The sequence below is a fragment of the Phenylobacterium sp. CCH9-H3 genome (genome assembly GCF_001557235.1).
Lineage (GTDB): Bacteria > Pseudomonadota > Alphaproteobacteria > Caulobacterales > Caulobacteraceae > Phenylobacterium.
In genome coordinates this window covers 56,141-101,481 of sequence record NZ_LSJI01000083.1, presented here as the reverse complement: position 1 = coordinate 101,481, position 45,341 = coordinate 56,141, and the positions used below count along the sequence as shown (strand labels likewise).

Annotated in this window: 44 protein-coding genes (1 of these 44 cut by a window edge); 15 read left to right on the top strand and 29 right to left on the bottom strand. The window is 69.5% G+C overall.

The genetic code is table 11. The features are described from left to right. Window positions 1-812: nucleoside triphosphate pyrophosphohydrolase (mazG, locus tag AX721_RS07925; protein WP_369807895.1), on the top strand; the 812-nt coding region annotated here is incomplete at its 5' end. Here the strand turns inward: mazG and AX721_RS07920 are convergent. The 11 genes from AX721_RS07920 to dusB all read right to left on the bottom strand — a co-directional run bounded on the left by AX721_RS07920 (window position 809) and on the right by dusB (window position 13,330). Then, on the bottom strand, window positions 809-1,474 hold the full coding sequence (locus AX721_RS07920; RefSeq protein ID WP_068875471.1) for a PEPxxWA-CTERM sorting domain-containing protein: 666 nt from the start codon (window positions 1,472-1,474) through the stop codon (window positions 809-811). The genes mazG and AX721_RS07920 overlap by 4 nt on opposite strands. Window positions 1,475-1,592: 118 nt before the next feature. Then, entirely contained in the window at window positions 1,593-2,336 is a 744-nt protein-coding gene (locus AX721_RS07915) for a LytTR family DNA-binding domain-containing protein (RefSeq protein WP_068875470.1), read from the bottom strand. Continuing rightward, window positions 2,336-3,421 (bottom strand): sensor histidine kinase, encoded by a 1,086-nt coding sequence (locus AX721_RS07910; RefSeq protein ID WP_068875469.1) that lies wholly within the window; start codon window positions 3,419-3,421, stop codon window positions 2,336-2,338. The genes AX721_RS07915 and AX721_RS07910 overlap by 1 nt, the downstream gene beginning before the upstream one ends. Window positions 3,422-3,519: 98 nt before the next feature. Next, window positions 3,520-4,839, bottom strand: a complete 1,320-nt coding sequence (gene hflX, locus AX721_RS07905; protein WP_231733205.1) for a GTPase HflX — start codon at window positions 4,837-4,839, stop codon at window positions 3,520-3,522. After that, window positions 4,836-5,081, bottom strand: a complete 246-nt coding sequence (gene hfq, locus AX721_RS07900; protein ID WP_068875468.1) for an RNA chaperone Hfq — start codon at window positions 5,079-5,081, stop codon at window positions 4,836-4,838. Before hfq ends, hflX begins: the two co-directional genes overlap by 4 nt. 97 nt (window positions 5,082-5,178) lie before the next feature. Beyond that, entirely contained in the window at window positions 5,179-6,042 is an 864-nt protein-coding gene (locus tag AX721_RS07895; protein ID WP_068875467.1) for a D-amino-acid transaminase, read from the bottom strand. 3 nt (window positions 6,043-6,045) lie between these two features. After that, window positions 6,046-7,437 (bottom strand): sigma-54 dependent transcriptional regulator, encoded by a 1,392-nt coding sequence (locus AX721_RS07890; protein ID WP_068875466.1) that lies wholly within the window; start codon window positions 7,435-7,437, stop codon window positions 6,046-6,048. A 10-nt stretch (window positions 7,438-7,447) separates the two neighbouring features. Then, window positions 7,448-9,661 carry a PAS domain-containing sensor histidine kinase gene (locus AX721_RS07885; RefSeq protein WP_082765369.1) on the bottom strand — a complete coding sequence of 738 codons (2,214 nt, stop codon included), beginning with the start codon at window positions 9,659-9,661 and terminating at the stop codon, window positions 7,448-7,450. A 127-nt stretch (window positions 9,662-9,788) separates the two neighbouring features. Continuing rightward, window positions 9,789-11,210 carry a nitrogen regulation protein NR(I) gene (ntrC, locus tag AX721_RS07880; protein ID WP_068875465.1) on the bottom strand — a complete coding sequence of 474 codons (1,422 nt, stop codon included), beginning with the start codon at window positions 11,208-11,210 and terminating at the stop codon, window positions 9,789-9,791. Further along, window positions 11,211-12,326: an ATP-binding protein gene (locus AX721_RS07875; RefSeq protein WP_068875464.1), complete on the bottom strand. Its 1,116-nt coding sequence runs from the start codon at window positions 12,324-12,326 to the stop codon at window positions 11,211-11,213. Further along, window positions 12,323-13,330 carry a tRNA dihydrouridine synthase DusB gene (dusB, locus tag AX721_RS07870; protein WP_068875463.1) on the bottom strand — a complete coding sequence of 336 codons (1,008 nt, stop codon included), beginning with the start codon at window positions 13,328-13,330 and terminating at the stop codon, window positions 12,323-12,325. The genes AX721_RS07875 and dusB overlap by 4 nt, the downstream gene beginning before the upstream one ends. 99 nt (window positions 13,331-13,429) lie before the next feature. Here dusB and AX721_RS07865 point away from each other — a divergent pair, with 99 nt between their 5' ends. Continuing rightward, window positions 13,430-14,575, top strand: coding sequence for a bifunctional 2-C-methyl-D-erythritol 4-phosphate cytidylyltransferase/2-C-methyl-D-erythritol 2,4-cyclodiphosphate synthase (locus AX721_RS07865; protein WP_068875462.1), 1,146 nt, complete (start codon window positions 13,430-13,432; stop codon window positions 14,573-14,575). 1 nt (window position 14,576) lies between these two features. On the opposite strand, the gene AX721_RS07860 is transcribed toward AX721_RS07865, so the two are convergent. Then, window positions 14,577-16,862, bottom strand: a complete 2,286-nt coding sequence (locus AX721_RS07860) for a spermidine synthase (protein ID WP_068875461.1) — start codon at window positions 16,860-16,862, stop codon at window positions 14,577-14,579. Window positions 16,863-16,935: 73 nt separating this feature from the next. Here AX721_RS07860 and AX721_RS07855 point away from each other — a divergent pair, with 73 nt between their 5' ends. Together AX721_RS07855 and AX721_RS07850 are read left to right on the top strand one after the other, a co-directional pair. After that, a complete protein-coding gene (locus AX721_RS07855; protein WP_068875460.1) occupies window positions 16,936-17,427 on the top strand; it encodes a CinA family protein in 492 nt (163 codons plus the stop codon). Beyond that, window positions 17,424-18,728: an APC family permease gene (locus AX721_RS07850; protein WP_369807896.1), complete on the top strand. Its 1,305-nt coding sequence runs from the start codon at window positions 17,424-17,426 to the stop codon at window positions 18,726-18,728. The genes AX721_RS07855 and AX721_RS07850 overlap by 4 nt, the downstream gene beginning before the upstream one ends. Here AX721_RS07850 and AX721_RS07845 read toward each other — a convergent pair. Further along, window positions 18,685-19,128, bottom strand: a complete 444-nt coding sequence (locus AX721_RS07845) for a type II toxin-antitoxin system RatA family toxin (RefSeq protein WP_068875458.1) — start codon at window positions 19,126-19,128, stop codon at window positions 18,685-18,687. The genes AX721_RS07850 and AX721_RS07845 overlap by 44 nt on opposite strands. 1 nt (window position 19,129) lies before the next feature. Continuing rightward, window positions 19,130-20,092 carry a lipoyl synthase gene (lipA, locus tag AX721_RS07840; RefSeq protein ID WP_068875457.1) on the bottom strand — a complete coding sequence of 321 codons (963 nt, stop codon included), beginning with the start codon at window positions 20,090-20,092 and terminating at the stop codon, window positions 19,130-19,132. 151 nt (window positions 20,093-20,243) lie between these two features. Between lipA and AX721_RS07835 the strand changes: the two genes are divergently transcribed. Together AX721_RS07835 and AX721_RS07830 are read left to right on the top strand one after the other, a co-directional pair. Beyond that, window positions 20,244-21,797: an AMP-binding protein gene (locus tag AX721_RS07835; protein ID WP_068875456.1), complete on the top strand. Its 1,554-nt coding sequence runs from the start codon at window positions 20,244-20,246 to the stop codon at window positions 21,795-21,797. A 17-nt stretch (window positions 21,798-21,814) separates the two neighbouring features. Beyond that, the gene (locus tag AX721_RS07830) at window positions 21,815-22,213 is read left to right on the top strand and encodes a DoxX family protein (protein WP_068875455.1); all 399 of its coding nucleotides are present in this window, start codon (window positions 21,815-21,817) and stop codon (window positions 22,211-22,213) included. Between the two features lie 4 nt (window positions 22,214-22,217). Here the strand turns inward: AX721_RS07830 and lpdA are convergent, their stop codons facing one another. From lpdA to AX721_RS07790, 8 genes are all read right to left on the bottom strand, one after another. Next, window positions 22,218-23,609, bottom strand: coding sequence for a dihydrolipoyl dehydrogenase (lpdA, locus tag AX721_RS07825; RefSeq protein ID WP_068875454.1), 1,392 nt, complete (start codon window positions 23,607-23,609; stop codon window positions 22,218-22,220). Next, window positions 23,609-24,088: a glutathione peroxidase gene (locus tag AX721_RS07820; RefSeq protein ID WP_068875453.1), complete on the bottom strand. Its 480-nt coding sequence runs from the start codon at window positions 24,086-24,088 to the stop codon at window positions 23,609-23,611. The genes lpdA and AX721_RS07820 overlap by 1 nt, the downstream gene beginning before the upstream one ends. Before the next feature lie 9 nt (window positions 24,089-24,097). Further along, window positions 24,098-25,402, bottom strand: coding sequence for a pyruvate dehydrogenase complex dihydrolipoamide acetyltransferase (locus tag AX721_RS07815; RefSeq protein WP_068875452.1), 1,305 nt, complete (start codon window positions 25,400-25,402; stop codon window positions 24,098-24,100). Beyond that, a complete protein-coding gene (locus AX721_RS07810; protein WP_068875451.1) occupies window positions 25,399-25,803 on the bottom strand; it encodes a GFA family protein in 405 nt (134 codons plus the stop codon). Before AX721_RS07810 ends, AX721_RS07815 begins: the two co-directional genes overlap by 4 nt. Next, window positions 25,800-27,203 (bottom strand): pyruvate dehydrogenase complex E1 component subunit beta, encoded by a 1,404-nt coding sequence (locus tag AX721_RS07805; protein ID WP_068875450.1) that lies wholly within the window; start codon window positions 27,201-27,203, stop codon window positions 25,800-25,802. The genes AX721_RS07810 and AX721_RS07805 overlap by 4 nt, the downstream gene beginning before the upstream one ends. Then, the gene (pdhA, locus tag AX721_RS07800) at window positions 27,200-28,249 is read right to left on the bottom strand and encodes a pyruvate dehydrogenase (acetyl-transferring) E1 component subunit alpha (protein WP_068875449.1); all 1,050 of its coding nucleotides are present in this window, start codon (window positions 28,247-28,249) and stop codon (window positions 27,200-27,202) included. The genes AX721_RS07805 and pdhA overlap by 4 nt, the downstream gene beginning before the upstream one ends. Before the next feature lie 49 nt (window positions 28,250-28,298). Then, window positions 28,299-28,595 carry a septum formation initiator family protein gene (locus AX721_RS07795; protein ID WP_068875448.1) on the bottom strand — a complete coding sequence of 99 codons (297 nt, stop codon included), beginning with the start codon at window positions 28,593-28,595 and terminating at the stop codon, window positions 28,299-28,301. Window positions 28,596-28,702: 107 nt separating this feature from the next. Next, on the bottom strand, window positions 28,703-29,887 hold the full coding sequence (locus AX721_RS07790) for a hypothetical protein (RefSeq protein WP_156467059.1): 1,185 nt from the start codon (window positions 29,885-29,887) through the stop codon (window positions 28,703-28,705). A 116-nt stretch (window positions 29,888-30,003) separates the two neighbouring features. Between AX721_RS07790 and AX721_RS07785 the strand changes: the two genes are divergently transcribed. Continuing rightward, window positions 30,004-31,119: a helix-turn-helix transcriptional regulator gene (locus AX721_RS07785; protein ID WP_068875446.1), complete on the top strand. Its 1,116-nt coding sequence runs from the start codon at window positions 30,004-30,006 to the stop codon at window positions 31,117-31,119. Here the strand turns inward: AX721_RS07785 and eno are convergent. Continuing rightward, on the bottom strand, window positions 31,116-32,396 hold the full coding sequence (gene eno, locus AX721_RS07780; RefSeq protein ID WP_068875445.1) for a phosphopyruvate hydratase: 1,281 nt from the start codon (window positions 32,394-32,396) through the stop codon (window positions 31,116-31,118). The genes AX721_RS07785 and eno overlap by 4 nt on opposite strands. 119 nt (window positions 32,397-32,515) lie before the next feature. Between eno and AX721_RS07775 the strand changes: the two genes are divergently transcribed. Further along, window positions 32,516-33,289 (top strand): enoyl-CoA hydratase, encoded by a 774-nt coding sequence (locus tag AX721_RS07775; RefSeq protein ID WP_068875444.1) that lies wholly within the window; start codon window positions 32,516-32,518, stop codon window positions 33,287-33,289. 3 nt (window positions 33,290-33,292) lie between these two features. Here the strand turns inward: AX721_RS07775 and AX721_RS07770 are convergent, their stop codons facing one another. The 4 genes from AX721_RS07770 to secG all read right to left on the bottom strand — a co-directional run bounded on the left by AX721_RS07770 (window position 33,293) and on the right by secG (window position 37,428). Next, window positions 33,293-34,726 (bottom strand): alkaline phosphatase PhoX, encoded by a 1,434-nt coding sequence (locus tag AX721_RS07770; RefSeq protein ID WP_068875443.1) that lies wholly within the window; start codon window positions 34,724-34,726, stop codon window positions 33,293-33,295. A 135-nt stretch (window positions 34,727-34,861) separates the two neighbouring features. After that, the gene (gene rpmF / locus AX721_RS07765; protein ID WP_068875442.1) at window positions 34,862-35,044 is read right to left on the bottom strand and encodes a 50S ribosomal protein L32; all 183 of its coding nucleotides are present in this window, start codon (window positions 35,042-35,044) and stop codon (window positions 34,862-34,864) included. A gap of 241 nt (window positions 35,045-35,285) precedes the next feature. Further along, window positions 35,286-36,926: a CTP synthase gene (locus AX721_RS07760; RefSeq protein ID WP_068875441.1), complete on the bottom strand. Its 1,641-nt coding sequence runs from the start codon at window positions 36,924-36,926 to the stop codon at window positions 35,286-35,288. 61 nt (window positions 36,927-36,987) lie between these two features. Next, on the bottom strand, window positions 36,988-37,428 hold the full coding sequence (gene secG / locus AX721_RS07755; RefSeq protein ID WP_068875440.1) for a preprotein translocase subunit SecG: 441 nt from the start codon (window positions 37,426-37,428) through the stop codon (window positions 36,988-36,990). A gap of 128 nt (window positions 37,429-37,556) precedes the next feature. Here secG and AX721_RS07750 point away from each other — a divergent pair, with 128 nt between their 5' ends. Then, window positions 37,557-38,096 carry a GNAT family N-acetyltransferase gene (locus tag AX721_RS07750; RefSeq protein ID WP_068875439.1) on the top strand — a complete coding sequence of 180 codons (540 nt, stop codon included), beginning with the start codon at window positions 37,557-37,559 and terminating at the stop codon, window positions 38,094-38,096. 24 nt (window positions 38,097-38,120) lie between these two features. Continuing rightward, on the top strand, window positions 38,121-38,534 hold the full coding sequence (locus AX721_RS07745) for a VOC family protein (protein WP_068875438.1): 414 nt from the start codon (window positions 38,121-38,123) through the stop codon (window positions 38,532-38,534). Here AX721_RS07745 and tpiA read toward each other — a convergent pair. Then, window positions 38,531-39,274 (bottom strand): triose-phosphate isomerase, encoded by a 744-nt coding sequence (gene tpiA / locus AX721_RS07740; RefSeq protein WP_068875437.1) that lies wholly within the window; start codon window positions 39,272-39,274, stop codon window positions 38,531-38,533. The two genes, AX721_RS07745 and tpiA, sit on opposite strands and share 4 nt — an antisense overlap. Before the next feature lie 124 nt (window positions 39,275-39,398). On the opposite strand from tpiA, the gene AX721_RS07735 reads away from it, so the two are divergent. Together AX721_RS07735 and trpE are read left to right on the top strand one after the other, a co-directional pair. After that, window positions 39,399-41,309, top strand: coding sequence for a peptidylprolyl isomerase (locus AX721_RS07735; RefSeq protein WP_068875436.1), 1,911 nt, complete (start codon window positions 39,399-39,401; stop codon window positions 41,307-41,309). Then, window positions 41,306-42,838 carry an anthranilate synthase component I gene (gene trpE / locus AX721_RS07730; RefSeq protein WP_068875435.1) on the top strand — a complete coding sequence of 511 codons (1,533 nt, stop codon included), beginning with the start codon at window positions 41,306-41,308 and terminating at the stop codon, window positions 42,836-42,838. Before AX721_RS07735 ends, trpE begins: the two co-directional genes overlap by 4 nt. Window positions 42,839-42,930: 92 nt before the next feature. Here trpE and AX721_RS07725 read toward each other — a convergent pair whose 3' ends face one another. Then, complete coding sequence (locus tag AX721_RS07725) at window positions 42,931-43,134, bottom strand: hypothetical protein (RefSeq protein WP_068875434.1); 204 nt, start codon at window positions 43,132-43,134, stop codon at window positions 42,931-42,933. Window positions 43,135-43,185: 51 nt separating this feature from the next. Between AX721_RS07725 and AX721_RS07720 the strand changes: the two genes are divergently transcribed. The 3 genes in view from AX721_RS07720 to trpC are tightly spaced (at most 10 nt apart) and all read left to right on the top strand, a layout consistent with a single transcriptional unit that may run on beyond the window. Continuing rightward, entirely contained in the window at window positions 43,186-43,776 is a 591-nt protein-coding gene (locus AX721_RS07720; protein WP_068875433.1) for an aminodeoxychorismate/anthranilate synthase component II, read from the top strand. Window positions 43,777-43,786: 10 nt separating this feature from the next. Next, on the top strand, window positions 43,787-44,800 hold the full coding sequence (trpD, locus tag AX721_RS07715; RefSeq protein ID WP_068875432.1) for an anthranilate phosphoribosyltransferase: 1,014 nt from the start codon (window positions 43,787-43,789) through the stop codon (window positions 44,798-44,800). After that, window positions 44,797-45,341, top strand: partial view of an indole-3-glycerol phosphate synthase TrpC gene (gene trpC, locus AX721_RS07710; protein ID WP_068875431.1) — the 5' portion only. 235 nt of this gene lie beyond the right edge of the window; only the first 545 of its 780 coding nucleotides appear in the window; the start codon lies at window positions 44,797-44,799; its stop codon lies off the right edge, out of view. The genes trpD and trpC overlap by 4 nt, the downstream gene beginning before the upstream one ends.

Sequence of the window (45,341 nt, the reverse complement as noted above, 5' to 3'; positions counted from 1 at the left end):
GCCCTGCCCCGCCCGCCGACCTGGCGCCGATCGACCGGCTGCTGGCGATCATGGCCCGACTGCGAGATCCGAAGGACGGCTGCCCCTGGGACCTGGAGCAGACCTTCGCCACCATCGCGCCCTACACCGTGGAGGAGGCTTACGAGGTCGTCGACGCCATCGAGCGGAACGACCTCGGCGACCTGAAGGACGAACTGGGCGACCTCCTGCTGCAGGTCGTGTTCCATTCGCGCATGGCCGAGGAACAGGGGGCCTTCGCCTTCGACGATGTGGCCCGCGCGATCAACGACAAGATGATCCGTCGCCACCCACATGTGTTCGGGGACGAGACCTACGCCTCGCTCGCCCACCAGAAGCAGGGCTGGGAACAGCTCAAGGCCGCCGAGCGCGAGGGAAAAGCCGACGGACAGCCTGCCGGGCTGCTGGCCGACGTGCCCGTGGGCCTTCCGGGGCTCACCCGGGCCGTGAAGCTCTCAAAGCGCGCCGCCACGGTGGGCTTCGTCTGGCCGACGGTGCAGGACGTGGTCCGCAAGCTGCACGAGGAGGTGGGCGAGATGCTCGACGAGGTCGAGGCCGGCGATCTCGACAAGGTGCGCGAGGAGCTCGGCGACGTGCTGTTCGTCGTGGCCAATCTCGCCCGCACCCTCGACATCGATCCCGAAGACGCCATCCGCTACACCAACGCCAAGTTCGTGCGGCGCTTTCAGTACGTCGAGGCGCGACTGGCCGAGCGGGGCAAGACGCCCGACCAGTCCGACCTCGCCGAGATGGACGGCCTCTGGGACGAGGCCAAGGCCGCGGAGCGACGCTAGGCCGCCGCGCAGAGCTTCCGTCGGCGCAGAACGGTCCCCGCCGCGCCGAAGCCCAGGATCATCATCGCCCAGGTGGCAGGCTCCGGAACCCCGGCGGGGGCCTCGGCGAACGCGATCTCCTGCAGGCCGCAGCCGCCGCGAAGGGTGCCCGACGGCGTCGGGTTGCAACCCAGGATTTCGAGGGTGAGATATCGGGTCGTGATCGACGGCAGGCGGAACGCCTGGGCGCCGACTCCGCGCTGGTTCGGATCGGCCACGGCCACCTCCGCAAAGGTCGTCAGACCATCGAGCGAGGTGAAGCGAAAGGTCGAGTTGGACGTGCTGAAGTCATCCCAGAACGCGAAGGCGCTCAGGGTCACGTCGGCGCCGAAGTCGAAGACGAGCTTCGCGGACGTGATATTTTCATCGCTGAGCCATCGGGTGTTGATCGAGTCGTTGTGACGCGGGTCGCCAGCGACGTAGTCCTCGAAGTCCGTCACGCCCGGCTCGTAGTACTGCAGCAGTCCGGACTGATCGATGACGTTGTCGACGGTCCAGAAGCTGCCGGCCGTGCCGCCGCTTGCCACGCTGACGCTGACGGGAGCCACCATCCTTGCGGCGTCTGCGGCGCCGGCGGAAAGCGTTGCGGCGGCGAGCGTCACTGCACCGATGATCGTTTTCATTCATGCCTCCTTGGTCGAGGCCGTCCCCATCGCGGCTGCGCCATCGACGGGCAAAGCGATGGAGACGAGGGCCGACTGGCGCTGCGACGAAGCTGCACGGCTTCGCGTCAGAGGCGAGCTATTCGTCGTCCAGGTCCACGTGGGGCAGTCCGAGGGCCGCGGCCACCTTCCGCGTGTAGCTCGCTCCCACGTCGACAACTGCGCCATCCTCGGTGTGGAGCCGCATCATACTGCGCCGCCCCCGCTCGACACGGGCGACGGCCGACAGGCGCACGAAGGCGCTGCGATGGACGCGAACGATCTCCCGCGGATCCAGCTTGGCCTCGAGCTCGCGCATCGTCGTGCGCAGGATGTGCGTGCGCAGATGCGTGTGGATGAGGGCATAGTCCTTGTCCGCTTCGATCCGGCGTATGTCTGCCGTCTGCACGCGGACCAGCCCCTCGCGCTGCCGGATCCAGAACCCCGATTCGAAACTGGCGGCGGGTGTCGCGCACTTGGGCGGGCCGGAAAGGCGCCGCCGGGCCCGGCTGATGGCCTCCTCCAGCCGGTCGGGCCGGACCGGCTTCAGCAGGTAGTCCGCCGCGTCCAGTTCGAAGGCCTGGGCGGCCCAGTGCGAGAAGGCGGTGACGAACACCACCTCAGGCCGCGGGCTGCCGGCGAGCACGCGCGCCACCTCGACGCCGGAACGCCCCGGCATCTGGATATCCAGGAGCACGACGTCCGGCGTCGCCGCCTTGATGGCCGCCAGCGCCGCGTCGCCGTCGGCCGCCTCGCCGACGACCTCGACGCCCCCCAGCCGGCGCAGACAGGATCGCAGCCAGTCGAGAGCAAGCGGCTCGTCGTCGACGAGGAAGACCCGCATCAGCGCCGCTCCGAGACGAAGGCCAGCGGCAAGTCCAGCTCGACCCGGAAACCTCGCGTAAGCCGCTCCGAGCGGAGTGTCGCGCCGGCGCCGTAGTGCGCCCTCAGCCGCGCAGCGACGTTCCTCAGCCCGACGCCTTCCCCCGCGGCTCCAGGCGCGCCGCCGGCGCCGTCGTCCTCGACCATCAGCCTGAGGCGGCCGCCCGGCGCAGTGGCCGACACCGACAGCGTGACCGGCCGCTTGCTCGGCGCGACGCCATGCTTGATCGCGTTCTCGACGATGGGTTGGAGCAGGAAGTGCGGCACGCTCGCGTCGGCCAGGCTGTCGGGCAGATCGATGGCGACCCGCAAGCGGTCGCCGAAGCGCGCGGCCTCGATCTCCAGATAGGCCCCCAGGACGTCCAGTTCGTCCTCCAGGCTGGTCATGGCGTTCGGCTCGCTGGCCAGCGTCGCCCGGAAGAACTCGGCGAGCCGGGAGACCACGACCTCGGCGTCCCGGTTCCGGCCGGACCCGACCAGCGACATGACGGCATTCAGGCTGTTGAACAGAAAGTGCGGGTTGATCTGTAGCCGCAGCATCGCAAGCTGCGCCGTCTGGGCCTCGGCCAGGGCGGCGGCCAGGCGGCGCTCCCGCTCATGGATGGCCCGCATCGACAGTCCGAAGCCAAGCCCGACGGCGTACATCAGATACACCGGCGAGAGCATGAGCAGGTTGTTCAGGAACAACAGCCCCTGCCCGCTGACACGCGCCTCGTCAGGCAGCACCACCTTCGCCTTCAGGTAGTGTTCGATCATCATGAGGTCGATCATGGCATGCGCCAGGATGAGCGCCGCCAGCACCGCGGCCGCGACGCCCATGCGCGAACGGCCGGAGAAGGATCGAAGCGGCCCCGTCACCATCCGGCAGAAGCCGCAGGAGAACACGAACCCCAGGGCGACGGTGACAATCAGGTAGAGGGTGTCCTGGTCGCGCTGGCGCCCCGTCGCGATGCCGGGCGCGATGTAGCAGGCGAAGGCCAGCGACCACAGCAGGAGCGCGAAGACGACCGCCAGGGCGGTGAAGCTCCATCTGGAATTCGAAGTCACCACGCCTCCCCGGGGCCGGAGCCATCTCTGTTCGCGCCCCAGGCGAATGTGACCATGCGGATGCGACGAACGCGCGGGAAAGTGCGACGAGCCCGCCGTCAGCTTGCGCGGATCTCGGCCTGCGGGAACAGCTGCTCGAACTGACCCATGGCCTGCGGCGTCAGGCTTACGGAGAGGCGCACCGAGCCGTCCTTGTCCTCGTTCCGCTCGATGACCCGGCCATGGCGATAGAGCCAGGCGATGGCGGCGCCCTCCCCGGCCGGCATGTACACGTCCACGGGCGGCGCCTCGTCGACGAGGCCGGCGACGGCGGCCAGAAGGGCTTCGCAGCCTTCGCCGGTCACCGCGGACACCAGCACGGCGGGCGGGGTGGCGCGCCGGGCGTCGCTGATCGCCTCGTCCCGCGCCTCGGCCGGCAGCAGGTCGGCCTTGTTCCAGACCTCCAGGATCCGCCGCTCGTCCATGTCCACACCCAGGCGGCTCAGCACCGCGCGCACGTCGGCGGCCTGGGCCTTGGTCTCGTCGCTGGCGATGTCGCGGACATGCAGCACCACGTCGGCCTCGCGGACCTCCTCCAGCGTGGCGCGGAACGCCTCCACCAGCTCGTGCGGCAGGTCCGAGATGAAGCCGACGGTGTCGCTGAGGATCGCGGGGCGGCCGTCGGGCAGCTTCAGCGAACGCAGGGTCGGATCCAGGGTCGCGAACAGCATGTCCTGGGCCACCACCTCGGCGTTGGTGAGCCGGTTGAACAGCGTCGACTTGCCGGCGTTGGTGTAGCCCACCAGCGCCACGCTCGGGAACGGCACGCGCCGGCGCGCCGAACGCTGCAAGGTGCGGGTGCGCCGCACCTCCTCCAGTTCGCGCTTCAGCTTGCCGATCTTCTCGGCGATCAGCCGCCGGTCGGTCTCGATCTGGGTTTCGCCCGGGCCGCCCATCACGCCGAAGCCGCCGCGCTGGCGCTCCAGGTGCGTCCAGGTGCGGACGAGGCGCGACCGCTCGTAGGTCAGTCGCGCCAGCTCGACCTGCAGACGGCCTTCCCGCGTGCGGGCGCGGCGGGCGAAGATCTCCAGGATCAGTCCCGTGCGGTCGATGACCTTGGCGCCCCAGGCCTTCTCCAGGTTCCGCTGCTGGACGGGCGTCAGGGCGTCGTCGATGACGACGACGTCCAGCTCTTCGACCTCCACCAGAACCCGGATCTCCTCCACCTTGCCCTTGCCGAACAGGGTGGCGGGCGTGAGCTTGCGAAGGCCCACGATCATGGTCTCGCGCACCTCGAGGTCGAGGGCGAGCGCGAGGCCGGCGGCCTCCTCCAGCCGCGCCTGCGGGTGGCGCGCGCCATCGCGCCCCTCCCGGTCGGGATGGATCACCAACGCGCCCTGGACGGGCGCCTCACGGTCTACGGATTTGGTGGAGCTCAATCGCCCTCGTCGTCAGCCGGTTCGTAGAGCTGAACGGGCTGAGCCGGCATGATGGTGGAAATGGCGTGCTTGTAGACCAGCTGGGACTGGCCGTCCCGGCGCAGCAGGACGCAGAAATTGTCGAACCAGCTGACCACGCCCTGCAGTTTGACGCCGTTCACCAGGAAGATGGTGAGCGGGGTCTTGGACTTCCGCACGCTGTTGAGGAAGGTGTCCTGCAGGTTCTGTTTCTTGTCGCTCACGGCTTTCCGCCTTTTCGTTTTGATCGGGCGGAAGATCCGCCCACACACAAGGTCACGCTAAGCCGCAAACCGCGGCCGTTGCAATCGCAGGCTGACGTCAGATCGCCGAAGCCTTCGCGCGCTCGATATAGAGGCGTCGGAGCTTCAACGCCACAGGTCCTGGCGCGCCGTCGCCCACGGGCTTGCCGTCGACCGCCACCACGGGCAGCACCAGGCTGCCGGCGCCGGTGATGAACGCCTCCTTTGCGGCCCGCGCCTCGTCGGGCGTGAAGGGCCGCTCCTCGACCTTCAGCCCCGCCTCGCGCGCCACGTCCATGAGCGAGAGGCGGGTCACGCCGCGCAGGATGTTGGCGTTGGTGTCGCGGGTGCGCAGGATCCCGTCGCCGTCCACGATCCAGGCATTGGACGAGGCCCCTTCGGTCACCAGCCCCAGGTCGTCCACGAACCAGGCTTCGACGGCGCCGACCTCCCGGGCCTTCTGCTTGGCCAGGGCGTTCGGCAACAGGCCCACCGTCTTGATGTCGCACCGGCCCCAGCGGTTCTCGGGCGTGGTGACGACCGAAACGCCCTTCGCGGCGCGCGCCTCGGTGGCGTCCCGATCGACGCGGCTGACCGTCACCACGACGGCCGGCGTGACGCCACCCGCCGGAAAGGCGTGGTCGCGCGGCGCGACGCCCCGGCTGACCTGGAGATAGACCAGCCCTTCGCGGACCCGGTTTCGCCGCACGGTCTCGCGAAGCACCGTCGTCAGCGCCGCGCGGGTCATGGGCATGGGGATCCGCAGCTCCGACAGGCTGCGTTCCAGCCGGGCGAAGTGCCCCTCGGGGTCGGCCAGCTTGCCGCCGAACAGGGCCCAGACCTCATAGACCGCGTCGGCGAACTGATAACCGCGGTCCTCGATATGGACGACGGCCTCCGCCTGATGGACGTAGCGGCCGTTCACATAGGCGATGCGCCCCAACTCCTAGGCCTCCTCGGCTTCCAGCGACCGGGCGCCCGACAGGCCCAGGGACTTCAGCTTGCGGTGCAGCGCCGAACGCTCCATGCCGATGAAGGCCGCCGTGCGCGAGATATTGCCCGAGAAGCGCAGCATCTGGGCGTTCAGGTACTCGCGTTCGAACACCTCGCGCGCCTCGCGCAGCGGCAGGGCGATGATCCGCTCTGCGCCCAGCGAGGTGGTCTGGTCGTTCACCGAGGCCTCGGCCGGCAGCATGTCCGCGGTGATCGGGTCGGCGGGCGCACCCGAGGCCAGGATCAGCATCCGCTCCACGTTGTTCCGCAGCTGGCGCAGGTTGCCCGGCCAGGCGCGGACCTGGAGCATGGCCAGGGCGTCATCCGACAGCTTGCGGCGGGGCAGGCCGGAGGCCTCGCAGATCCGGTTGATGAAGTCCTCCACGAGCTCAGGGATGTCCTCGCGCCGCTCGCTGAGGCCTGGGACGTTCACCGGAACCACGTTGAGGCGGTGGAAGAGGTCCTCGCGGAAGCGCCCCGCCGCGATCTCCTCCCGAAGGTCCTTGGAGGTCGAAGAGATCACGCGCACGTCCACCTGCACGTCGGCGTCTCCGCCCACCCGCCGGAACCGCTGCTCGACCAGCACGCGCAGGATCCGCCCCTGGGTCTCCCGCGGCATGTCCGCCGCCTCGTCCAGATAGAGCGTGCCGCCGTGAGCCCGCTCGAAGACGCCGATCTTGGCGGTGCGCCCGTTGGCCCCCTCCTCGCCAAACAGCTCGACGTCCATGCGCTCCGGCGTCATGCCCGCGGCGCTGATCGGCACGAATTCGTTGCGCGAACGATGGCTGGCGTCGTGGATCAGCCGGGCCACGGTCTCCTTGCCGGAGCCGGGGGGGCCAGAGATCAGGACGCGGCTGTTGGCGCCGGCCAGCTTGGCGATCATCTGGCGCAGCTGCTGGGCGGCCATCGACTTGCCCAGAAGCCCCTCGGGCTGGATCGTCTGGGCCCGCAGCCGGCGGTTTTCCCGCCGCAGGTTAGTGGTCTCCAGAGCGCGTTCGACCACCAGGAGCAGACGGTCCGACTTGAACGGCTTTTCCAGGAACTCGTAGGCGCCGCGCTTGATCGAACTGACGGCGGTCTCGATGTTCCCGTGGCCCGAGATCATGATCACCGGGAGGTCCGGGTCCAGCGCCTTGACCATGTCCAGCAGCTCCAGGCCGTCCATGCCGCCGCCCTGCATCCAGATGTCCAGGATCAGCAGCGCCGGCTTGCGCGCCCGCACCTCGGCGAGCGCGCTCTCGGAGTCGGTCGCCGTGCGAACGTCATAGCCTTCGTCGGTCAGGATCCCCGCGACCAGCTCGCGGATGTCCGCCTCGTCGTCGACCACCAGAACGTCAGCCGCCATCAGTCCATCCTCATTTGGCCGCAACGGCCGCGGTGGGTTTCGCAGCGCGCGGGGCCGGGGCCGCCGGCAGGCGAAGAATCGCCAGGGCCCCCTGCCCGCTCCGCGCGTCGGCCAGCTCCAGCTCGCCGCCGTGGTCTTCCAGAATCCGCTTCACGATGGCGAGGCCGAGGCCCGTGCCCTTCTCGCGGGTGGTCACATAGGGTTCGGTCAGCCTGTCGCGATCCTTGGCGGGCAGCCCCACGCCGTTATCCTCGACCTCGATGGCAACCGAGGCGTCCTCGACGACCAGCCGGGCGGTGATCCGGCCCTTCAGGCGCGGCGACTTGGCCCGGCGGGCCTCGACGGCCTCGGCCGCGTTCTTGAGGACGTTGGTGAGCGCCTGGCCGATCATCCGACCATCCGCATAGAGCATGGCGTCGGCCTTCGGCTCTTCGAGCTCGACCGCGAAGTCCGGGCTGGCCACGCGCTGGGCGAAGACGGCGGCGCGCAGCAACTCGCCGGCCTCCAGCTTGGCGAACTTCGGCGCCGGCATCCGGGCGAAGGCCGAGAACTCGTCCACCATGCGGCCGATGTCGCCCACCTGGCGCACGATGGTGTCGGTGCAGCGGTCGAAGATCTCCAGCTCGGACGGGGCGATGTCCTTGCGGTACTTGCGGCGCAGGCGCTCCGCCGAAAGCTGGATCGGGGTGAGCGGGTTCTTGATCTCGTGGGCGATGCGCCGCGCGACATCGCGCCAGGCCGCGTTCCGCTGCGCCGCCACCAGCCGGGTGACGTCGTCGAAGGTCAGGACCAGGCCGCCTTCGCTCTGGCTGGCGCGGACCCTCAGGCGGCGATTGTCGCGCCCGCGGGCCACATCGATCTCCTCCTCGGCCTCGCCGCTCCGTCCGGCGGCCGCCAGCTCGGCGAACTCCGGAACGACGTCGGACAGCTTGCCGCCGCGCCCCTGGCCGCGCGGGAGGGCCAGCAGGACCTCGGCCTGCCGGTTGGCCACGGAGATGCGGCCATCGGCGTCCAGGCCGATCACGCCCGCGCTCACTTCGGCCAGCACCGTTTCGATGAACTGCCGACGCTCCTCGGCCTCCTCGCCGGCCCGACGCAGGGCTTCCTGCTGCGCCTGAAGATCGTGCGTCATGCTATTGAATGCACGAGACAATACTGCGATCTCGTCAGGATCTCCATCGGCGTCGACGCGCGCGCTGAGGTCGCCGCCCGCCACGCGCCCCGCCGCCTGGACCAGGCGCGCGACCGGCGCCGAGATGGCGTTGGCCGCCGTCAGCCCCAGCCAGACCGCGCCCACCAGGACCAGAAGGGCTGTTTCGGCGTAGCTGAGCGCGAAGATGGTCTGCACCCGGGCCCGGCTCTCCCCGATCTCGCGGTAAGACACCAGCGCGCTCTCGGCGTCACGCAGGTTGGCCACCACGCCCTGTTCGAGCGGACGGACGGCGTAGAGATAGACCTCTTCGTAGTCCGGAAGGCGATAGAGCGCCCGGATCACGTTGTCGGCGCGGACGAAGATCTCGCCCCGGTCCGCCGCGGCGAACGAGGTGCCGGGCAGGCTCTCGAACGCCGGCGCATCCGCCGCCTCGGCGCGGGCGATCACCTTGCCGTCGCGCGACACCAGATAGAGCGCCGGAAACCCGTGGTAGGACGCCAGCGCCGACAGCGCCCGGTCGAAGGCGCCCGGCTGGCCCTGCAGCCCCGCGGCCTCGCGATTGAGGTCCTGGGCCATGGAGGTGACGCGGTCGGCCGTGTCGCGGGTCTGCTCCTCGATATACGACCGGAACACCGTCGCGGAATTCTCCACGACGGTCTGGACCCGCTCGCTGAACCACTTGTCGACGCCCTGGCTGACCAGGACGCCGGAGAAGATGAAGACCACCAGCGCCGGCACCAGGGCCGCCAGCGCGAAGAGGCGCACAAAGCGCACGTGGAGGCGCGCGCCCGCGTCATGCGACCGCGCCCTTAGGAGTTCCAGGATCCGCAGCGAAACGGCCGCGATCAGGCCCAGGATCAGGACCAGGTTGAAGCCGAGGACCGTCAGGATGAGTTGGCTGGCCGGCCCGAGCGGCCCCTTGGCGGGCGGCGACGCGGCGAGCAGGATCGCCAGGCCCGTCAGGCCCGCGGCGACGCTGTAGCCGACACCGAGCACGACGCGGGACTGAAGGGCGGCCCGAATCCGGCCCAGAGCCGGATGCCGGAACGCTGGATGCGCAAGCAACGCCATTGCGTCGGGAGCCTAGGCAGCTGTGCTCCAAAATCAACAGCTATGTTGCCGCGTTGCACGGTAGCGGCTGCGCGCGAGGACCGGCCGTCACGCGTTAAGTGTCTTGGACGCCGGTCGCGCCTGCGGCCTACCGCCGCCCGCGGGCCATTTCCACGCCCAGATCGTGGATCTTCTTGCGCAGGGTATTGCGGTTGAGGCCCAGGATCTCGGCGGCCCGCACCTGATTCCCGCGGGTCGCGGCGAGCGTCAGCTGGATCAGCGGGCGCTCCACCTCCTCCAGGACCCGGTCGTAGAGCCCTGCGGGCGGGATGCCGTCTGGCTGGTCGGCGAAGTAGCCCGCCAGCTTCTGCTCCACGAGCTGGGACAGGGTCGCCGGCCCCTCCTGTCCCTGCACCGTCGGCTGCTGGTCGGCCAGCTCCTTCTCGATGATCCGCGCGGTGATCAGGTCTTCGCCGTAGAGGGCGCAGACCCGGCGGACGAGGTTCTCGAGTTCGCGCACGTTGCCGGGCCAGGCGTGCCGCTTCAGCCGCTCCAGGGCGTTGGCGTCGATGGTCTTGGCGGGCAGGCCCTCGCGATTGGCCCGCAGCAGGAACGCCCGCGCCAGGTCCGGGATGTCCTCGGCGCGGTCGCGCAGCGGCGGGATGCGCAGCGGGGCGACGTTGAGGCGGAAGAACAGGTCCTCGCGGAACAGCCCCTGCTGGATGAGCGCGCGCAGGTCGCGGTTGGTGGCGGCGATGATCCGCACGTTCGGGCGCCGGCCGGTCTTCGGATTCAGCGCCGGCTCGGAGCCGTCGATCACCCGCAGCAGGCGGGTCTGGGCGTCCAGCGGCATGTCGCCGATCTCATCCAGGAACAGCGTGCCGCCGTCGGCGTCGATCAGCTTGCCGGCGTCGCCCTCCTCCTTGCCGAAGAGCTCGCTTTCGACCCGCTCGCGCGGCGTGGCGGCCAGGTTGATGACTACGAATTTGCCGTCGCGGCGGCGGCCCATGTCGTGCAGCGCCCGGGCGACCAGCTCCTTGCCGGTGCCGCTCTCGCCGGTGATCAGCACCGTCAGGTCCGCGCCCACCAGTCGGGCGATGGTGCGGTAGACTTCCTGCATCGGCGCGGAGCGGCCGATCAGTGGCAGGCGGTCGTCGCGCACCGCCCGCGCCTGGGCCTTGGAAGCCTCGGCGTCGGCCGGCCGCGACAGGGCCCGGCGCGCGGCCGAGGTCATGTCGTCCAGGTCGAACGGCTTGGGCACATATTCGAACGCCCCGACCTCGGCGGCGTTGACCGCCGTGATCAGGTTGTTCTGGGCGCTCATCACGATGACGGGCAGCTTCGGCCGCTGCTTCTTGATCCGGGGCAGGACGTCGAAGACGTTCTCGTCGGGCATGACGACGTCGGTGACCACCAGGTCGCCTTCGCCGTCGGTGACCCATTTCAGCAGGGTCGTGGCGTTGCCGGTGGCCCGGACCTGGTAGCCCAGCCGGGTGAAGGCCTGGGAAAGCACCAGCCGGATCGAGCTGTCGTCGTCGGCGATCAGGATCTTCTTGGAGGCGGCGTTCATCTAGATGGCGTCCTCATGCGCCGCGATCGGCAGCAGCACGCGGAATACGGTGCGGCCGGGCTCGGACTCGAAATCGATCAGGCCGCCGTGGCCGGCGACCAGTTTGGCGACCAGCGCCAGGCCCAGGCCCGCGCCGTTGTTCTTGGACGTGACGAAGGGCTGGAACAGGCTCTCGCGGATGTGCTCGGGCACGCCAGGGCCGTTGTCGACGACGCGGACCTCAAGCGGCGCGCCGCGCAGCGCCTGCCCCTTGGCCGACCGCACCCGCACGCCGTGGCGATAGGCGGTGTGGATCGAAACCTCGCCACGGCCGTCGCCGCGTGCATGGGCCGCTTCGGCGGCGTTCTTCACCAGGTTCAGGAAGATCTGGATCAGCTGGTCCTCGTCGCCCGGCACCGGCGGCAGCGAGGGGTCGTAGCTCTCCTTCAGGCCCAGGCCCTCGGCGAAACCGTTCGTGGCCAGCGCCCGCACGCGGTCGAGGATCTGGTGGATGTTGATCGGCGTCAGGCTGGGCAGGGCGTCGTCGGAGAAGGCCTCCATCCGATCCACCAGTCGCCGCACCCGGTCGGTCTCGTCGACGATGAGCTGCGCCAGCGGCGCATCCTCGGCCTTGGCGCCGGACTTCAGCAGCTGGGCGGCGCCCCGGATGCCGGCCAGCGGGTTCTTGATCTCGTGCGCCAGCATTCGGCCCAGGCCCACCAGCGAACGGAGCCCGGCAGCCTCGTGGGCGCTGCGTTCGTTGCCCAGCCCATTTTTCACGGTGAGGGTCAGCAGGACCGAACCGTCGCCCAGCGGCGCCGCCGCCCCGTCGGCCTCGAACGGCGGCAGGCCGAACAGGCTGATGTGCACGCCCCGCTCGCGGACGCGGGCGTCCTCCTCGATGGCCCGGTTCAGCAGCGAGACCAGCGCCGAGCCTGGCGGCAGCGCGGCCCGGAACCGTCCTCGGGCCAGCAGCCCCAGTCCCTGGCCGAACAGCGACTCCGCGGCCTCGTTCACGGCCACCAGGGCGCCCTCGGCGTCCACCACCAGGGACGGGTCCGGACTGAGCTCGAAGGCCGCGGCCTTCAAGGCGTCCATGTCCACGCCCTTGTCCTGAAACTTGGTCTTCCCACTCATGCAGCGAGCCTGTGGTCTGGAGGTCCCCAGAGGGCTTGCAGCCCCCTCTCGACCGATCGGGCGTCCTCCAGGCGGCACAGGGCCGCGCGCGCTTCTCTCCGGGCCTGCGCGTCGGCGGGCCAGGGGGCGTTTTCGATGTAGGCGGCCAGGTGCTTGCGGAAGATCCGCAGGCCCAGGCGTTCGCCGTAGAACTCGAGGCTCTCGCGCAGGTGCGAGATCGCGATGGCGAGGCGCTCTTCGGCCGGAGGCTCCTCGAAGGGCCGGCCGTCCAGCTCCGCTTGCAGTTGGGCGGCGATCCATGGCTTGCCGTAGACGCCCCGGCCGACCATCACTGCGTCCGCGCCGCTGGCGTCCAGGGCGGCCCGGGCGCTGCGTCCGTCGACGATGTCCCCGTTGGCGATGACCGGGATCGACACCGCGTCCTTCACCGGCCGGATGGCGGCCCAGTCGGCGGCGCCCTTGTAGAACTGGCAGCGGGTGCGGCCGTGGACCGTCACGGCCTTGACCCCGATCGCCTCGGCCCGCGCGGCCAGGTCCGGCGCATTGCGGCAGTCGTTGTCCCAGCCCAGCCGCATCTTGACGGTCACCGGGACGTCCACGGCCTCCACCGCGGCGGCCATGAGCTCGGCGGCCAGGTCGGGCTCGCGCATCAGGGCCGAGCCGCCGTGCCCGCCTGTCACCTCGCGCGCCGGGCAACCGAAGTTGAGGTCGATGATCTCGGCGCCCGCCGCGGCCGCCAGGCGCGCGCCCTCGGCCATGTCGACCGGGTCGCGGCCGACCAACTGCACCACCATCAGAGGCAGCCCCTCGCCCACCGCGGCGCGGCGCACGACGTCGGAGCGTCCCCTGGAGAATTCGGCGCAGGCGACCATCTCGGTGGCGACGTACGCCGCGCCCAGCCGACTGGCGGCGCGGCGGAACGGCAGGTCCGACACGCCGGTCATCGGCGCGATCCAGACGCGGCCGCCGACCTTCACCCCGCCGATGTCGAGCACGCTGCTCATTTTATAGACACGCCCATCGCTACCTTTTTAGGCAGATGTCACCGCTAACGTAAAGCCGGAAAGCTGGACACGCCCCGCCAGTTTCGTATGAGCGCCTGTATGAGTTTCTCCGCGGTGATCGTGGCGGCCGGCGAAGGGCTGCGGGCTGGGCCGGGCGAGCCGAAGGCGTGGCGCGCGCTGGGCGGCCGGCCGATCCTGCGCTGGTCGGTCGAAGGCCTGCTGGCCGCCGGCGCCTCGGAGGTCGTCGTGGTGGTGGCGCGCGACCGGTTGTCGCAGGCCGACGAGGCCCTCGTTGGTCTCCAAGGCTGGAAGGCGGTCACCGGAGGCAAGACCCGCGCCGAATCCGTCCAGGCCGGCCTTGCGGCCCTCACGGCGAAAGCCGCTCAACCCGTATTGATACACGACGCCGCCCGACCGTTTGTCGGCCGCAGCCATGTGGACCGTCTGCTGGCGGCGCTGGACCTGGCCGACGGGGCCATCCCCACCCTGCCCGTCCCCGACACCTTGAAGCGCGGCGACGGCCTGGTGGACGAGACCGTCTCTCGCGACGGCCTGTGGCGGGCCCAGACCCCCCAGGCCTTCCGGCTCGGAAAGCTGAAGGCCGCCTACCGCCGCTGGCCGGCCGGGGAGGAGCCGACCGACGACGCCTCGGTGATGGAGCGGGCCGGCGGCCATGTGGCCATGGTCCCAGGCGATCCGATGCTGATGAAGCTGACCTACCCGGAAGACTTCATGCTGGCCGAACAACTCTGCGGCGGGCGGCGGATCGTGCGCATGGGCCAGGGCATCGACGCGCACCGGTTCGGGCCGGGCGACGTGGTCTGGCTCGGCGGCATCCGCATCCAGCACGACCTGGGCCTCGTGGGCCATTCCGACGCCGACTGCGCCCTGCACGCCCTGACCGACGCGGTGCTGGGCGCCATCGCGGACGGTGACATCGGCGAGCACTTCCCGCCATCGGATCCCCAGTGGAAAGGCGCCTCGTCCAACCGCTTTCTCCTGCACGCGGTGAGCCGGGTCGCGGCGCGCGGCGGCCGGATCCTGAATGCGGACCTGACCCTCATCTGCGAGCGGCCCAAGATCCGGCCGCACCGGGACGCGATGCGGGCGCGCATCGCCGAACTGCTGGGCCTTCCCATCGACCGCGTCAGCGTCAAGGCGACGACGACCGAGGGGATGGGCTTCACCGGTCGCGAGGAAGGCCTGATGGCCCAGGCCGTCGTGGCGGTCGAAACCCCGATCTAGATCACGGCAGCCACGTCCACCGGCCCTTGAGGTGGGCGTACAGCGAACCGGCGAGATTGGTGTAGTCGTCGGTCCAGGGCTTGGCCTTGAAGGGGTCGCCCCAGCGCCACTTGCCTGAGGCCATGAAGGCGTCCAGCGCCGCCTTGTTCTTCGCGATGATCACGGCGTCCTCGGACGATTCCCAAGTCCCGGCAGGGTCCTCCTGGGGCGCAACATAGTTCTGCGCCAGCGACCAGCCGCCGGCGGCGCGGGCCACGGCCTGCGCCGGATGCATCAGGTCCAGGTTCCGGTTGGACAGGTGCAGGATCAGGATGCCGTCCGGCTTCAGCTTGGTGAGGTAGCCGCGCACGGCTTCCACGGTGAGCAGGTGGGCCGGCACCGCATCCGACGAGAAGGCGTCGATCAGCAGGATGTCGAAGCTGCCCGGCTGCTCCTTGGCCACCGTCAGGCGCGCGTCGCCGATCACGTAGTCGACCAGGCTCTTGGCGCACAGGGTTGTGTAGCTGAAATTCACCGGGTCGCTGGCGATCCGCACCACCAGCGGGTCGATCTCGTAGAAGCTGAGATGGTCGGCCGCCCGCACGTAGCCGGCGACGGACCCCGTTCCGAGGCCCACCGCTCCGATCCGCAAGCTCGGCGAGGCCTTCTGCTTGGCCACGAACACCTGACCGATCGGAGTGTTCGGCGTGTAGTAGACCATCGGCCGGCAGCGGTAGCGCGGGTCCTGCGCTTGGGCGCCATGCAGCGTGGTGCCGTGCGCCAGCATCTTCACCTGCCCGATGCTCGGGACGTAGGTCTGCGACAGCTTCAAAACGCCGAAGAAGCTGCGCCAGCTCTGTCGCGTGTCCGTCCGGTCGGCCGCCGCCTCGGCGGCATAGGTCAGCACCGCCAGGACGGCGAAGAACATCAGGGCGTGCCGCCGGACCATGAACGCCGCCAGCATGGCCAGGACCAGCAGCGTCTTCATCCCCATGTCGAACAGCTCGGACTGGTCGAAGGCGCCGACGACGGACTCCGTGGTCACCCGCGAGCCCGCGAACGTCACCGCCATGGGCGTGGCGATCGCCGCGCCGACCCCTACGATCAGCATCGCCCAGCTCCAGCGGGGAATGCGGTTCAGGTCGCCCCAGGGCCGCGCGAGGCACGAGAGCGCCAGGACGATGGGGTATTCCCACACGTCGTTGAAGATCACCGGAGCGACAAAGGCGTTGAAGGCCCCGCCGACCACGCCGCCCAGCGAGAGGCAGAGGTAGAACTCGGTGAGGTGCGCCGGATCCGGCCGGTGCGCCACCAGGCGCTGGTGGCACATCAGCGCCGTCAGGAAGAAGGCGGCCAGGTGGACGAAGAGCTGCAGCGGCAGGGCCGTCGACTTGAACGGCAGCAGCGCAACGCAACAGGCCGCAGCCGCAGCCTGCAGGGTCAATGTCAGCGCCGGCCGGATCGCCGGCCGCTCCTGGAAGGCGATGATGAACGTCACCAGGTAGAGGGCGAGCGGCGCCACCCACAGGAACGGCGCCGAGGCCACATCGGTGGTGATGTGAGTGGTCACCCCCAGCATGAGGCTCGAAGGAATGGCCGCCAACGCCACCCACCCTGCCCGGCTGGCCCAGGACGGAGGCGGCGCCGTCGCTTCCGTTCGCACGACGGCCGCCGAGCGGACGCGCATGACGGCGAGCGCCAGGGCGACGATGACCAGCACGAAGAGCCCGTAGCCGGCGCTCCAGCCATAGCGCTGCTCCGCCAGGGACGTCAGCGGCTCGACCACGACCGGATAGGCCAGAAGGGCGATCAGGCTGCCGAGGTTGCTGGCCGCATAAAGGACGTAGGGCTCCTTGCCCTCGGTCGCGCCGATGGTCCGCGCATGCCACGCCTGCACCAGCGGCGCGGTCGCCGAGAGGATCGCGAACGGCGCTCCGATCGAGAGCGCCAGGACGGCCAGCAGCCACAGGTTCGGATGGTCGGACGATGGCGGTCCCGCCAATTCGTTCACGCGCAGGGGCAAGGCCACGGCGGCGACGAGCAGCGCCGCGATGTGGGCGATCGCCTGGCCGCGCACCGAAGGGATCCGCTGCAGGAGGTGGGCGTAAAAGTAGCCGGCCAGCAACGCGAGCTGGAAGAACGCCATCGAGGTGTTCCACACCGATGGGCTTCCGCCCAGCAGGGGCAGGACCAGCTTGGCCACCATCGGTTGGACCAGGAACACCAGCGCGGCGCTGGTGAAGACCGTAGCGGCGAAGAGCGCCGGGGGCGCGGTGCGGGCCGGGGCCCCGTCGGCAAGCGTGGTCATAGGGTCTCGAATCGCCTTGTCGATGGGGGCGGGCAGTGCTCAGTTCGCCCGGAGTAGAGGGACCTTCAAGCTGATGTTCAACCTGGAGATCGTGACCCTGGCGCGCCTCCTGATCGACGAGGCGCGGGAACGGTCCCTGCGCATCGTTACCGCGGAAAGCTGCACCGGCGGCCTGGTGGCGGGCGCCATCTGCTCGATCGCCGGGTCGTCCGATGTGTTCGAGCGTGGGTTCGTCACCTATTCCAACCGCGCCAAACAGGAGCTTCTGGGCGTGCCTGGCGACCTGATCGCCGACCTCGGCGCGGTGTCCGAGCCGGTGGCGCGGATGATGGCCGAAGGCGCCTTGGAGGCCTCGAACGCGCACCTCGCCGTGGCGATCACCGGGGTGGCCGGTCCGGGCGGCGGCACGCCCCTGAAGCCCGTGGGGACGGTCCACATCGCCACCGCGCGGACCAATCAGCGGCTCGTGCATGAAGAACACTTCTTCGAGCAGGACACCCGGGAAGGCGTCCAGCTCGCCGCGGTCCAGGCGGCCCTCCAGATGATGCGGGACCGCCTCACCTGAGCGAAGCGCCGCACCTCGTCCGCGCCCTGCGCCGCCGCGACCTCACGGGCATCGTGCTGAACGCCATGATCGGGGCCGGCATGCTGGCCGCTCCCGCGAAGGTCTATGCCCTGGCCGGCGGCTGGAGCTTCGTGGTCCTCGCCGCCGCGGCGCTCGCGCTCATGCCGCTGATCCTTTGCTTCGCCGACCTGTCGAGCCGGTTTTCCGGCACGGGCGGGCCCTATCTCTATGCGCGCGCGGCCCTGCCCGCCCTGCCCGCCTTCGCCGTCGGCTGGCTGATGTGGTTCAGCCAGGCGATGTCGGTCGCCACCCTGTCGGCCCTGTTCGTCACCTACCTCGCGGGCTTCGTCCCGGCGTTGGAATCGGGCGCGCCGCGCTATCTGACCATCGGCTTGCTGGGCGCGATCCTGACCGGCATCGTCCTGGTGGGCATCCGCCAGTCGGCTCGCGCCAGCAATGTCCTGATCGTGCTGAAGGTGGGGTTCGTGCTGGCCTTCGCCGCGGCCGGCATCGGGTTCGTCCAGGCGGACCGGCTGGCGATCGACTCGTCCCTGCCCACCGCCGTTCCGTTCGCCCAGGCGATGCTGATCTACCTGTTCGCCTATTCCGGCTTCGAGCGCGGCTCGGTCGTCGCCGGCGAGGCGCGCGATCCGCAACGCGACGTGCCGGCGGCCCTGATCGGCGGGGTGGCCGCGGTCACCTTCGCTTACGCCGCGGTCCTGCTGGTGTGCGTGGGCGTGCTGGACAGCCCGGCCGCGAACGACCGGCCGCTCGCCGAGGTGGGCCGGCAGCTGTTCGGCGACGCCGGGGCCATCGCCGTCTCGGCCGGGGCCCTGGCCGTGATCGTCGGGACGATCCTGGTCATCACCATCTCCATGCCGCGCATGCTGCTGGCGCTGTCCGAGCAGGACCAGCTGCCGCGCTGGCTGGGCCACGTCCACCCGCGCTGGCGCACGCCGCACGTGGCGATCGTCATCTCCAGCCTCCTGGGCTTCGGGTTCGCCATGGCCAGCGATCTGCTCACCGCCCTCACGATCGCCACCGCGGCCCGCCTGACGGGCTATATCCTGTGCTGCGTTTCCTTGTGGCGCATGTCGCGGCGGCCCGATGCGCCCGAGCCCCGGTTCTCGCTGCCCTTCCGGGGTCCGATCGCCCTGTTCACCGCGGCGCTGTTCACCGGTGTCCTGCTGCTGGGGGCGACGAAGGAATTGCCCGCACTGCTCGTGGTGCTTGCCGCAGGCCTCGTGCTGTGGGCGTTCAGCCGTAGAGCGCCTTCGCCCGGTCCTCGAAACAGCCCATGAGCCGCTCGACCGCGTGATGGAAGTTGGCCGTGAGAAGGCCCTCCAGGAGGCGTGACTTGAACTGGAAGTCGATGTCGAACTCGATCCGCGTCCCGGCCTCGTCTTCCAGGAACCGCCAGGTATTCGTCAGCCGCCGGAAGGGCCCGGACAACAGGCTGACGTCGATCCGGCGCTCGACGCTGTCGCGCCGCACGCGCGTGGCGAACCGCTCCTTGAGGAACGAGAAGCCCACGCCCGCCTCGGCGTCCAGGCTGTCGGCGCCCTCGCCCAGGTCACGCGCATTCCAGGTCCGCATGGAACTGATCCAGGGCACAAACTCGGGATAGCGGTCGACGTCGCCCACCAGGGCGAACAGCTGGTCCGGCGTATAGGGCAGGAGCCGTGAGACGTGGTGGTGCAAGCTAGGCGGCCGCCTCTTTCGCCCGCCGCGCCTCCTGCAGCCGGGCGAAGTCCTCGCCGGCGTGGTGCGACGAGCGGGTGAGCGGGCTGGCGGAGACCATCAGGAACCCCTTTGCCCGGGCGATCTCCTCGTAGGCCCGGAACTCGTCCGGGTGCACGAACCGGTCGATCGGCGCATGCTTGCGCGTGGGCTGCAGGTACTGGCCGATCGTGATGAAGTCGACGCCGGCGGAGCGCATGTCGTCCATCACCTGCATGACCTCCTCCTTCGCCTCGCCCAGGCCGACCATGATGCCGGACTTGGTGAACTGGGTCGGGTCGCGCTCCTTCACCCGCTCCAGCAGGCGCAGCGAGTTGTAATACCGGGCGCCCGGGCGGATCGAGAGGTACAGCCGCGGCACGGTCTCGAGGTTGTGGTTGAAGACGTCAGGGCGGGCGTCGATCACCTCGTGCACCGCCTCGAGCGGCTTGCGCAGGAAATCCGGCGTCAGGATCTCGACCGTGGTGGCGGGCGAAGCCTGGCGGATGGCCAGGACCACGGCGGCGAAGTGCGCCGCGCCGCCGTCGGCCAGGTCATCCCGGTCCACCGAGGTGATGACCACGTGCTTCAGCCCCATCTTCGCCACGGCGTCGGCGACGCGGGCGGGCTCGGTGGGATCCAGGGCGTTCGGCTTGCCGGTGGCCACGTTACAGAACGAGCAGGCCCGCGTGCAGATCTCGCCCATGATCATCATGGTCGCGTGGCTCTTGGACCAGCACTCCCCGATGTTCGGGCAGGCGGCCTCTTCGCAGACCGTGACCAGGCCGTGGCCCTTCACGATGTCCCGGGTGGCGTTGTAGCCGGTCGAGCCCGGGGCGCGGACCCGCAGCCACTCCGGCTTTCGCAGGATCGGCGAATCCGGCCGGTTCTGCTTTTCGGGGTGCCGCGGACGGCGCTGGTTCAGGGTGTCGATGACCACGGCCATAGCCCCTAGATCGTCCGTCCGGGCCTCCGGATCAAGCGTGCGTACGGTCGCGTCGGCCGCGAGGCGAGCTTCACGCCTCGTTACCGATCTTTTCAGCCGGTTCCATGGGCGATAGGTTCCCCGCAACGAGAACACTGGGAGGCGAGCGCCTTTGACTCCGTTCGACAGCGCCGAGGCGCAGTCTTCGATCTTCGATGCGTTGCTGTCCGCGGCGCGGAAACATGGGCTGAAGAAGCCGATCCTGGAAGACCAGGAGCGCAACCCCCTCACCTATCTCGACCTGATCCGGGCTTCGTTCGCCCTGGGTCGCAAGATCGCGTCGTTCACCCGTAAGGGTGAACGTGTTGGGGTCATGCTGCCGTCCAGTTCGGGCGGGATCGTCACCTTCTTCGCGCTGCACGCGTTCGGCCGCGTGCCGACGATGCTGAACTTCACGGCCGGCATCCGCAATCTGAAGGCTGCTTGCGACCTCGCCGGCATCAGGACCGTGCTGACGTCCCATCGCTTCGTCGAGCAGGGCAAGCTGCACGACCTGATCGATGCGCTCGAGGACAAGGCCCAGGTGGTCTATCTCGAGGAGGTGCGCCAGACGGTGGGCCTGGCCGACAAGCTGTTCGCCGCCGCGGCCGGCGCGATGCCGAAGCGGTTCCGGACGCCCGTCGCGCCTTCGGACCCCGGCGTCATCCTGTTCACCTCGGGCAGTTTCGGCGCGCCCCGAGGCGTGGTGCTCAGCAATGCAAACCTGGTGGCGAACTGCCGTCAGATCAATCAGCACATCCCCCTCGACACCAACTGGGTCTTCTTCAACCCGTTGCCGATCTTCCACGTCTTCGGCCTGACGGGCGGTGCGTTGCTGCCGCTGCTGACGGGTCTGAAGACCTTCCAGTATCCGTCGCCGCTGCACATCAAGCAGATCCCGCCGCTGGTGAAGGACAGCCGCGCGAACGTGCTCTTCGCCACCGACACCTTCATCAACCAGTACGCGCGCTCGGCGGCGCCCGGCGAACTCAGCGACCTGACCTTCGTGGTCTGCGGGGCGGAGAAGGTGCGGGAGGAAACCCACAACCTGATCACCGAGAAATTCGGTCCGATCCCGCTGCTGGAGGGCTACGGCGCCACCGAATGCTCGCCGGTGATCGCCGTGAACAAGCCCACCGACAACCGGCGCGGCACGGTCGGCGGGCTGCTGCCGGGCATGGAGACCCGCCTGGAGCCGGTTGAAGGCATCCCCGGCGGCGGCAAGCTGCTGGTCCGCGGCCCCAATGTGATGTCCGGCTATCTGCGCGCCGACGGCGGGATCGAGCCGCCCGAGGACGGCTGGCACGACACGGGCGACGTGGTCTCGCTGTCCGACGACGACTGGATCAAGATCCTGGGCCGAGTGAAGCGCTTCGCCAAGGTGGGCGGCGAGATGGTCTCCCTGACCGCCGCCGAGGACCTGGCGGCCGCCGTCTGGCCCGACTGCCGGCATGCGGTGGTGGCCCTGCCCGATCCCAAGAAGGGCGAGCGCCTGATCCTGGTCACCGACCGGCGCGACGCCGACCCGGCTCCGCTGATCCTGCACGCCCAGCAGATCGGCGCCCCCGAACTGGCGGTGCCTCGAAAGATCATCCGCGTGCAGGAAATCCCGGTCCTGGGCACCGGCAAGACCGATTACGTCGCGCTGCAGCGTATCGTGGACGCGGAGATGCGACGCGCCGCCTGACCTGAAGGGGAACATCGATGCCAAGTCTGGCCGTCTGGGCGCCGCGGGCGCTCGCCCTGCTGCGGATCATCGCCGCGCTGCTGTTCATGGAGCACGGCCTGATGAAGCTGGTCGGCTTCCCAGCCCCTCAGCCCGGCGCGCCCGATCCCCTGCCCCCGCTGCTGATGGCGGCGGCGATCATCGAGGTCGTGGGCGGCGGCCTGATCGCGCTGGGTCTGTTCACCCGCCTGGCCGCCTTCCTCTGCTCGGGCCAGATGGCGGTGGCCTATTTCATGGCGCACGGCAGCCAGGGCTTCTGGCCGGCCCTCAACGGCGGCGAGGCGGCGATCCTGTTCTGCTTCATCTTCCTCTACCTGGCCTGCGCCGGCCCCGGCGCCTGGAGCCTGGACGCGGCGGTGAGGAAGCGGACCGACTGACCGCCTAGATGTGCAGAACCATCCCGTAGGCGTCGAGCGAGGCCTCGTGCATGGCTTCGCTCATGGTCGGATGCGGGAACACCGTGGCCTGCAGCTCGGCTTCGGTCGCCTCCAGGGTCATGGCCAGGGTGAACCCCTGGATCATCTCGGTCACCTCGTGGCCGATCATGTGGGCGCCGATCAGGGCCCCGGTCTTGCCGTCGAAGACCGTCTTGACGAAGCCGTCCAGCTCGCCCGCGGCGATGGCCTTGCCGTTCACGCGGAAGGGGAAGCGGCCGACCTTCGGCTCCAGGCCCTTTTCCTTGGCCTGGGCTTCGGTCAGGCCCACGGAGGCCACCTGGGGCGTGGTGTAGGTGCAGCCCGGGATCGGTGAGGTCAGGTTCGTGGGCTTGAGGCCCGCGATATGCTCGATGCAGTGGACGCCCTCGTGGCTCGCCTTGTGGGCCAGCCACGGCGGCCCCGCCACGTCGCCGATCGCATAGAGTCCGGGCACGCCCGTGGCGCCGTGGGCGTCTGTGACCACGTGGGTCTTCTCGATCTTCACGCCCAGGGCTTCCAGGCCCATGTCCTCGACGTTGCCGACGATCCCGACCGCCACGATGGCCACCTCGGCCTCAAGCGTCTCGGCCTTGCCGCCCGCCTCGATCTCCAGGCTCACGCCCGACCTGGTCTTGGTCAGCTTCTTCACATTGGCCGGGACGCGGAACTTGATGCCCCGCTTCTCGAAGGCCTTGTGCGCGGCCTTGGAGACCTCCTCGTCCTCGACGGGCAGGATGCGCGGCATCATCTCGACCACGGTCACATCCGAGCCCAGGGCCCGGTAGAAGCTGGCGAACTCCATGCCGATGGCGCCCGAGCCGATGACGACGAGGGTCTTGGGCGCGGACTTGGGGACCAGGGCCTCGCGATAGGTCCAGACACGCTCGCCGTCCGGTTCCAGGCCGATGGCCGGGATCGTCCGGGCGCGGGCGCCGGTGGCCAGGATCACGTGCTTGGCGGTCAGCTTACGATCGCCGACGACGACGGTCGGCGCGCCCTGCCCCTTCTCCAGGCGCGCGGTTCCGGTCACCACCTCGATCTTGTTCTTCTTCATCAGGAAGGTGACGCCCGCGTTCAGGGTCGAGGCCACCTTCCGCGAACGCTGCACCACGGCGTCGAAGTCGAAGCCGCGCTTTTCCACCGACAGGCCGTAGTCCTTCAGGTGATCGAGCTGTTCGTACACCTCGCCGGACTTCAGCAGCGCCTTGGTGGGAATGCAGCCCCAGTTCAGGCAGATGCCGCCCAGCTCCGCCCGCTCGACGATGGCGGTCTTCATCCCGAGCTGCGAGGCGCGGATGGCGGTGACGTAGCCGCCAGGGCCCGACCCGATCACGACGACATCGAACGCATCAGCCATCAGAGCAAAGCCTCGATCGCGCCTTCCAGCGCCTTGGGTTCAACATTCGGAGCGTAGCGGCCGGTGACCTGGCCGTTCCGGTCGACGAGGAACTTGGTGAAGTTCCACTTGATGCCCTGGGTGCCCAGCACGCCCTTCTTGGCCTTCTTGAGGTAGGCGTAGAGGGGGTGGGCCTGCGGGCCGTTGACGTCGATCTTTCGCATCATCGGGAACTGGACGTCGTAGGTCAGCGAGCAGAAGTTCGCGATCTCCTGCGCATCGCCCGGTTCCTGGGCGCCGAACTGGTTGCAGGGGAACCCAAGGATCACCAGGCCGCGGTCACGGAAGCGCTTGTAGAGCTTCTCCAGGCCCTCGTACTGGCGGGTGAAGCCGCATTTGCTGGCCGTGTTGACGATCAGGACGACCTTGCCCCGATAGTCCGCCAACGGCGCGGGCCGGCCGTCGAGCGTTTCGGCGCTGAAGTCGTAGATGCTGGTCAAGGCGCGTCCTTAGACGATCATGTTGAGCGGGTCTTCGATCAGCGGCTTGAAGGCCGCCAGCCACTTGGCGCCCGTCGCGCCGTCGACCACCCGGTGATCGCAGGTCAGGGTGACAGACATAACCGTCGCGATGGCCAGCTGATCGCCGCGCACCACGGGCCGTTTCTCGCCGGCGCCAACGGACAGGATGGCGCCCTGCGGCTCGTTGATGATCGAGGCGAACGACTTGATGCCGAACATGCCGAGGTTCGAGATCGAGAAGGTCCCGCCCTGGAACTCCTCGGGCTTCAGCTTCTTGCTGCGCGCCCGTTCGGCCAGGTCCTTGGCCTCAGTGGCGATCTGAGCCAGGCCCTTGGTCTCGGCGGCGCGGATGATCGGGGTGATCAGGCCGCCCGGCACCGCGACCGCCATGGCGATGTCGGCGTGCTTGTGCATGGCGATGCCTTCGGGCGTGTAGGACGCGTTGGCTTCCGGCACCCGCATCAGGGCGATGGCGGCGGCCTTGATCACAATGTCGTTGACGCTGACCTTCACGCCCTGCTTCTCCAGCATGGCGTTGATCTTCGCGCGGGCGGCCAGGAGCTCGTCGATCTCCAGGTCCATGTTGAGCGGGAAGTGCGGCACGTCCCGGAAGCTGTCCGTCATTCGGCGCGCGACCGTCTTGCGCATGCCGTCCAGCGGGATCAGCTCGTAGCTGCCGGGCGCGATGCCCATCTGCTCCAGGCTCTGGGCCTGGCGCGGCGCCTGAGCGGCCGGAGCGCCGGCCGGCGCGGCCGCCGGAGCCTTCGCCTGGCCGGGCTGGGCCTTGTCGACGTCCACCTTCACGATGCGGCCGTGCGGGCCGGACCCGGTCATGGCCGAGAGATCGAGGCCCTTCTGTTCGGCCAGCCGGCGCGCCAGCGGCGAGGCGAAGATGCGGCCGCCGTCCGCCGCCTTCGCGGGCGCCGGAGCTGCGGCAGGCGCAGGCTTGGGCGCCTCGGCCTTGGCGGGTTCGGGCGCCTTGGCGGGCGGGGGCGCGGCCTCGGCCTTGGGAGCCTCGGCTTTCGGCGCCTCGGCCTTGGGCGCAGGCGCCTCGCCCTCGCCGGCCAGCCGCGCGATCGGGGTATTGACCTTCACGCCCTCCGAGCCCTCGGCGATCAGGATCTCGTCGACGACGCCCTCGTCCACCGCCTCGACCTCCATGGTCGCCTTGTCGGTCTCGATCTCGGCGATCACGTCGCCGGACTTCACGGTGTCGCCCTTCTTCACGTGCCACTTGGCCAGCGTGCCCTCTTCCATGGTGGGCGAGAGGGCGGGCATGAGGATGTCCGTCATGCGTGTTCCTTGGAGAGATGGCTGAGGGACGCCGCATTGGCCTCCCAGTTCTGGCCGTCGAAGGCCTCGATGACGAGCTCCAGCCCGTCCACGGTGTCCAGGCAGCGGCCGTTGACGCTCCAGCCGTCGGGGTTCGACCGCGGGCGGTAGAAGCTCTTCACGCCGCAGTCCGCGCAGAACAGGTGCTTCGCCACCCGGGTATTGAACGTGTACTCGGCCAGGCGGTCGGCGCCCTTGGTCAAGCGGAAGCGGCTCTCCGGCACGATCACGTGCACGAAGCCCGTCTTGGCGCACATGGAGCAGTTGCAGGTCTGCGCCTCGACGCGCGCCGGCAGGGCCACCTCGAAACGGACGCCGCCGCAGTGGCACCCGCCCGCCCGCCAGGCGAAGGCCTCGCTCACTTGTACGAGACGGCCTTGGCCGCCTTCACGATCCGCTCCACCGAAGGCATCGACAGCGCCTCCAGGTTGGCGGCGTAGGGCAGCGGCACGTCCTCCTGGCAGACCCGCATCGGCGGGGCGTCGAGGTAGTCGAAGGCCAGTTCGGTCACCTTGGCCGCCACCTCGGCGCCGACGCCCATGGGGCCCCAGCCCTCCTCGACGGTGACCAGGCGGTTGGTCTTCTTCACGCTCTCGACGACGGTCTCGATGTCCATGGGCCGGATCGTGCGCAGGTCGACGACCTCGGCCTCGATCCCGTCCTTGGCCAGTTCCTCGGCGGCCTGCAGGCAGAAGCCGACCATCCGGGAATAGGCCACCAGGGTGACGCCCGCGCCCTCGCGGCGCACCTTCGCCTTGCCGATCGGCACCACCCAGTCGACGCCTTCCGGCACGTCGAACTCCTGGCCGTAGAGCATCTCGTGCTCGAGGAAGACCACGGGGTTCGGATCGCGAATGGCCGCCTTCAGGAGGCCCTTGGCGTCGGCCGCGTCGTAGGGGGCGATGACCTTCAGGCCCGGTACGTGGCCGTACCAGGCCGCGTAGTCCTGGCTGTGCTGGGCGGCCACGCGGGCCGCCGCGCCGTTGGGGCCGCGGAAGACGATGCTGGTCTTGATCTGGCCGCCCGACATGTACAGCGTCTTGGCGGCCGAATTGATAATGTGATCAATGGCCTGCATGGCGAAGTTGAACGTCATGAACTCGACGATCGGCTTCAGGCCGGCCATGGCCGCCCCAACGCCGAGGCCGGCGAAGCCGTACTCGGTGATCGGGGTGTCGATGACGCGCTTGGGGCCGAACTCGTCCAGCAGGCCGCGGCTGACCTTGTAGGCCCCCTGATACTGCGCGACCTCCTCGCCCATGAGGAAGACGTCGCCGTCGCGGCGCATCTCCTCGGCCATGGCGTCGCGCAGAGCGTCGCGGACCGTCACCTTCACCAGGTTGACGCCCTCAGGCAGCTCAGGATCCTTCAGCGGCGGCTTGGGCGTGACGGGCGCGGCGCCCTCGCCCTCCGGCCGCGGCCTGGCCGTCTCCGGCGGCTGCTTCTCGGGATCGCCGGCGGCGGCCTGCGCCGCGGGCGCAGGCGCTTCCGCCTTCGGCTCGGGGGTCTTGGCGGCCGCGCCGCCCTCGCCGCCCAGGCGCGCGATCGGCGTGTTGACCTTCACCTCCTCCGAGCCTTCCGGCACGAGGATCTCGGAGATCACGCCTTCGTCGACCGCCTCGACCTCCATGGTGGCCTTGTCGGTCTCGATCTCGGCGATCACGTCGCCGGAGCGCACATTGTCGCCCACCTTCACGTGCCACTTGGCGAGCGTGCCCTCCTCCATCGTCGGAGAGAGCGCCGGCATCAGGATGTCGGTCACGCGTGGCTCTCCGTGTAGACGTCGGTGTAGAGTTCGGACGGGTCGGGCTCGGGGCTGGTGCGGGCGAATTCGGCCGCATCGGCGACGATCTTCTTCACCTCGGCGTCGATGGCCTTGAGGGTGGCCTCGTCGGCCCAGCCGTTCTTCTCCAGCAGGTCCTCGACGTGGTCGATGGGATCGCGGGTCTTGCGGACCTCGTCCACCTCCTCCCGCGTCCGGTACTTGGCCGGGTCGCTCATGGAGTGGCCGCGGTAGCGGTAGGTCTTCATCTCCAGGATGTAGGGGCCCTTCCCAGAGCGGGCGTGCTCGGCGGCCTTTTCTGCGGCGGCCTTCACGGCCAGCACGTCCATGCCGTCGACTTCCTCGCCCGGGATGCCGAACGAGACGCCCCGCTTGTGCAGCCGGGTCTCGGCCGACGAGCGCTGGATCGCCGTACCCATCGCGTACTGGTTGTTCTCGATCACATAGACGACCGGCAGCTTCCACAGCTCGGCCATGTTGAAGGCCTCGTAGACCTGGCCCTGGTTGGCCGCGCCGTCGCCGAAGAAGGCGAAGCTGACCTTGCCGTCCTCGCGGTACCAGTTGGCGAGGCCGAGGCCCGTGCCCAGCGGCACCTGGGCGCCCACGATCCCGTGGCCGCCGTAGAAGGCCGCCTCGGTCGAGAACATGTGCATCGAGCCGCCCTTGCCCTTGGAAGAGCCGCCGATCCGGCCGGTGAGCTCGGCCATGACCTCCTTGGGATCCATGCCGCTGGTCAGCATGTGGCCGTGGTCACGGTAGCCGGTGATCACCTCGTCGCCCGGCTTCTTGGCCGCCTCGACGCCCACCGCGATGGCTTCCTGGCCGATGTAGAGGTGGCAGAAGCCGCCGATCAGGCCCATGCCATAGAGCTGGCCGGCCCGCTCCTCGAAGCGGCGGATCAGCAGCATCTCCCGGTAATAGCCAAGCAGCTCTTCCTTGGTGACGCCGGCCGGGCCCTTCGGGGCCTCCTTCGTCGCGCCATTGCTTTTCCGCCGACCGGTCGCACCGGTCTGACCGCGCGCCATGCGTCACTCCGTGATCTTCTTGATGGCTCCCGAGACCGACGAACCGGCCTCAGGGTTTCAAGCGGATCACATAATCCCTCGGGTCCGCGAAGCCTAGCAGGGAGCGCGCTCTTTCCTCCAGCAGGTCGGCGGAAAGGCTGGTGTCGCGCAGCAGTTGGGCGCGCACTTCCAGGTCGTGGCGTTGGGCGGTCAGGGCCGCCAGCTCGCGGGTCTTGGCCGTCAGGGTGGCGTCGCGCTGGTTCGACCTCAGCAGGCCGCCCTCGCCCGTGAACGCATGCACGCCGAAATAGAAGATCAGCAGCGCCAGGGCGGCTGTGGACAGGTAGGGGCGGAGGCGAGCCAGCACGGTGATTCCCAGAACAGCCCCTCCAGATCGCGCCGCCATGCTTAATTTTACGTTGCGGCGCGAACGTGGCGCGCAGACCCCTTGGGCCTGCGCGCCGGTCGTTTCGGCTATGGATAGACCGAAAGGCTGCACCACACGCGGTAGCGGCCGCCGTCGCCGTTGAAGTTCATGCTGAACTGGTTGGGCGGATCGGCGGTGAGGCCGGCCCAGTCGTAGTACGACTTGGTGGCCGCCCCGAGGCCCAGCAGGATCGTGCGGCAACGGATGAGGTCGTCCTCGAACCAGCTGATGATCCAGTCGACCAGCATGCCCAGCAGCCAGCCCACGGCCGCGCCCAGGGCGGTGCCCAGCGGGCCGAAGTAGGAGCCGAGGGCCGCCCCGATGGCCGAGCCGGCGGCGCCGGCGATCGCCTTCTGGACCTCGTCGCCGATCTTCTTCCAGAGCTTGGTGATGAAGTCGGCGAAGCCGCCGCCGTCCTTCTCCGCCATGCACAGCACCGCATGGTAGAGGTAGGGCCAGTCCGGTCCCCGCACGAGGCTCCATTCGTGCAGCAGCTTGCCCCGGCCCGGGTACTTCTTCTTCTCGCCGGCGTCGAAGTCGTTCGAGACCATGAACTCGGGGATCTTGTGGGTGTCGCCGTCCGGATCGGTGGCGACCCCGCCCATGGCGATCTCGTCCGAATCCGACAGTTCGCTGGTCTCCTCGATGCAGTGCACGCTGTTGAGGAAGAGCCCCAGCTTCTTGTACTTCGCGCCCGCCACGACGTCCGGGTTGAGCTTCGGCAGATCCCGCAGCTTGGACAGGTCGATGCCCGTCAGCTTCTTGGCCTGGAACACGCTGGGCGGCGCATCGGTCAGCACGGCGTCGTTCTGGCCGAAGGCGATCAGGCTGGCGTGCAGCTTCTGACCGGACACGTTCAGCCGGCCCAGACCCGCCTCGGCCTTGTCGGACCCGCGGTAGGCCGCCTTTTCGACGGCGCCGTAGCGGCCGAAGAAGGTTTCGCGCACGCCGGCCGGGGCGCTCAGCATGCTCTGGGCCCGGGCCCGGACGCGCCCACGCACGGCCGCCGGGCGGGCGGCGACCATGGCCTGGAACAGCTGATCGATCTCGGTGGCTTCCGGCGCGCCGACGCCGGCGGCGGCCATCGTGAACGACAGCTTGAGCTTGTTTTCGACATCCTTGAGCAACGCGCGGACCTCTGGCGAAGAGGGCGCCTGCGGATCGATCGTCACGATCGGTGACTTGCGGCTGACTACAGCAACGCTTGTCCGTTCCATTGTTTCGTCGGGCATATCATCGTCTCCATTGCTCTACACGTTTGCGCGATTTCGCCACGCGCCGATGGATCGATTTAGAATTCTAGTTACGGTTGCGAGTACCCCAATCGGGGGATGTGGAGGGCCTGCGGTTGGGTGCAGCCGATCTGGTGTTCGACCTCGCGGACCGCTTCTACGAGGCGGCCGAGGATCCCGCGGCCATGCCGGAGGCCCTGACGCGCCTGGCGCTCAGCACCGGCGGCCACCATGCCGTCACGGCCGAGCAGCGGCAGGCGGACGGCGTCTGGGGCGCGGCGGCGGGGAATGTCGATCCCGCGCTCAGCCAGCGCATGCTGGGCACGCTCGGCGACGAATCCGTGCGCATCTGGCTCGGCCGGTTTCCGCGCTCGGGCTGGGACCGCATGTGCCACATGGTTCCCGTCGACACGCCGCTGAGCCGCGCCCTGTACGACAGCCAGTTCTACGCGGATTTCGTCAAGCCGCTGGGCGGTCACCACGCGGCGCTGACGGCGCTGGACGTGGGGGAGACGCGCAGCTTCCTGTCGGTGTTCCGTCCGGAGGAGCTGGGCGACTACGAACCCGAGGCGATGGGGCTGCTGGAGGCGGTGCGGCCCCACCTGGCCCGCGCCTTCCGCCTGCGCCGGCGCCTGACCGCCGCCCAGTCGGGCGCCTATGCGGGGTTCGGCATGCTGGACCGGATGCGCTCAGCCGTCGTCCTGCTGGACCGCCGCCTGCAGCTGCTGTTCGCCAACCGGGCGGCCCAGAACCTCGCCACGGCGTCCGACGTCCTGGTGCTGGACGACTTCGGCCTGCGCCTGCGGGCCCCCGGCCATGCGCGGCACTTCCAGGCGATGCTGGCGGCCGCCGCGGCCGACGTCGCCCCGCCGGAACAGGCCCTGCGGCTGGCCGTCCCGCGCGACGGCTCGCCCTTCCCGCTCCTCCTGCAGGTCGAGCGGCTGGAAACGCCCGGGCTGCGCACGGCGGGGGTGAGCGTGGGGATCTTCATCGACGATCCGGGCGTGACGCTCGCCGTCGACGCCGCGGTCCTGGTCGACGCCTTCGGCCTGACGCCTCGCGAGGCGGCGCTCGCCACCGCCCTGGCCCGCGGCGGGGCGCCCAAGCAGGTGGCGTTCGAGCTCTGCATGTCGGAAGGCACGGCCAAGACCCACCTGAAGCGGATCCTGGACAAGGCGGGCGCCCACCGAACGGCCGAGCTGATCAGCCTGATCGGCGGGCTGAGCCGCTAGAGGTTCCGGAGCGCGCCCTTGCCGGCGTAGACGGCCTGGTCGCCCAGCTCTTCCTCGATCCGCAGGAGCTGGTTGTACTTCGCCGTCCGGTCGGACCGCGCCAGCGAGCCGGTCTTGATCTGACCGCAGTTGGTGGCGACCGCCAGGTCGGCGATGGTGGAGTCCTCGGTCTCGCCCGAGCGGTGGCTCATCACCGCGGTGTAGGCGTTGCGGTGGGCCAGATCGACGGCGTCCAGGGTCTCGCTCAGGGTGCCGATCTGGTTGACCTTCACCAGGATGGAGTTGGCCAGGCCCTTGCCGATGCCCATGCCCAGGCGCTCCGGGTTGGTCACGAACAGGTCGTCGCCCACCAGCTGGACCTTGGCGCCCAGCTTGTCGGTGAGCAGCTTCCAGCCGTCGAAGTCGTCCTCGGCGCAGCCGTCCTCGATGGTGACGATCGGGAACTTGGCCACCAGGCCGGCGAGGTAGTCGACCATGCCCGCCGGATCGACCGTCTTGCCCTCGCCCTCCATGACGTACTTGCCGCCCTTGAAGAACTCGGTGGAGGCCACGTCCAGGCCCAGGTGGAAGTCCTTGGCCGCCTTGTAGCCGGCGCTCTCGCCCGCCTTGACGATGAACTCCAGCGCCGCCTCGGCCGAGCCGATGTTAGGGGCGAAGCCGCCTTCGTCGCCGACATTGGTGTTGTGGCCCGCCGCCTTCAGCTGCGCCTTCAGGGCGTGGAAGATCTCGGCGCCCATGCGCAGGCCTTCCGCGAAGGTCTCCGCGCCGGTCGGCAGGATCATGAATTCCTGGATGTCGATCGGGTTGTCCGCGTGGGCCCCGCCGTTGATGATGTTCATCATCGGCACCGGCAGGACGCGGGCCGAGACGCCGCCGACGTACTTGTAGAGCGGCAGGGCCGCCGAGCTGGCCGCCGCCTTCGCCGTGGCGAGGCTGACGCCCAGGATGGCGTTGGCGCCCAGGCGGGCCTTGTTCTTCGTGCCGTCCAGCTCGATCAGCAGGCTGTCGATGCGGCGCTGGTCCTCGGCGTCGGAGCCCGACAGCGCGTCGTAGATCTCGCCGTTCACCGCCTCGACGGCCTTCTGGACGCCCTTGCCCAGGTAGCGGCCCTTGTCGCCGTCGCGCTTCTCCACCGCCTCGTGGGCGCCGGTCGAGGCGCCGGAGGGGACCGCCGCACGGCCCATCGACCCATCCTCGAGGATCACGTCCACCTCGACCGTCGGGTTGCCCCGGCTGTCCAGGATCTCGCGGGCGGTGATATCGACGATCTCGGTCATGGGGTCCTCTGGCGGCGTCTGGGAGCGGCTGGTGCTTAGCCAGCTTCTCCTTTCGGGGCAACGCCGCCTTGACCTCCGTGGCGGCAGCGGCCCATCCCGGGCGCGAAGAGGAGTCCCCCATGCTGCTGGTCGAAAAGCCCCTCGACGGCGTCGCCGTCGTCACCCTGAACCGCCCCGAGGCGATGAATGCGCTGTCGAAGGCGCTGCGGGCCGCATTGCAGCAGGCGATCCTCGAACTGGAGGCCGATCCCGAAGTGAAGGTGATCGTCCTGACCGGCGCCGGCGAGCGCGCCTTCACCGCGGGCCTGGACCTGAAGGAGCTGTCCAGCGACCCGCTGGGCATGGGTGCGGCCAACGCCACCGATCCGTCCGAGAACCCGGCGCGGGCGGTGCTGGCCTGCTCGAAGCCGATCATCGGCGCGATCAACGGCGTGGCGATCACCGGCGGCTTCGAGGTGGCGCTGGCCTGCGACGTGCTGATCTGTTCGACCAACGCCCGGTTCGCCGACACCCATGCGCGGGTGGGCATCACGCCGGGCTGGGGCCTGTCGCAGAAGCTCAGCCGCTGCATCGGGCCCTATCGCGCCAAGGAACTGTCGCTCACCGGCAACTTCCTGGACGCCGCCAAGGCCTACGAATGGGGGCTGGTGAACCGGGTGGTGGCGCCCGACGAACTCATGCCCGCCGCCCTCCAGCTCGCCGCCCAGATGGCCGACATCGAGGCCGACATGCTGGTGACCTACAAGGCCATGATCGACGACGGCTACGCCCTCACGATGGGCCAGGGCCTGGAGCTCGAGCACGAACGCTCGGTGGTCCACAACCGCGAGGTCACACCGGAGATGGTCGCGGCGCGCCGGGCGGCCGTCCAGGCGCGGGGACGGAACCAGTAGCGGTCAGCCCCTCAGTCGCTCCCAAGGCCCGGTGATCGCGAGGGTCATGCCGGGCCAGTAGGCGTTGACGAAGAGGGTCGAGCCGTCGGGCGAGAAGCAGACGCCAGCCAGCTCCGTCGTCGGCAACGCCCCGTCCGACGGTCCCCGCACGAGGCGGCCCATCGCATAGACCTTGCCCTGCGGCGTGATCCCCTTGAGGTAGTTCACGCCGCGCAGCTCGACCTTGTCCTCGCACACCATCAGGTGCCCGTTCGGGGCGATGGCGAGGTTGTCGCACATGTTCATGACCTTCGGGTCGGTCGGCTCCACGAAGAGCTGCACGCGGCCGGGCTCGTCCGTCTCACGCGGGTCGCCCTCGAACCGGCTCGGCCGATAGCGCAGCACCTGGCCCAGGCGCTTGGGGCCGCCGCTGGTGCAGGTGAAGTAGAGCTCGCCGTCGCCGAAGAAGATGCCCTCCCCGCGCGCGAACCAGGCCGCGCCCTTGGCATGGCCCCGGTGGCGCAGGTCGTCGTTCGGGTTGTCCACGCCGTCGAGGTCGATCCAGACGGCGTCGCGCCACTGGCCCACGGTCCACTCGGCGCCGTTCCAGTTGCGGCTGTCGCCGCCGTCCTTGAACGCCAGGGCCTGGAGCCGGCCGCCCTTCGCCAGGGCGAGGCGGTCGTTGGGCAGGAAACGGTAGAAAAGGCCGCGCCCGTCGCCCTCGTCCTCGGTGAGGTAGACTACGCCCGTCCGCGGATCGATGGCGGTCGCCTCATGCTTGAAGCGGCCCAGCCCCGTAAGCGGCGTGGCCTGCACCAGGCCCTTCGCCCGGCTTGGGACCTCGAACACCCAGCCGTGCGACTTCTGCAGGGTCTGGCCGCCGGCGTTCGGGCCGGGGTTCACCACGGTCTCCTCGCACGTGAGCCACGATCCCCAGGGCGTAACGCCTCCGGCGCAGTTCACCGCCGTGCCCGTGAGGCTGAGATGGCTGCTCTCCAGGCGCCTCTTCTTCAGGTCGTAGACCAGGGTGGTGGTCCCGCCGCACAACGGCTTGGCGTCCTGGTTCCGGTCGTACGCCCGGCTCCGGTCGATCTTGTCGGCCAGGGCATGATCCTTGCCGAAGGCGCCGTAGGCCAGGTCGCTCGGCTTCAGCTCGTGATTGCGAACCAGGATCACACGCTCGCGGTCCAGCGGGAAACAGCCCATGCCGTCCGCCTTGTGCGGCGTCACCAGACCGTCGCTCATGGCGTCGCCCGCCTTCGAGAACGCCTGGTAGGAGAAGCCCTCCGGGAGATCGAAGACACCCGCCGGGTCGGCCTTGAGCGGGCCGTAGCCAAGGACCTCGTTCACATAGCCGTCGCCGGTGGATTGGTCCTGGGCGACCGCGAAACGGGACAGGCCCGCGAAGGCGGCGCCGGTTGCGGCGGCCGAGATCAGATGGCGTCGTGATATTTTCATGCGGTCCCCGTGGCGGGCGACCTTATTCCGGACCGGCGTGACCGCGTCATGACAAAAGTGAGCCGTCGCGGAACGCAAAACGCCGGCCTTTCGGCCGGCGTCTCGATCTCGCACGCTGATGCGGAAAGAAGAGGCTTAGTCTTCCTTCGGCGTCAGAACCTGGCGGCCCTTGTACATGCCGGTCTTCAGGTCGACATGGTGCGGACGCTTCAGCTCGCCCGTTTCCTTGTCTTCGTGGAAGGAATTGGGGCCGAGCGCGTGGTGCGAACGGCGCATGTTCCGCCGCGAGGGCGAAGTTTTGCGTTTAGGAACAGCCATCGGAAATCTCGCGGGCGTGAAAAGACTGCGGCGGCCGACTGGGGCCGCCACGTGAGCGGGGGCTTATGCATGAAACCCCGTGTGCGATCAAGCCGCCTGAGCCAGGTTCCGACGTGAGCGGGCCGCCAGCGGCCAGGATGTCGCAGAAAATCGCGTCTTGCAGCGCTCGCGAGCCGGATTCACGCCCGGCGGCGAGCTGCTGGCCCCTACCCGGCCCTAAATCCAGCGAATCGGCTCGGCCTCAGACCAGCCGGCTCCGCTCCTTCGCCGCGCCGATGAAGCTGGCGAACAGCGGGTGCGGGTCGAACGGGCGGCTCTTCAGTTCCGGATGGAACTGCACGCCCACGAACCACGGGTGGTCCTGGCGTTCGCACAGCTCGGGCAGGACGCCGTCTGGCGATAGGCCCGTGAACTTCAGCCCGGTCTTCTCGATGGCCTCGCGGTAGGCGATGTTCACCTCATAGCGGTGCCGGTGCCGCTCGGAGATGTTGGCCGCGCCATAGATCTCCGCCACGCGGCTTCCCGGGGTCAGGACCGCCTCGTAGGCGCCGCAGCGCATGGTGCCGCCCAGCTCGCCGCCCGCCGCGCGGAACTCCTTCTCGTTGCCCCGCACCCATTCGGTCATCAGCCCGACGATCGGCTCCGACGTCGGACCGAACTCGGTGGACGAGGCCTGATGGATGCCGGCCAGGTTCCGGGCCGCCTCGATCATCGCCATCTGCATGCCGAAGCAGATGCCGAAGTACGGCACCTGGTGTTCGCGGGCGAACTGCACCGAGCGGATCATGCCCTCCGATCCGCGCTCGCCGAAGGCGCCGGGCACCAGCACGCCGTGCACGCTGTTCAGGCGCTCGCTGATCAGCGCCTCTTCCTTTTCGAAGACCTCGCCCTCGATCCAGTCGAACCGGACCCGCACGTTGTTGGCGACGCCGCCGTGCACCAGCGCCTCGATCAGGGATTTGTAGGCGTCCGTCAGCGCCGTGTACTTGCCGACGATGGCGATGTTCACCTCGCCGTCGGGATGGCTCAGCCGATGGGAGATGTCCTCCCAGCGCGACAGGTCCGGCTTGGGCGCCGTCTCGGCCAGGCCGAAGACGTCGAGCACCTCGGCGTCCAGCCCCTGCCGATGGTAGTCCAGCGGCACGGCGTAGATGTTCTCGGAGTCCATCGCCTGGATCACGGCGCTGGGGCGCACGTTGCAGAACAGGCCCAGCTTCTTCCGCTCGCTCTCCGGGATCGGCATCTCGCAGCGGCACAGCAGGATGTCGGGCTGGATGCCGATCGACCGCAGCTCTTTGACCGAGTGCTGGGTCGGCTTGGTCTTCATCTCGCCGGCCGTCTTGATGTACGGCAGCAAGGTCAGGTGGATGAAGCAGGCGTGGCCGCGGGGCAGCTCCTGGCCCAGCTGGCGGATGGCTTCGAAGAACGGCAGGCCCTCGATGTCGCCGACGGTGCCGCCCACCTCCACCAGCACGAAGTCGACGCCTTCGCCCGGGTCGCTGAGGACGAAGTCTTTGATCTCGCCGGTGACGTGCGGGATCACCTGGACGGTGGCGCCGAGGTAATCCCCCCGCCGCTCCTTCTCGATGATCTTCTTGTAGATCTGGCCGGTGGTGATGTTGTCGGCCCGCGTCGCGTTGACGCCCGTGAAGCGCTCGTAGTGTCCAAGGTCCAGGTCGGTCTCGGCGCCGTCGTCGGTGACGAACACCTCGCCGTGCTGGGTCGGGCTCATCGTGCCCGGATCCACATTGAGATACGGGTCGAGCTTGCGAAGGCGGACCTTGTAGCCCCGCGCCTGCAAAAGGGCGCCGAGCGCGGCGGACGCGAGACCTTTACCCAGGGAGGAGACCACGCCGCCGGTGATGAAGATGTACCGGGCCATGGGCGTTCAGCGTAGCTCTGATTCGGTCACAGTTCCCCGCGGGTTTCGCGTCTATCCACGACTACTTTTGGGCCGGCGCGGGCGCCGGAGCCGCAGGCGTCGCAGCCGGCGTGCCGAAGGGGTTGTTGATCGTGGGCGTAGGCGCCTGCAGCGGCGCCGGGGCCGAGCCGGCGGGACCGGGCTGGGCCGTGCCGGCGGGCGGCTGGGGCGGCTCGCGGTTCAGGTCGGCGGGGTTGACGGCGTTGACCTTCATCCGGTCGACGACCGACGCCGCGCCGCGCTCGCGGCCGGCCACGATGGTCAGCAACAGGCCCAGGATGAAGAACACGCTGCCCAGGATCCAGGTGATCCGCGTCAGCAGGTCGCCCGCGCCGCGCACCGACACCAGCGAGTTCGTGCCGCCGCTCACCAGCCCGCCGCCTTCGGAGCGCTGCAGCAGCACCACGACGACGAGGAAGAAGGCGACGATGACTTCGATCACCAGCAGGAGGTTCAGCAGCATGGTTGCATCTTTCCGGTGCGCACGGGCCACACCCGGCCGAAATGAAGCGCGCGCTCTATCACCGCGCCCGTCCCAAAGCCATAGCTAGTGCGTCGCACCCGGCCAACAAAGGGTGCGGGGGCTGATCGATGATTCTGGACCTGAAGCGCCTTCCGATCCTGGAGACCGAGCGGCTGCGGCTGGAACCCCTCACGGCCGGCGACGCCGCCCACCTTTACCCCATCATGGGCGACCCGGAGGTGATGGCCTACTGGGACGTGCCCGAGATTGACGATCCGGACATCGTCGCCGAGATCGTCAATGGCCAGGTCGAAGGGATGAAGGGCGGCCGCGCGGTCTATTGGGCCATGCGCACCCTCGACACCCGCGACTTCCTGGGATCCTGCGACCTTTCCGAGATCGACCGCCGGAACCGGCGCGCCGAGGTCGGCTTCATGCTCGGCCGCGAGGCCTGGGGCCAGGGATACGCCCTGGAGGCCATGCGGACCGTCGTGGCCTTCGCCGCCACGAGCGGCCTGCGCAAGCTCTCCGCGCGGACCCATCTCGGCAACCGGCGCTCCGAGTCCCTGCTCGAGAAGCTGGGGTTCAGCGAGGAAGGCCTGCTCCGCGGCCACATCCTCAAGGATGGCGAGCGGCGCGACTGCCGCGTCTTCGGGCTTCTTCTCTAGCCGGGCCGCGACTATCTCAGGCCCATGAGCAACCCGATCGCCGTCACCGGCTTCGACCACATCGTGCTCCGCGTCCGCGACAAGGACCGCATGCTGGGCTTCTATATCGACGTCCTGGGCCTTTCGCTCGACCGCGACCGGCCCGAGCTGGGCCTGACCCATGTGCGCGCCGGCCCGCAGATGATCGACCTGGTCACACTCGACGGACCGCTGGGCCGCAAGGGCGGCGACGGGCCGGGGCAGACCGGCCGCAACCTCGACCACTTCGCCCTGCAGGTCCGCCCCTTCGACGAACCCGCGATCCGCGCCCACCTCGCAGCGCATGGCGTCGAGGTCGTGGAGGAAGGCCCCCGCTACGGGGCCGACGGCGACGGCTTCTCGCTGTACGTCCGCGACCCGGAAGGCAATGTGGTCGAGTTGAAGGGCCCCAGCGCCTAAAGCGCCCGGATGATCGCCAGGAAGTCCTCGGCCTTCAGGGATGCGCCGCCGACCAGCGCGCCGCCGACCTCGTCCGCGTGCAGGATCTCGGCGGCGTTCGACGGCTTCACCGACCCGCCGTAGAGGATCGGGGACGACCTTCCGGCCTCGCCGAACATCTCGACCAGCGTGGCGCGGATGGCCCTGTGGACCTCCTCGATCTCGGGCGTCGTCGGCGTCAGGCCGGTGCCGATGGCCCAGACCGGCTCATAGGCCACCGAGAACGGCCTGCCGGCGAGTTCCGCGGGCAGCGAGCCCCTCACCTGCCCGGTCACGACCGCCAGCGCTTCGCCCGCCTTGCGCTGCTCCAGCGTCTCTCCGACGCAGACGATCGGCTCCAGGCCCGCGCGCAGGGCCGCGCCGACCTTCGCGCTCACGTCGGCGTCGGTCTCACGATAGCCGGCCCGCCGCTCGGAGTGACCCAGGATCGCCAGCGCAGCGCCGGCGTCGGCCAGCATCTCGGCCGAGACGTCGCCGGTGAACGCGCCCGCGTCGTCCCAGTGGTGGTCCTGGCCGCCGACCAGCACCGCCGTGCCCGCCAGGGCCTGCGCCAGGCGGTGGATCAGGATGGCCGGCGGACAGATCGCAACCCGGGCCTTGCTCTCGCCGATCCCCGCGGCGACGGCCTTCGCCTCCTCGACCGAGGCTCCCAGGCCATTCATCTTCCAGTTTCCGGCGATCAGGGGCTGCGGGGCGGTCATCGGTCCTCCGGTTGAAGTGAAGGCCCCGGCGGTTAAGCCATGCCGCCCGGACTGTCACGCGCTTGCCGGACAGAACGCCCCTCCACTATACCGGCGCCCACGCCCTTCCCGGGAAAGGACCCGAATGCTCGCTGCGGTACGCAACTTCGCCAAGTCATGGCCCGCCAAGATCCTGATGGCGGTCCTGGCGATCAGCTTCATCGGCTGGGGCGTGAACCAGGGCGGCACTTCCCTGGTCGGCGGCGATCAGGTCATCAAGGTCGGGTCCCGGACGGTCACTTCGCTCGAGTTCCGCAGCGAGTACGACAACTACAAAAAGCGCCTGGAGCAGCAGCAGGGCCAGCCGATCACGACCGAACAGGCGCAGGCCGGCAACCTGGACGCCGTGGTCCTGAACGGCGTCGCCACCCGTGAGGCCTTTTCCGAGATGCTGTCCCGCGTCGGGATCAGGCCGGGCGACAAGCTGATCCTGGAGCAGATCCAGAAGATCCCGGCCTTCTTCGACCCCATCACGGGCCGCTTCGACAAGAAGACGTTCCAGCAGCGCCTGGGCGAGAACGGCATGACGCCGGAGCGCTTCGACGCCGTGCTCCGCGACGAGATGGCCAGCCAGCACTGGGCCGTGGCCGTGCAGAACGGCCTGACCGTGCCGCGCGCCTATGGCGCCCTGGCCTCGGTGTTCGCCCTGGAATCCCGCGACCTGGCCTATGTGACGCTGGGCGTGAACGCCGTGCCGCAGCCGGCCGCGCCCACCGACGCCCAGCTGCAGGCCTTCATCAACGAGAACAAGGCCCAGCTCACCCTGCCGGAGATGCGGATCCTGACGGTCGTCCCGTTCACGCCGCAGGGGGCTGGGGCGGCGAATGCGCCCATCGATCCCGCCGAGCTGCAGAAGCGCTATGAATTCCGCAAGGACACGCTGTCCAAGCCCGAGGTGCGGACCGTCGTGCAGATTCCGGCCAAGGACGCCGCCACGGCGCAGAAGGTCGCGGCCGCGCTCCGGGCCGGCCAGGCGCCCGAGGCGGTCGCCAAGTCGGTCGGCGTCGACGCCGTGACGTTCGCCGATCGTCCCCTCAGCGCCATCTCCGACCGCAAGGTGGGTCAGGCGGCGTTCAAGATGCAGGCGGGCGAGGTCGCCACCGTGCAGGGCGATCTCGGGACGGCGGTCGTCAAGGTGGTCAGCGTGGTCCCGGGCCGCGAGGTCAGCCTCGAGGAGGCGCGCCCGATGCTGGAGGCCGAGATCCGCAAGGACCTGGTCACCGAGAAGGTCTACGCCCAGACCCAGGCCTATGACGACGCCCACCAGGGCGGCGCGAGCCTGGCCGACGCCGCCCAGAAGGCCGGCGTCGCCGCCACGACGGTCGGGCCGATCACCGCCCAGGGCGTCAACGAACAGGGCGCCCAGCTACAGGGCTTCCCGCCGAAGATCCTGGAGACCGCCTTCGCCCTGCCCGCCGGCGGCGAGAGCGAGGTCACCGAGCTGGGCGACGGCGCCTATTTCGCCGTCCGCGTCGAGCGGATCCTTCCGGCCCACGTGCCGCCCCTGGCCGAGATCCGCCCGATGGTGACCCGCGCCTACATGCAGCGCGAGGTCGTGAAGGCGCTGGAGGCCAAGGCCGAAGCCATCCGCGCCCGGGTCGCCAAGGGGGAGTCCCTGGACGCCGCCTCGGGCATGACGGTGTCGCGCCTGCCCGGCCTGACCCGCCAGACCGCCAACCAGCAACAGGCCCTCGGCGGCGAGGTCCTGGGCCGCGCCTTCGCCTCCAAGCAGGGCGATGTCTGGGTCGCCCGGGCGCCGAACGGCATCGTCGTCGGTCGCGTCGAGGCGGTCCGCACCGACGCCGGCCCGACCGCCGCCCGCCTGGCGGAGGAGAACCGCGGCGCGCTCACCCAGGTGTTGTTCCGCGAGATGGGTGAAGCCGCCCAGGCCTATTCCCGGACCAAGCTGAAGACCAAGGTCGACGCGGCGCGCGCGCGCAACGCCGTCGGCTTCGAACCGGTCGCCGACAAGGGCGCTGCGGAGAAGAAGAAGTGACGTCCGAGCCGCCGTTCGAGGCCTTTCGATCGACCTACGACGGCGGCGCCCCCCAGGTCGTCTGGACGCGTCTGGTCGACGACCTGGAGACCCCCGTCTCCGCCTTCCTGAAGATCGGCCACGGGAAGCCGTACGCCTTCCTCTTCGAGTCGGTGGAGGGCGGCGCCTTCCGCGCGCGCTACTCGATCATCACCCTGAACCCCGACCTCGTCTGGCGCTGCCACGGCGACGAAGCCGAGATCGCCACCGGCGCCGACATCGCGGCCAAGCGGTTCACGCCGCAGGCCGGCGGCGCGCTGGACAGCCTGCGCGACCTGCTGGCCAAGTCCCGGATCGAACTGCCGCCCGGCCTTCCGCCGATGGCCGCGGGCGTGTTCGGCGCCCTGGGCTACGACACCGTCCGGCTCGTCGAGGACCTGCCCAACGTCAATCCGGACCCCTTGGGCCTGCCGGACGGCGTGCTGGCGCGGCCCTCCATCGTCGCGATCTTCGACGCCATCGCCCAGGAGATCCTGCTGGTGACCCCGGTGCGTCCGGACGGCGTCTCGGCGCAGGACGCCTACGCCGCGGCCCAGGCCCGCCTCCAGGCCGTGGCCCGCGACCTGCGCAAGCCCGCGCCGCCGCTGACCCATGCCGCCCAGCCCCAGCCGGACCGGTTCACCACGCCCGTCGGCCGCGAGGACTACCGGGCCATCGTCGAGAAGGCGAAAGCGTACATCCGGGCGGGCGACATCTTCCAGGTGGTGCCCAGCCACCGGTTCCGGGCGCCGTTCGAGCAGGATCCCTTCTCGCTCTACCGGTCGCTCCGCCGCAGCAACCCGTCGCCGTTCCTGTTCTTCCTGGACTTCGGCGACTTCCACATGGCCGGCTCCAGCCCCGAGATCCTGGTCCGGCTGCGCGACGGCAAGATCACCATCCGCCCGATCGCCGGCACCCGGCCGCGCGGCGCCACGCCCGAGGAGGACCGCCGCCTCGAGGAAGAGCTGGTCAACGACCCCAAGGAGCGCGCCGAGCATCTGATGCTGCTGGACCTCGGCCGCAACGACGTGGGCCGGGTCGCCATGCTCAAGCAGGCGGGCGCCAACGAACCGGCCAAGCCGTCCCGAACGCCCCGCGTCCGGGTCACGGACAGCTTCTTCGTCGAGCGGTACGCCCGCGTCATGCACCTGGTTTCCAATGTCGAGGGCGACGCCCCCGATGGCTTGGATCCGGTCGACGTGGTCATGGCCGCCCTGCCGGCCGGCACGCTTTCCGGCGCCCCCAAGGTGCGGGCCATGGAGATCATCGACGAACTCGAGATCGAAAAGCGCGGCATCGGCTATGCCGGGGCCGCCGGCTATTTCGGCTCGGACGGCTCGGTCGACACCTGCATCGTGCTACGCACGGCGCTGTTCAAGGACGGCGTCATGTACGTCCAGGCCGGCGGCGGCGTGGTGGCCGACTCAGACCCCGACGCCGAATACGACGAGACCCTGCACAAGGCCCGCGCGCTACGCGACGCCGCCGTCGAAAGCTGGCGATTCATCTGATCCCCTCGCCCGTCCCCACGGGGACGCCAAGCCAGAGCTCAGAGAATGCCGCCCAATCGCCCCGCCTTCGTCAGGACCAAGACCGCCTCGGATCAGCCCGGGGCGCTTTCCACCACATGCTGGGTCTGCAGCGGCGGGGCCAGCACCATCACGGTGGCGAACACCACGGACGTCACGGCGAGCGCCGTGGCCGCCACCAGCGCGGGCCACATCGGGTCGTGGCGCACAGGCGGCTTGAGAAGCGCCCGCGCACGGGCCACCTGCGAAGCATCCAGAGCCGAATCGGTCCGCGACATGCCCCCAGCATCCCGCTTGGCGCGCGTTGCGGCAAAGCCTATGGAACCGTCATGATCCTGGTGATCGATAACTACGACAGCTTCACCTACAACCTCGTCCACTATCTGAACGAGCTGGGGGCGGAGACGGTTGTCCATCGCAATGATGCGATCACCGTCGACGAGGCGCTGGGGCTGAGGCCGGAAGCCGTCCTGCTGTCGCCCGGGCCGTGTACGCCAAATGAAGCCGGCATCTGCCTCGCTCTCATCGGCCATGCGCCGGAATCCCTGCCAATCCTCGGCGTCTGCCTCGGCCATCAGGCGATCGGCCAGGCGTTTGGCGGCGAAGTCATCCGCGCCCGCGCCCTCATGCATGGGAAAACCAGTCTCATCCATCACACGAACACGGGTGTCTTCGCGGGGTTGAAAAACCCTTTCACGGCGACCCGCTATCACAGCCTTTCCGTCGAAACGGACCATCTGCCGCAGGTTCTGGAGGTCACCGCCCGCACCGAGGACGGCGAGATCATGGGCGTGCAGCACAGGACCCGGCCGATCCACGGCGTGCAGTTCCACCCGGAATCCATCGCCACCGAGTGCGGCCACCAGTTGCTGGGCAACTTCCTCGACCTCGCGGGCGTCAAGCGCCTGGCCGAGATCTGAGCCCGCTTCCATGTCCGACGCCTTCAAGCCGCTGCTCTCGCGCCTCGCCGACGGCGGCACGCTCTCCGAGGACGATGCGGGCGAGTTCTTCGCCGCCTGCCTGCGGGGCGAGCCGACCCCGGCTCAGGTCGGGGCGGCGCTGACCGCCATGCGGATGCGCGGCGAGACGCTGGGCGAGATCACCGCCTGCGCCCGGGCCATGCGCCGCGCCGCGATCCACCTCGACCCGCCCTACCCCACGATCGACGTCTGCGGCACCGGCGGCGACGGGCTGCACACGTTCAACATCTCGACCGCCGTGGGCTTCGTGGCCGCCGGCGGCGGGCTGAAGGTGGCCAAGCATGGCAACCGGGCGCTCTCGTCCAAGTCCGGCGGCGCCGATGTGCTGTCCGAGCTGGGCGTGGCCATCGACGCCGGCCCGGAGCGCCAGCTGCGCGCCCTGGACGAGGCCGGCATCTGCTTCCTCTACGCCCCGGCCCACCACGGGGCGATGCGCCACGTCTCCCCGATCCGCCAGGAACTGGGCTTCCGGACCATCTTCAACCTCCTGGGGCCCCTGACCAATCCGGCGGGCGCCAGGCGCCAGGTCGTCGGCGTCTTCGCCGAGCGCTGGGTGGCCCCGCTGGCGCAGGTGCTGGGCGCCCTGGGCTCGGAGCGGGCCTGGGTGGTCCATGGCGGCGGAATGGACGAGATGTCCACCACGGGCGAGACCAGCGTGGCCGAGTTCCGCGAGGGTCAGGTCCGCCTCTTCACCGTCACCCCCGAGGCCGTGGGGCTGAAGCGGGCCGCCCTCGCCGACCTCACGGGCGGCACGCCGGCCCAAAACGCCGAAGCCATGCGCCGCCTGCTCCAGGGCGAACAGGGCGCCTACCGCGATATCGTTCTGCTGAACGCCGCCGCCGCCTTCCTGGTGGGCGACAAGGTCGAGACCCTGCGCGAGGGGGTGGAGTTGGCGGGTCGGGTCATCGACGATGGCCGCGCCCAGGCCGCGCTCGACAAGCTGGTCGAGATCGCCGGCGCATGAGCGACATCCTGGAAAAGATCGCCGCCTACAAGCGTGAGGACGTGGCTGCGCGAAAGGCCGCCCGGCCCGTCGTGGACCCCGCCGGCGCGTCCTCGCCCCGGGGCTTCCGCGCCGCGCTGGAGCGGGCGCACGGTCCTGGGCGCCTGGCGCTGATCGCCGAGATCAAGAAGGCCTCGCCGTCCAAGGGCCTGATCCGACCCGACTTCGACCCGCCGGCCCTGGCCCGCGCCTACGAGAGCGGCGGCGCGGCGTGCCTCTCTGTATTGACGGACGAGCCCAGCTTCCAGGGCGCCGACGACTTCCTTGTCGCCGCCCGCGACGCCGTCGCCCTGCCCTGCATCCGCAAGGACTTCCTGGTCGACCCCTGGCAGGTGGCCGAAAGCCGCGCCCTGGGCGCGGACGCGATCCTGGTGATCCTCGCCATGGTGGACGACGTCCTCGCCGCCGACCTGATGTCCGAAGCCCGCCGCCTGGGCATGGACGCCCTGGTGGAAGTGCACGACGAGGCCGAAATGGCGCGGGCGGGCCGGCTGGGCGCCGA

Excerpts from the sequence above, each read along its gene's own strand:
- AX721_RS07920 (WP_068875471.1), bottom strand. The coding sequence starts at position 1,474 with ATGAAAACGATCATCGGTGCAGTGACGCTCGCCGCCGCAACGCTTTCC.
- AX721_RS07915 (WP_068875470.1), bottom strand. The coding sequence starts at position 2,336 with ATGCGGGTCTTCCTCGTCGACGACGAGCCGCTTGCTCTCGACTGGCTG.
- AX721_RS07890 (WP_068875466.1), bottom strand. The coding sequence starts at position 7,437 with ATGGCGGCTGACGTTCTGGTGGTCGACGACGAGGCGGACATCCGCGAG.
- AX721_RS07885 (WP_082765369.1), bottom strand. The coding sequence starts at position 9,661 with ATGGCGTTGCTTGCGCATCCAGCGTTCCGGCATCCGGCTCTGGGCCGG.
- ntrC (WP_068875465.1), bottom strand. The coding sequence starts at position 11,210 with ATGAACGCCGCCTCCAAGAAGATCCTGATCGCCGACGACGACAGCTCG.
- AX721_RS07875 (WP_068875464.1), bottom strand. The coding sequence starts at position 12,326 with ATGAGTGGGAAGACCAAGTTTCAGGACAAGGGCGTGGACATGGACGCC.
- dusB (WP_068875463.1), bottom strand. The coding sequence starts at position 13,330 with ATGAGCAGCGTGCTCGACATCGGCGGGGTGAAGGTCGGCGGCCGCGTC.
- AX721_RS07865 (WP_068875462.1), top strand. The coding sequence starts at position 13,430 with ATGAGTTTCTCCGCGGTGATCGTGGCGGCCGGCGAAGGGCTGCGGGCT.
- AX721_RS07860 (WP_068875461.1), bottom strand. The coding sequence starts at position 16,862 with ATGACCACGCTTGCCGACGGGGCCCCGGCCCGCACCGCGCCCCCGGCG.
- AX721_RS07855 (WP_068875460.1), top strand. The coding sequence starts at position 16,936 with ATGTTCAACCTGGAGATCGTGACCCTGGCGCGCCTCCTGATCGACGAG.
- lipA (WP_068875457.1), bottom strand. The coding sequence starts at position 20,092 with ATGGCCGTGGTCATCGACACCCTGAACCAGCGCCGTCCGCGGCACCCC.
- AX721_RS07830 (WP_068875455.1), top strand. The coding sequence starts at position 21,815 with ATGCCAAGTCTGGCCGTCTGGGCGCCGCGGGCGCTCGCCCTGCTGCGG.
- lpdA (WP_068875454.1), bottom strand. The coding sequence starts at position 23,609 with ATGGCTGATGCGTTCGATGTCGTCGTGATCGGGTCGGGCCCTGGCGGC.
- AX721_RS07815 (WP_068875452.1), bottom strand. The coding sequence starts at position 25,402 with ATGACGGACATCCTCATGCCCGCCCTCTCGCCCACCATGGAAGAGGGC.
- pdhA (WP_068875449.1), bottom strand. The coding sequence starts at position 28,249 with ATGGCGCGCGGTCAGACCGGTGCGACCGGTCGGCGGAAAAGCAATGGC.
- AX721_RS07790 (WP_156467059.1), bottom strand. The coding sequence starts at position 29,887 with ATGCCCGACGAAACAATGGAACGGACAAGCGTTGCTGTAGTCAGCCGC.
- eno (WP_068875445.1), bottom strand. The coding sequence starts at position 32,396 with ATGACCGAGATCGTCGATATCACCGCCCGCGAGATCCTGGACAGCCGG.
- AX721_RS07775 (WP_068875444.1), top strand. The coding sequence starts at position 32,516 with ATGCTGCTGGTCGAAAAGCCCCTCGACGGCGTCGCCGTCGTCACCCTG.
- AX721_RS07770 (WP_068875443.1), bottom strand. The coding sequence starts at position 34,726 with ATGAAAATATCACGACGCCATCTGATCTCGGCCGCCGCAACCGGCGCC.
- rpmF (WP_068875442.1), bottom strand. The coding sequence starts at position 35,044 with ATGGCTGTTCCTAAACGCAAAACTTCGCCCTCGCGGCGGAACATGCGC.
- AX721_RS07760 (WP_068875441.1), bottom strand. The coding sequence starts at position 36,926 with ATGGCCCGGTACATCTTCATCACCGGCGGCGTGGTCTCCTCCCTGGGT.
- secG (WP_068875440.1), bottom strand. The coding sequence starts at position 37,428 with ATGCTGCTGAACCTCCTGCTGGTGATCGAAGTCATCGTCGCCTTCTTC.
- AX721_RS07750 (WP_068875439.1), top strand. The coding sequence starts at position 37,557 with ATGATTCTGGACCTGAAGCGCCTTCCGATCCTGGAGACCGAGCGGCTG.
- AX721_RS07745 (WP_068875438.1), top strand. The coding sequence starts at position 38,121 with ATGAGCAACCCGATCGCCGTCACCGGCTTCGACCACATCGTGCTCCGC.
- tpiA (WP_068875437.1), bottom strand. The coding sequence starts at position 39,274 with ATGACCGCCCCGCAGCCCCTGATCGCCGGAAACTGGAAGATGAATGGC.
- AX721_RS07735 (WP_068875436.1), top strand. The coding sequence starts at position 39,399 with ATGCTCGCTGCGGTACGCAACTTCGCCAAGTCATGGCCCGCCAAGATC.
- AX721_RS07725 (WP_068875434.1), bottom strand. The coding sequence starts at position 43,134 with ATGTCGCGGACCGATTCGGCTCTGGATGCTTCGCAGGTGGCCCGTGCG.
- AX721_RS07720 (WP_068875433.1), top strand. The coding sequence starts at position 43,186 with ATGATCCTGGTGATCGATAACTACGACAGCTTCACCTACAACCTCGTC.
- trpD (WP_068875432.1), top strand. The coding sequence starts at position 43,787 with ATGTCCGACGCCTTCAAGCCGCTGCTCTCGCGCCTCGCCGACGGCGGC.